The organism is Plantactinospora solaniradicis, assembly GCF_042658085.1.
GTDB classification, from domain to species: domain Bacteria; phylum Actinomycetota; class Actinomycetes; order Mycobacteriales; family Micromonosporaceae; genus Plantactinospora; species Plantactinospora solaniradicis.
Genome location: NZ_JBHSPR010000001.1, coordinates 56,755 through 113,063 on the forward strand (window position 1 = coordinate 56,755; position 56,309 = coordinate 113,063).

General features: G+C 71.8%; 54 protein-coding genes (2 of these 54 only partly in view). 31 read left to right on the forward strand and 23 right to left on the reverse strand.

From position 1 onward, the window contains the following. The 5 genes from ACFP2T_RS00285 to ACFP2T_RS00305 all read right to left on the reverse strand — a co-directional run. Positions 1-298, reverse strand: partial view of a hypothetical protein gene (locus ACFP2T_RS00285; protein ID WP_377415994.1) — the beginning only. It extends 1,076 nt beyond the left edge of the window; only the first 298 of its 1,374 coding nucleotides appear in the window; the start codon lies at positions 296-298; the stop codon falls past the left edge of the window. A gap of 167 nt (positions 299-465) precedes the next feature. Beyond that, entirely contained in the window at positions 466-1,131 is a 666-nt protein-coding gene (locus tag ACFP2T_RS00290) for an endonuclease V (protein WP_377417792.1), read from the reverse strand. Between the two features lie 191 nt (positions 1,132-1,322). Further along, the gene (locus ACFP2T_RS00295; RefSeq protein ID WP_377415996.1) at positions 1,323-2,810 is read right to left on the reverse strand and encodes an aldehyde dehydrogenase family protein; all 1,488 of its coding nucleotides are present in this window, start codon (positions 2,808-2,810) and stop codon (positions 1,323-1,325) included. Between the two features lie 49 nt (positions 2,811-2,859). Continuing rightward, entirely contained in the window at positions 2,860-3,393 is a 534-nt protein-coding gene (locus ACFP2T_RS00300; RefSeq protein ID WP_377415998.1) for a DinB family protein, read from the reverse strand. A gap of 51 nt (positions 3,394-3,444) precedes the next feature. Next, a complete protein-coding gene (locus ACFP2T_RS00305; RefSeq protein ID WP_377416000.1) occupies positions 3,445-4,164 on the reverse strand; it encodes a TioE family transcriptional regulator in 720 nt (239 codons plus the stop codon). 126 nt (positions 4,165-4,290) lie between these two features. On the opposite strand from ACFP2T_RS00305, the gene ACFP2T_RS00310 reads away from it, so the two are divergent. Then, complete coding sequence (locus ACFP2T_RS00310) at positions 4,291-5,592, forward strand: erythromycin esterase family protein (RefSeq protein WP_377416002.1); 1,302 nt, start codon at positions 4,291-4,293, stop codon at positions 5,590-5,592. Between the two features lie 23 nt (positions 5,593-5,615). Continuing rightward, on the forward strand, positions 5,616-6,068 hold the full coding sequence (locus tag ACFP2T_RS00315) for a YdeI/OmpD-associated family protein (RefSeq protein WP_377416004.1): 453 nt from the start codon (positions 5,616-5,618) through the stop codon (positions 6,066-6,068). Between the two features lie 36 nt (positions 6,069-6,104). Here ACFP2T_RS00315 and ACFP2T_RS00320 read toward each other — a convergent pair whose 3' ends face one another. Beyond that, the gene (locus tag ACFP2T_RS00320) at positions 6,105-8,063 is read right to left on the reverse strand and encodes a sigma-70 family RNA polymerase sigma factor (RefSeq protein WP_377416006.1); all 1,959 of its coding nucleotides are present in this window, start codon (positions 8,061-8,063) and stop codon (positions 6,105-6,107) included. A gap of 179 nt (positions 8,064-8,242) precedes the next feature. After that, on the reverse strand, positions 8,243-9,082 hold the full coding sequence (locus ACFP2T_RS00325; protein WP_377416008.1) for a M55 family metallopeptidase: 840 nt from the start codon (positions 9,080-9,082) through the stop codon (positions 8,243-8,245). A gap of 128 nt (positions 9,083-9,210) precedes the next feature. Between ACFP2T_RS00325 and ACFP2T_RS00330 the strand changes: the two genes are divergently transcribed. Together ACFP2T_RS00330 and ACFP2T_RS00335 are read left to right on the forward strand one after the other, a co-directional pair. Beyond that, complete coding sequence (locus ACFP2T_RS00330; RefSeq protein ID WP_377416010.1) at positions 9,211-9,567, forward strand: GntR family transcriptional regulator; 357 nt, start codon at positions 9,211-9,213, stop codon at positions 9,565-9,567. Next, positions 9,567-10,433, forward strand: coding sequence for an ATP-binding cassette domain-containing protein (locus ACFP2T_RS00335; RefSeq protein ID WP_377416012.1), 867 nt, complete (start codon positions 9,567-9,569; stop codon positions 10,431-10,433). Before ACFP2T_RS00330 ends, ACFP2T_RS00335 begins: the two co-directional genes overlap by 1 nt. Here ACFP2T_RS00335 and ACFP2T_RS00340 read toward each other — a convergent pair. Beyond that, on the reverse strand, positions 10,430-11,623 hold the full coding sequence (locus tag ACFP2T_RS00340) for an RNA-guided endonuclease InsQ/TnpB family protein (RefSeq protein ID WP_377416014.1): 1,194 nt from the start codon (positions 11,621-11,623) through the stop codon (positions 10,430-10,432). The two genes, ACFP2T_RS00335 and ACFP2T_RS00340, sit on opposite strands and share 4 nt — an antisense overlap. A gap of 131 nt (positions 11,624-11,754) precedes the next feature. On the opposite strand from ACFP2T_RS00340, the gene ACFP2T_RS00345 reads away from it, so the two are divergent. Together ACFP2T_RS00345 and argS are read left to right on the forward strand one after the other, a co-directional pair. Continuing rightward, entirely contained in the window at positions 11,755-12,459 is a 705-nt protein-coding gene (locus ACFP2T_RS00345) for a hypothetical protein (RefSeq protein WP_377416016.1), read from the forward strand. Positions 12,460-12,728: 269 nt separating this feature from the next. Beyond that, positions 12,729-14,477 carry an arginine--tRNA ligase gene (gene argS, locus ACFP2T_RS00350; RefSeq protein WP_377416019.1) on the forward strand — a complete coding sequence of 583 codons (1,749 nt, stop codon included), beginning with the start codon at positions 12,729-12,731 and terminating at the stop codon, positions 14,475-14,477. A gap of 76 nt (positions 14,478-14,553) precedes the next feature. Here the strand turns inward: argS and ACFP2T_RS00355 are convergent, their stop codons facing one another. The 4 genes from ACFP2T_RS00355 to ACFP2T_RS00370 all read right to left on the reverse strand — a co-directional run bounded on the left by ACFP2T_RS00355 (position 14,554) and on the right by ACFP2T_RS00370 (position 16,427). Next, positions 14,554-14,964, reverse strand: coding sequence for a VOC family protein (locus ACFP2T_RS00355; RefSeq protein WP_377416021.1), 411 nt, complete (start codon positions 14,962-14,964; stop codon positions 14,554-14,556). A 72-nt stretch (positions 14,965-15,036) separates the two neighbouring features. After that, positions 15,037-15,429, reverse strand: a complete 393-nt coding sequence (locus ACFP2T_RS00360; RefSeq protein ID WP_377416023.1) for a helix-turn-helix domain-containing protein — start codon at positions 15,427-15,429, stop codon at positions 15,037-15,039. Between the two features lie 48 nt (positions 15,430-15,477). After that, entirely contained in the window at positions 15,478-15,672 is a 195-nt protein-coding gene (locus tag ACFP2T_RS00365; RefSeq protein ID WP_377416025.1) for a DUF397 domain-containing protein, read from the reverse strand. Next, complete coding sequence (locus ACFP2T_RS00370; protein ID WP_377416027.1) at positions 15,660-16,427, reverse strand: DUF5753 domain-containing protein; 768 nt, start codon at positions 16,425-16,427, stop codon at positions 15,660-15,662. Before ACFP2T_RS00370 ends, ACFP2T_RS00365 begins: the two co-directional genes overlap by 13 nt. A 527-nt stretch (positions 16,428-16,954) precedes the next feature. On the opposite strand from ACFP2T_RS00370, the gene ACFP2T_RS00375 reads away from it, so the two are divergent. From ACFP2T_RS00375 to ACFP2T_RS00385, 3 genes are all read left to right on the forward strand, one after another. Continuing rightward, positions 16,955-17,266 carry a hypothetical protein gene (locus tag ACFP2T_RS00375; protein ID WP_377416029.1) on the forward strand — a complete coding sequence of 104 codons (312 nt, stop codon included), beginning with the start codon at positions 16,955-16,957 and terminating at the stop codon, positions 17,264-17,266. Between the two features lie 126 nt (positions 17,267-17,392). Then, on the forward strand, positions 17,393-17,653 hold the full coding sequence (locus tag ACFP2T_RS00380; protein WP_377416031.1) for a hypothetical protein: 261 nt from the start codon (positions 17,393-17,395) through the stop codon (positions 17,651-17,653). After that, positions 17,650-19,332, forward strand: a complete 1,683-nt coding sequence (locus ACFP2T_RS00385) for an amidase (protein WP_377416033.1) — start codon at positions 17,650-17,652, stop codon at positions 19,330-19,332. The genes ACFP2T_RS00380 and ACFP2T_RS00385 overlap by 4 nt, the downstream gene beginning before the upstream one ends. 62 nt (positions 19,333-19,394) lie before the next feature. Here ACFP2T_RS00385 and ACFP2T_RS00390 read toward each other — a convergent pair whose 3' ends face one another. Then, complete coding sequence (locus ACFP2T_RS00390; protein ID WP_377416035.1) at positions 19,395-19,976, reverse strand: hypothetical protein; 582 nt, start codon at positions 19,974-19,976, stop codon at positions 19,395-19,397. Positions 19,977-20,075: 99 nt separating this feature from the next. Here ACFP2T_RS00390 and ACFP2T_RS00395 point away from each other — a divergent pair, with 99 nt between their 5' ends. The 3 genes from ACFP2T_RS00395 (at position 20,076) to ACFP2T_RS00405 (ending at position 22,913) form a co-directional block, all read left to right on the forward strand. Then, the gene (locus ACFP2T_RS00395) at positions 20,076-21,296 is read left to right on the forward strand and encodes an NHL domain-containing protein (RefSeq protein WP_377416037.1); all 1,221 of its coding nucleotides are present in this window, start codon (positions 20,076-20,078) and stop codon (positions 21,294-21,296) included. A gap of 82 nt (positions 21,297-21,378) precedes the next feature. Then, entirely contained in the window at positions 21,379-21,810 is a 432-nt protein-coding gene (locus ACFP2T_RS00400) for a hypothetical protein (protein WP_377416039.1), read from the forward strand. Between the two features lie 89 nt (positions 21,811-21,899). Then, complete coding sequence (locus ACFP2T_RS00405; RefSeq protein WP_377416041.1) at positions 21,900-22,913, forward strand: hypothetical protein; 1,014 nt, start codon at positions 21,900-21,902, stop codon at positions 22,911-22,913. 49 nt (positions 22,914-22,962) lie between these two features. Here ACFP2T_RS00405 and ACFP2T_RS00410 read toward each other — a convergent pair whose 3' ends face one another. The 3 genes from ACFP2T_RS00410 to ACFP2T_RS00420 form a co-directional block, all read right to left on the reverse strand. Next, positions 22,963-24,564, reverse strand: a complete 1,602-nt coding sequence (locus ACFP2T_RS00410; RefSeq protein ID WP_377416043.1) for a GTPase family protein — start codon at positions 24,562-24,564, stop codon at positions 22,963-22,965. Beyond that, entirely contained in the window at positions 24,561-26,636 is a 2,076-nt protein-coding gene (locus ACFP2T_RS00415) for a dynamin family protein (protein ID WP_377417794.1), read from the reverse strand. The genes ACFP2T_RS00410 and ACFP2T_RS00415 overlap by 4 nt, the downstream gene beginning before the upstream one ends. Before the next feature lie 104 nt (positions 26,637-26,740). After that, the gene (locus ACFP2T_RS00420; protein ID WP_377416045.1) at positions 26,741-27,604 is read right to left on the reverse strand and encodes an IniB N-terminal domain-containing protein; all 864 of its coding nucleotides are present in this window, start codon (positions 27,602-27,604) and stop codon (positions 26,741-26,743) included. 355 nt (positions 27,605-27,959) lie between these two features. On the opposite strand from ACFP2T_RS00420, the gene ACFP2T_RS00425 reads away from it, so the two are divergent. The 7 genes from ACFP2T_RS00425 (at position 27,960) to ACFP2T_RS00455 (ending at position 37,038) form a co-directional block, all read left to right on the forward strand. Then, the gene (locus ACFP2T_RS00425; protein WP_377416047.1) at positions 27,960-29,387 is read left to right on the forward strand and encodes an Hsp70 family protein; all 1,428 of its coding nucleotides are present in this window, start codon (positions 27,960-27,962) and stop codon (positions 29,385-29,387) included. Between the two features lie 11 nt (positions 29,388-29,398). Continuing rightward, the gene (locus ACFP2T_RS00430) at positions 29,399-32,029 is read left to right on the forward strand and encodes a helix-turn-helix transcriptional regulator (protein ID WP_377416049.1); all 2,631 of its coding nucleotides are present in this window, start codon (positions 29,399-29,401) and stop codon (positions 32,027-32,029) included. Next, positions 32,026-34,608, forward strand: a complete 2,583-nt coding sequence (locus ACFP2T_RS00435) for a sensor histidine kinase (RefSeq protein ID WP_377416051.1) — start codon at positions 32,026-32,028, stop codon at positions 34,606-34,608. Before ACFP2T_RS00430 ends, ACFP2T_RS00435 begins: the two co-directional genes overlap by 4 nt. Beyond that, positions 34,592-34,999 (forward strand): roadblock/LC7 domain-containing protein, encoded by a 408-nt coding sequence (locus ACFP2T_RS00440; RefSeq protein ID WP_377416053.1) that lies wholly within the window; start codon positions 34,592-34,594, stop codon positions 34,997-34,999. The genes ACFP2T_RS00435 and ACFP2T_RS00440 overlap by 17 nt, the downstream gene beginning before the upstream one ends. 6 nt (positions 35,000-35,005) lie before the next feature. Continuing rightward, positions 35,006-35,389: a DUF742 domain-containing protein gene (locus ACFP2T_RS00445; RefSeq protein ID WP_377416055.1), complete on the forward strand. Its 384-nt coding sequence runs from the start codon at positions 35,006-35,008 to the stop codon at positions 35,387-35,389. Positions 35,390-35,450: 61 nt separating this feature from the next. Beyond that, complete coding sequence (locus ACFP2T_RS00450) at positions 35,451-36,203, forward strand: cellulose binding domain-containing protein (protein ID WP_377416057.1); 753 nt, start codon at positions 35,451-35,453, stop codon at positions 36,201-36,203. 10 nt (positions 36,204-36,213) lie between these two features. Continuing rightward, complete coding sequence (locus ACFP2T_RS00455) at positions 36,214-37,038, forward strand: ABC transporter permease (RefSeq protein WP_377416059.1); 825 nt, start codon at positions 36,214-36,216, stop codon at positions 37,036-37,038. Between the two features lie 89 nt (positions 37,039-37,127). Here the strand turns inward: ACFP2T_RS00455 and ACFP2T_RS00460 are convergent, their stop codons facing one another. From ACFP2T_RS00460 to ACFP2T_RS00475, 4 genes are all read right to left on the reverse strand, one after another. Further along, on the reverse strand, positions 37,128-38,822 hold the full coding sequence (locus ACFP2T_RS00460; RefSeq protein ID WP_377416061.1) for an SMI1/KNR4 family protein: 1,695 nt from the start codon (positions 38,820-38,822) through the stop codon (positions 37,128-37,130). A gap of 170 nt (positions 38,823-38,992) precedes the next feature. Beyond that, entirely contained in the window at positions 38,993-39,733 is a 741-nt protein-coding gene (locus tag ACFP2T_RS00465; protein ID WP_377416063.1) for a DUF3618 domain-containing protein, read from the reverse strand. Further along, positions 39,733-40,173, reverse strand: coding sequence for a phage holin family protein (locus ACFP2T_RS00470; RefSeq protein ID WP_377416065.1), 441 nt, complete (start codon positions 40,171-40,173; stop codon positions 39,733-39,735). The genes ACFP2T_RS00465 and ACFP2T_RS00470 overlap by 1 nt, the downstream gene beginning before the upstream one ends. Continuing rightward, complete coding sequence (locus ACFP2T_RS00475; RefSeq protein ID WP_377416067.1) at positions 40,170-40,847, reverse strand: hypothetical protein; 678 nt, start codon at positions 40,845-40,847, stop codon at positions 40,170-40,172. Before ACFP2T_RS00475 ends, ACFP2T_RS00470 begins: the two co-directional genes overlap by 4 nt. A 193-nt stretch (positions 40,848-41,040) precedes the next feature. Between ACFP2T_RS00475 and ACFP2T_RS00480 the strand changes: the two genes are divergently transcribed. From ACFP2T_RS00480 to ACFP2T_RS00525, 10 genes are all read left to right on the forward strand, one after another. Further along, on the forward strand, positions 41,041-41,235 hold the full coding sequence (locus tag ACFP2T_RS00480) for a CsbD family protein (protein WP_377416069.1): 195 nt from the start codon (positions 41,041-41,043) through the stop codon (positions 41,233-41,235). 117 nt (positions 41,236-41,352) lie between these two features. Then, entirely contained in the window at positions 41,353-42,429 is a 1,077-nt protein-coding gene (locus ACFP2T_RS00485; RefSeq protein ID WP_377416071.1) for a FecCD family ABC transporter permease, read from the forward strand. Then, positions 42,426-43,616 carry a FecCD family ABC transporter permease gene (locus ACFP2T_RS00490; protein ID WP_377416073.1) on the forward strand — a complete coding sequence of 397 codons (1,191 nt, stop codon included), beginning with the start codon at positions 42,426-42,428 and terminating at the stop codon, positions 43,614-43,616. The genes ACFP2T_RS00485 and ACFP2T_RS00490 overlap by 4 nt, the downstream gene beginning before the upstream one ends. A 92-nt stretch (positions 43,617-43,708) precedes the next feature. Then, positions 43,709-44,497: an ABC transporter ATP-binding protein gene (locus ACFP2T_RS00495; protein WP_377416075.1), complete on the forward strand. Its 789-nt coding sequence runs from the start codon at positions 43,709-43,711 to the stop codon at positions 44,495-44,497. Between the two features lie 135 nt (positions 44,498-44,632). Beyond that, the gene (locus ACFP2T_RS00500; protein WP_377416077.1) at positions 44,633-45,631 is read left to right on the forward strand and encodes an ABC transporter substrate-binding protein; all 999 of its coding nucleotides are present in this window, start codon (positions 44,633-44,635) and stop codon (positions 45,629-45,631) included. Positions 45,632-45,713: 82 nt separating this feature from the next. Next, positions 45,714-46,913 carry an ATP-grasp domain-containing protein gene (locus tag ACFP2T_RS00505; RefSeq protein ID WP_377416079.1) on the forward strand — a complete coding sequence of 400 codons (1,200 nt, stop codon included), beginning with the start codon at positions 45,714-45,716 and terminating at the stop codon, positions 46,911-46,913. Positions 46,914-46,938: 25 nt separating this feature from the next. Beyond that, on the forward strand, positions 46,939-48,648 hold the full coding sequence (locus ACFP2T_RS00510) for an IucA/IucC family protein (protein ID WP_377416081.1): 1,710 nt from the start codon (positions 46,939-46,941) through the stop codon (positions 48,646-48,648). Between the two features lie 40 nt (positions 48,649-48,688). Then, positions 48,689-50,260 carry an IucA/IucC family protein gene (locus ACFP2T_RS00515; RefSeq protein WP_377416083.1) on the forward strand — a complete coding sequence of 524 codons (1,572 nt, stop codon included), beginning with the start codon at positions 48,689-48,691 and terminating at the stop codon, positions 50,258-50,260. Between the two features lie 11 nt (positions 50,261-50,271). After that, entirely contained in the window at positions 50,272-51,429 is a 1,158-nt protein-coding gene (locus ACFP2T_RS00520; protein ID WP_417629197.1) for a type III PLP-dependent enzyme domain-containing protein, read from the forward strand. A gap of 27 nt (positions 51,430-51,456) precedes the next feature. After that, positions 51,457-52,716 (forward strand): bifunctional helix-turn-helix transcriptional regulator/GNAT family N-acetyltransferase, encoded by a 1,260-nt coding sequence (locus ACFP2T_RS00525; protein ID WP_377416085.1) that lies wholly within the window; start codon positions 51,457-51,459, stop codon positions 52,714-52,716. A 30-nt stretch (positions 52,717-52,746) separates the two neighbouring features. Here the strand turns inward: ACFP2T_RS00525 and ACFP2T_RS00530 are convergent, their stop codons facing one another. Then, the gene (locus ACFP2T_RS00530) at positions 52,747-53,223 is read right to left on the reverse strand and encodes an RrF2 family transcriptional regulator (protein ID WP_377417798.1); all 477 of its coding nucleotides are present in this window, start codon (positions 53,221-53,223) and stop codon (positions 52,747-52,749) included. Positions 53,224-53,317: 94 nt separating this feature from the next. On the opposite strand from ACFP2T_RS00530, the gene ACFP2T_RS00535 reads away from it, so the two are divergent. Next, positions 53,318-54,076 (forward strand): SDR family oxidoreductase, encoded by a 759-nt coding sequence (locus tag ACFP2T_RS00535; RefSeq protein WP_377416087.1) that lies wholly within the window; start codon positions 53,318-53,320, stop codon positions 54,074-54,076. A 50-nt stretch (positions 54,077-54,126) separates the two neighbouring features. On the opposite strand, the gene ACFP2T_RS00540 is transcribed toward ACFP2T_RS00535, so the two are convergent. Next, complete coding sequence (locus ACFP2T_RS00540) at positions 54,127-55,386, reverse strand: erythromycin esterase family protein (RefSeq protein WP_377416089.1); 1,260 nt, start codon at positions 55,384-55,386, stop codon at positions 54,127-54,129. Positions 55,387-55,461: 75 nt separating this feature from the next. Between ACFP2T_RS00540 and ACFP2T_RS00545 the strand changes: the two genes are divergently transcribed. After that, positions 55,462-55,653: a DUF2795 domain-containing protein gene (locus tag ACFP2T_RS00545; protein WP_377416091.1), complete on the forward strand. Its 192-nt coding sequence runs from the start codon at positions 55,462-55,464 to the stop codon at positions 55,651-55,653. Between the two features lie 60 nt (positions 55,654-55,713). Here the strand turns inward: ACFP2T_RS00545 and ACFP2T_RS00550 are convergent, their stop codons facing one another. After that, positions 55,714-56,309 carry the 3' portion of a response regulator transcription factor gene (locus ACFP2T_RS00550; protein WP_377416093.1) on the reverse strand. The gene runs 52 nt beyond the window's last position, so 596 of the gene's 648 nt are visible here — the last part of the coding sequence; its start codon lies off the right edge, out of view; its stop codon occupies positions 55,714-55,716.

Below are 56,309 nucleotides of genomic sequence, written 5' to 3' on the forward strand. Positions count from 1 at the left end.
CGTCGGAGACCTGTACCGGCCGCCAGGCGCCATCCGCCGCGACCTGCACCTCGACCCGATCGGCGGTCAGCCCCGGCAGCCGTATGCCGAGTCCGGTACGCACGTTCACGCAATCGCCGCCGCGCATGGAGACGTTCACCGTCACCGAGCCGGGCGAGCCACCCGCGTTCATCGTGCTGGGTGCCCGGACCCGAACCGACTCCCCCTCGGCGGCGGCCGGAGCCGCACCCAGCGACACCGTCGCGCCGAACGCCACGCAGACAGTCGCCAGCCAGGTCGCGCCACGCCGTACCGACATCATTACCTCGCTCGTCGCAGTGCAGGTCCGGGGCACAGGCTACCGGTGACCCGGACGCCGACCTCTGTGATGCCCGGCCGACCGTCGAACGAATCCTCGGATCTGCCCGAAGAGGTCCGGTCCCCGGTGGACTGACGGTCGGCCGTCCCGCCCGACGGGCCCGGGATTCAGCCCCGTCCGGCGGATCTGCGCAGCTCGGTGCGACACAGCCGGTCTGCCGCCCGGGTGGTCTCCGGCAGCCGGTACCGGGGAGCCAGCCTGAGCACCTGGGCGCAGGCGTTGTCCAGGTCCATCCGGTGGCCGACCGAGACGAAGACCGGCTTCACGCCATCCTGGGTACGCAGCACCCGTCCGACCGGCTCGGTGCCGTCCAACAGGGGCGTCCAGGAGCCGCGCCGCTGGCCCGGTTCGGTCCAGTCGCCGATCAGCGGCGTCTTGCCCACCCCGACCGCCGGTCGACCGGTGAGCACGCCCAGGTGGCAGGCCAGCCCGAACCGGCGCGGATGGGCGAGCCCGTGTCCGTCGCAGACCAGCAGGTCCGGCTGCACGGTCAACCGGTCCAGTGCCGTCAGCAGCGCCGGCAGTTCCCGGAAGGCGAACAGCCCGGGAACGTAGTCGAAGGCGGCCCGGCCGGTGGTCACCGCCGTGTCCAGCACGGCCAGGGTGGCGGCGTCGAGCACCGTCACGGCGGCGGCGAGCCGTTCACCGTCCTCGGCGTACGCCACGTCGAGCCCGGCCACCGTCCGGGGCGCGGTCGGCCCCGGCCCGACCAGGTCGACCAGCGGCCGCAACCGATCCTGTACGGCCTCCGCCTCGGCCACGGTGCGCGGCATGGCATTTCTTCCGAGCGTCATGTCCACCGCCGCAGGATGAGTGCGTGGTCGCCGCCTGGCAAGCCGATTCGCGAACCAGTCGGCGCACCAGCCGCGAACCGGTCGCCAACCGGTCGCGAACCGCTCGCGCTCCACGGGCCGACCCGCCGTCCGGGTACGCGACGACGGCCCGTGGTGGCGGCGCGTCCCGGCTACAGGTCGATCCCGGTCAGCACCATGACCCGGGACTCGGTGTAGTCCTCCATCGCGCTCCGCAGGCCCTCCCGGCCGACACCGCTGCCCTTGACCCCGCCGTACGGCATCTGGTCGGCCCGGTACGACGGCACGTCCCCGACGATGACGCCGCCGACCTGAAGCGCCCGGTACGCGGCGAACGCGGTCTGGAGACTGTGTGTGAAGACGCCGGCCTGGAGGCCGTACGCCGAGTCGTTGACGGCGGCGAACGCGGCGGCGTCGTCGGGCACTGGGGCCACCACCAGCACCGGGCCGAACACCTCCTCGGTCCGGACGCGGCTGTCCGGCGGCACGCCGGTGAGCACCGTCGGCGCGAAGGTCGTGCCCTCCCGCCGTCCGCCCAGCTCGACGGTGGCTCCGGCCGCCACCGCCTCGTCGACCCAGCGCTCCACCCGCCGTGCGGCGGACTCGTCGATCAGCGGACCGACGTCGGTCGCGTCGTCGGTCGGATCCCCGGTACGCAGCGCGGCAACCGCCGCGACCAGCCGGGGCAGGAACCCGTCGAGCAGCCATTCGTGCACGAAGACCCGTTGCACCGCGATGCAGCTCTGCCCGGCCTGGTAGTTGCCGAAGGTGGCGATCCGTTCGGCGGCCCGCTGGAAGTCGTCGTCGGCCGCCCAGTCCGCGCAGACCACCGCTGCCGCGTTGCCGCCGAGTTCCAGCGTGACGTGCTTGTCCGGTGCCGACCGCCGGATGTCCGCGCCGACCGGGCCGGATCCGGTGAACGAGACGACCGGTAGCCGGGGGTCCCGGACCAGCTCGGCTGCCCGCTCGTTGGGCACCGGCAGCACCGAGAACATCCCGGCCGGCAGTCCGCCACCGGTCCCGGCCGGCGGCCCGCCACCGCTCCCGGCCGGTTCCGTCACCTCGGCCAGCAACTCGCCGAGGAGCAGGGCGGTCAACGGCGTCGCCGGGGCCGGCTTGACCACGATCGGGGCACCGACCGCGAGCGCCGGCGCGACCTTGTGCGCTACCAGGTTCAACGGGAAGTTGAACGGCGTGATGCCCAGGACGGGCCCTCGGGGCACGCGGCGTACCAGCGCGACCCTGCCCTCGCCGGACGGCTCGGTGTCCAGCCGCTGCACCTCGCCGGACCAGCGCCGAGCCTCCTCGGCGCCCCAGCGGAAGGTGGCGACCGCCCGGCTCACCTCGACCCGGGCCCACCTGATCGGCTTGCCGCTCTCGGCGGTGATCAGTCGGGCGACCTCCTCGGCCCGTTCGGCGAGTCGGCGGGACACGTGGTCGAGCGCGGCGGCCCGGACGTGGGCCGGCAGCGCCGCGGCCCGGTCGGCGACGGCCGCTGCCGCCGCCAGCGCCGTATCGACCTGCTCCGGGTCGGCGTGGCTGGTCCGGCCGACCTCCCGCCCGTCGTACGGGTGCCGGACCACCAGCGTCTCGGCGCCGTCCACGGGTCGGCCGGCGACGTAGAAGGGCACACGCTGCACGCCAGCAGCGTAGTACTCCACGCTCCTGCGGCGCCGGGTTCGGAGCCGGTCACTCGCCGGTGGTGCCGTCGATCAGTTCACGGGCGATGTCGAGGTGGCCGACGTGCCGCGCGTACTCCTGGAGCAGGTGGAACAGGATCCGGCCGAGCGACGGTGCCTGCTCCGGTGTCTTGAACCGCCCACCGACCCGGGCGGAGTCGCCCAGGTCGGCGCCGGTGGCCAGCGCTCGGGCCCGGCGTACCTCGTCGCGGTAGGCCGCGAGGACGTCGGCCGTGGACTCGTCGTCGCCCACCCGCCATTCGGCGTCGTCGCCGCCCGGTGGCCACGCCTCGACGTCCTCGGCGTCGAACCCCCAACGCAGCCAGCGCCGTTCCACCCAGCCGAGATGCTTGACCAGGCCCAACGGCGACCATCCGAGCGGCGGGACGGTGGCGCGCAGCCGCGCCTCCGGAAGCCCGTCGATCTTGCGCATGAGCGCTTCCCGGTACCAGTCGAGATAGCCCAACAGCAGTTCGTGTGGATCGCTGACGCCGACCGCCGGGCCTTCGAGGTCGGTTGGTATCTGCTCCGGTGCCGGACCCATGGGCTCGACCGTAACGCCGACCGCCCGATCCCGCCGGACGAGCGGCACCCGTCAATTCGGTGCCGGGGGCCGCTGTGCCAGGTAGGTGTGGAGTTCCCCCGCGGCCGCCAGCATGGCGACGCTGCGGGTCGTCAACCGGTCGCGCCAGGCGGTCAGGGCGGTCTCCAACGGGCCCACTCCGCCGGCTGCCCGTACCTGTTCCAGCAGTGGGGCGATCTGGCGGAGCAGGTAGCCGCCGCGACGTAGCTGGTGCGTCAACTGGACGTCGCGTACGTCACCGGGTGTGTAGACGCGGTAGCCGGTCTTCGGGTCCCGGTGCGGATTGACCAGGCCGGCCCGTTCCCACTTGCGCAGGGTGGCGGGGCGGATCCCCAGTCGCCGGGCGAGGGGTCCGACGAACGTCACCCCGCCCTGGGCGGGGGCGGGCAGCTCTTCCGTCGTCAGGTCGCGCAGGGCCGTCTCGACCGCGAGCAGGGTGTGCCGGTCCTGGAGCAGTTGCGCGTGGCTCTCGTCGACCAGCATGAGCGCGTCCTGTACGGCGTCCTGGTTCACCGCTCGCATGATCGCGGTCGCCGTGTGGTGGCCGTGTGCCGGTACCAGGGCCGCGAAGACCCGGAGGGCCTGGGCGTGCAGCGGGGTGTAGATCCGGTAGCCGTTCGGTGTGCGGTCCGCCGGCGGCAGGATGCCCGCGTCCTCGTAGTTGCGGACCGCCTGGGTGGAGAGTCCGTGTCCGCGCGCCAGGTCGACTGGACGAAGTCGCTCACGGGGCACGGTATCCACCAGTATTTGAGGGCTTTCAGCAACCTACCACGTTGCCAACCGTCAAAGTCTCAACAGTCGGTTCAGCGATACCGTAGAGACATCGATGCGGGCACGCCACGTAGGACGGGATTCGACATGACCGGTCACCCTTCGATCCATGACGCCGGTTGGGCCCTCGCCGCCGACAACCGCGATGGCGGCGATGGCGGCCTCGGCACCGCGCCCACGGAATTCCTCCGGTCGCTGGCGACGAGGCCACGCCTGCTCGGTCTCGGGGAGCCCACGCACGGCGAGGAAGCCTTTCCCGAGCTACGTAACCAACTGTTCCGGCATCTCGTCCAGCACGAGGGCTACCGGTCGATCGCGATCGAGAGCGACTGCCTCGCCGGTCTGCTCGTCGACGGGTTCGTCGCCGACGGGGTGGGCTCGCTCGACGGGGTGATACGGCACGGCTTCAGCCACGGATTCGGAAACTCCGAGGCGAGTCGCGAACTCGTCGAGTGGATGCGCTGCTACAATCGCGACCGGCCGGCCGTCGACCGGCTCCGGTTCTTCGGATTCGACGCCCCCATCGAACTGGCCAGCGCCGCCAGCCCCCAAGCCGCGCTCATCGCGCTGCACGGCTACCTCGCCAGCCACGTGGACACCGACCTGATCCCCTGCACCGCCGACGCCATCATCGAGCTGACCGGCGACGACGAGCGGTGGACCAACCCCGAGGCGGCCATGGACCCCACGCGTTCGGTCGGGTCCTCCACCGACGTCACGGAACTACGCCTGGTCACGGACGACCTGCTCGCGCTGCTCGTGTCGCAGTCTCCACACCTGATCGCCAGGACGTCGTACGAGGAGTGGTGGCGGGCGCGGCTCCACGGGCGTACCGGCGCGGGGCTGCTTCGGTACCACGCCGGAATGGCGGAGAACTCCCCGGCCCGCGTGGCGCGGCTCCTCGGAGTACGGGACGCGATGATGGCCGACAACCTGAACGCGATCATGGAGAACCAGGCACGGCGAGGGCCGACACTCGTGTTCGCGCACAACAGCCACCTGCGCAAGGACCCGAGCCGCTGGGAACTGCCACCGGGCTGGGGGGCACTGGCCGGCCGGACCCTCCAGTGGTGGAGCGCCGGAGCGATCGTCCACGCCCAGGTGGGCGATCAGTACGCCTTCCTGGCGTCGGCCCTGGGCGTCGCCCGGCACCAAGGGCTCGACGTTCCACCGGCGGACACTCTTGAGGGAGTCCTCGCCGCCCTTCCGGAGGACCGTTACGTCATGAACTCGGCACGGCTGGCCGACGCCCTGCGCGGCGCGGAAGTCAGTGTGACAACCCGGACCGACACCTCGACCAACCACGGCTACTTTCCGCTCGATCCCGACCACCTGGAAGACACCGACGGGGTTATCTTCATCAAGGAGATCACCGAAGCTCGGGCCTAGCCGAGGGCGTGCAGGGAGAGCAGATGAGGTTCCGCACGACGATCGAGCTGGGCGGCAGGACCGCCACCGGCTTTCCCGTACCGGACGAGGTCGTGACCGGTCTCGGTGCCGGCAAGCGGCCGGCGGTACGAGTGACGGTCGGTGGGCACACCTACCGGAGCACCGTGGCCTCGATGGGTGGACGTTTCATGGTGCCGCTCAGCGCGGACAACCGTACCCGGGCCGGAGTCGCCGCCGGGGACGAGGTAGAGGTGGAGATCGCACTCGACACCGAGCCCCGGGAGGTGACCGTGCCGGCGGACCTCGCCGACGCGCTCGACCGGCAGCCGGAGGCGAGGCGGCGGTTCGACGCGCTGTCGTACAGCCAGCGGAGCCGGTACGTCCTCGCGGTCGAAGGGGCGAAGACGGCCGAGACCCGCCAGCGCCGGATCGCCAAGTCGGTCACCGAACTGGCGGCGGAAACCTCAGGCGGGTAGGCGCGAGCCAGCGGCCTGGTCCAGCAGAGGCCCGGCTCAGCCGGCCGCCTGGAAGGCCCGCCCCACCGCCGTCGGCTGGGTGCCGGTCCGGAACAGTCCACTGAGGTCCTTGTCGGTGGCGGGCAGGCCGAACCAGGCGTACCGGTGCAGGTAGGACAGGCCGCCCAGCATCTTCGTGGAGGCGGTGACGAAGGCAGCCTGCTGCTGTTGGCTCGGGAACCGCACCTTCCCGTCGGAGAAGTCGATCAGGGCGTACTCGGTGAGCCAGATCGGTAGCCGGTAGCGCTGGTACACCGCCTGGAGGTACTGCTTGAGCTGGGACACGGCGTTGGCGGTGACGAAGTCCCCGCCGTACCAGTGCAGCGCGATGAAGTCGACCCGGTAGCCGCGCGACTTCGCGCCGGACATGAACCGGTCGAGCCAGCCGCCAGCAGTGGCGCCGCCGAAGGCGACGGCCGGACTGCCCAGGGTGCTTCCGGTGGCGGCGAGCTTCGGCCACAGGCCGAGCGCCTCGTCCACGCTCATGTTCGCCTGCCCCGCCATGTCCGGCTCGTTGAAGCCGAGCAGGTACGGCCCGGCGCTCTTGGCCTGGGCGATGCTGCGGCTGTCGACGTTGTCCCGACCCCAGATCATCGGCACGAAGTCCACCCCGCTCGGGGTGCTGATTCCCTGGTGGTGCGTGGACCAGGTGTAGTACCAGCTCGCCTTCGACTGGCCGAGCGCCTGGCTGACGCCGGAGAAGTTCCAGACCGCCACGCCCTTCTTGTCGGACGTCCGAGCCGGCCCTGCGGGTGCGGCGGCTCGGGTCGAGGTCCGGGCCGTGGGCGTCGGGGTGGGCCGGCGCGGCGTCGGGGTGACCCCGCTGACGGTGGGGGTCGGCGTCGGGGTGGCGGCGGCCGGGGCGGTCGCGGCGCCTCCCGGATCGGCGGCGGTGGCCTCCGGTGCCGACGGCTTGGTCAACTGCACCGCCAGCAGCACCGCCACGACGAGGCCGGCGACCGCCGCCGCGACCGTGACGGGCCCGGCCAGCCCACCCGCCCCGACCCCGAACACCTTGCCGAGCCCGGTCGCCGGTGCCGCGTGTGACGCGGCCGACGGGGCGGCACCGGAGTACGACGGGGCCGCCTGCCCTGCACTGGGGTACGCGGCGGTCGGTTCGGAGCCCGGGCCGGCGAAGCTGGCGGCGCTCGTGGTGGCGGCCGACAACTGCTCGCCGAGACCCGCCGGTAGGGGCAGCAGTGGCAGCCCGGCGAGCAGGCGGTCGATGGGGAGCAGGTCGGCATCCTGGCGCAGGCACCGGACGCAGCCCCGGATGTGCCGGGACAGTCGCTTGCGCCACAGCGGACTGGGCTCGCCGGTCCATTCCCCGGCGGCGGCGTACAGGTCGGGGCACCGGGGCCGGGCCCGCAGCGCCCGGACCACCGTACGGGCGGTGTGCAGTTGTTCCTTCATCCGGTGTACCCGGACGGCCGTGTGCTCGGCGGAGAGTCCGAGCGCGGCGGCGAGGTCGGCGCGGTTCAGCTCGCCGGTCTCCTCCAGCCACCACAGGGCGAGCAGTTCCCGGTCGTCGGGGTCGAGCCACCGCGTCGCCTCGGCGACCTCGCGGCGCTGGTCGGTGAGACCGAGCCGGAGAATGGTCAACTCGGCGAAGTCGGCGCCGGGATCGGGTACGTCGTCCGGGCTGCCCGGCACGGCCCCGGTGGGCTGGGTGCTCGCCCGGCGCTGCTGCCAGTCCCGGACCTGCCGGACGGCGATGGCCACGAGCCAGGAGCGGAACGCGGCCGGATCGCGCAGCTCGGACAGGTGCCGGACCAGCCTGAGCAGGGTCTCCTGGACCACGTCGTCGGTGTCGGCATGCCCGTTCAGCGCCCGCCCGACAATGTTGTAGACGAGCGGCAGCGAGCTGGCGACCAGCGCGTCGAGGGCACGCGGGTCACCCGCGCGGGCCGCGACGACCATCCCGGTGTCGGGTCCGACCCGGCCGGTTCCGGACATGGTTGCCTCACTCTCATCGCATGCTGACGCGCCCGGTCCGCGCCCGGTCCGCGCCGGGGACTCGTCCCGGCTCGGCGCACCCGCTGCCGAGCCCGCCGTGGCGCTTCCGATCAGGAGACGCGGTAACCGCCTGCGGATTACAGATTTTCCCCAGGAGTCCGGCGCCGGCACAGACCCGGTCAGCCGGGTTTGATCTGGCCGAGCTGGACCACGAGCTGGATCAGTCGGTACGCCTCCAGGATGTCCCGGCCGGTGAAGGTGACCGTCCGGCCTCCCGGGGCGCGCGAGACGCCGGGCACCAGCGTGGCGAGGTCGACGGTGTACGGGCCGTACAGGTCGATCTCGGTTTCGACCGGTCCGCTGGTCGACACCGGCGGCACCTGGTCCCGTCGACGGATCGCCTCGGCGGCGGACCGGCGGATCAGGTCCCGGGCCTCCTGCGGATGCAGCGTCTCGGCGGCGGCCTGGCCGAGCGCCCGCTTGACCTCGACCGTCACCGCGTCCGGCACCAGGGCCCCGAGTTCGGCGCAGGCGGCGTCGTCACCGCTGCCCAACACGACCGGTACGCCGAAGTGGCCGGCGAGGGCGGCGTTGAGCCCGATCTCCCCCACCGATTCCCCGTGGAGTCGTACGTCGAGCACGGCGTCGCTGATCGTGTGAGCCAGTACGCCCGGCCCGGCGCCGGCCCTGGCGTGGTACCCGATGAACAGCACCGCGTCGACGCCGGCTTCGAGACCGGCCATCATGCCCAGCGGGCGCGGCTTGCCGCGTACCAGTCGGACCCGGCGGTCCAACTCCTCGGGCAGCAGGTTCCGGAACGTCCCGTGCGCGTCCGCGACGCTGACGTCGGCGCCCGGCTCGGCCTCCAGCACCCCGGCGACGGCGGCGTTGACCTCGGCCGTCATCAGTGCTCGACCGCGTTCGTAGTCGTAGCCCCCGGGGTTGGTCTCGACGACGTGCACGATCCCGGAGACGCCTTCCAGGTCGGCGGAGATCAGGACTCGCAGCGGGTTCGTCATCGCCCCACCGTACGGCCGGATGATCCAGTTCGCGTTCCCGCTCGATGGGCCGGGACAGGGATTGACGTCGGGCGTGGTCTGCTTCTATGGTTCTTCGGTAGAGTAAAGAACCAGAGAAGCGGGTTGACATGTTCGACGACCGGAGCCCGATCTACCGGCAGATCGCCAGCCGGATCAAGGCTGACGTGCTGAGCGGGGCGCTGAAGGGCGACGACCAGGTCATGTCCACCACCCAGTACGCCACCTTCTACCGGATCAACCCGGCGACCGCGGCCAAGGCGTTCCAGCAACTGGTCGACGAGGGCGTCCTCTACAAGAAACGAGGTATCGGCATGTTCGTCAGCCCGGACGCCCGGGACACGCTCCGGGCCGAACGCCGGGAGAGCTTCTTCGCCGAGGTGGTCGATCCGATGATCACCGAGGCCAGGGCCATCGGCATTCCGCTTCGTGACGTGGTACGTCGGATCGAGGAGCGCGAGCAGTGATGAGGATCGACGTCGAGGGTCTGGTGCTGCGCTACGGCGACACCACCGCGTTGGACGGACTGACCTTCAACCTGGCGGGCGGCAAGATCTACGGGCTGCTCGGCCGCAGCGGATCCGGCAAGACGAGCCTGCTCTCCGTACTGGCCGCCTTCCGCCGGGAGTCCGCCGGCACCGTACGGGTCGACGGCCGACCGGTGTTCGAGAACGGCGAGGTCACCCGGAACATCATCATGATCCGGGACGGCGGCGAAACGGTGAAGATCGGCACGGCCGAGGACGCCGTCTACTTCGCCGAATGGCTGCGCCCGAACTGGGACGGCGACTACGCCCGCTCCCTGATGGACAGGTTCGAACTGAAGCCGAAGGCGAAGGTCGGCGAGATGTCCAAGGGCCAGCAGTCGGCGATGGGAGTGGTCATCGGGCTGGCCAGCCGGGCACCTCTGACGATCTTCGACGAGTCGTACCTGGGCATGGACGTGCCGTCCCGGTACGCCTTCTACGAGGCGATGCTCGCCGACTACATGCTGCACCCCCGCACGATCATCCTCTCGGCACACCTGATCGAGGAGATCAGCTCGCTGTTCGAGGAGGTCCTCATCATCGACCGGGGCCGGCTGGTGGTGCACGAGGAGACCGAGACGCTGCTGTCCCGGGGCCGGGCCGTGACCGGGCCCGCCGAGCAGGTCGACACCTTCACCACCGGGCTGACCGTGCTCGGCACCCGCCAACTCGGCCCGACCAAGTCGGCGATGGTCTACGGCGAACTCGACGAGGACCAGCGGCGGCGGGCCGTCGAGACCGGGCTCGAACTGGAGCCGATCGCGATGCAGGACCTGTTCGTCCACCTGACCGGAGGGCCCCGTTAACGCTTCCCCACGGCTGGAAGCCGGGGGATTTCTGGCTCGGACCGCACCCGAGCACCATCCTGCAAGGAGGTGATCGCATGTCTCACGTCGTCAGCACCAGCACGGTCACGCTCTGCCGTGGCGAGGATCGTCCTCGCGGCGTTCCGGTCCCGACACGCGGTGTGTCCGCAGGTGTCGCATCGGAAGACTCTGACACCCAGCCCGAGGCGGTTCTTGGTTCTCGTACCGCACTGCGAGCAGGTCATCGTGGTGTAGGCGGGCGGCACCAGCACCACCTTCCGGCCCGCCCGCGAGCCACGCTCGACCAGTTCCCGCTTCGCCGCGCCGATCGCCGCATCAGCGGCCTTACGCGCCATCCGGGACCTGGCCAGGAACTTCGGCTTGAAGTCCTCCACGGCGATCAGGGCGTGGTTGTCGACGACCTTCTTCGCCCAGACACGGGCGTCGTGGATGTTCTGTCGGGCTGCCTTCTTCGCCACCTTCGCCGCCTGGCGTTTGGCGCGCAGGTAGCCGTTCGACGGCTTGACACCCCTGGGGCGCCGACGGCGGCTCATCCTGCGCTGGAGTTTGGCGAGTTCGGCGGCGCAGCGTTTGCGGTGGCCGTGATGCGGCAGGTCGTAGACGGGGTCGGTGGTCGTCGCGGTCGTCGTGACACCCCAGTCGACACCGATCGCCCCCTCGACCTCGGGCGCGGGCGTGGTGTCGCGGCACATGACGAAGGACGCGTACCAGTACCCGAGCGTGTCCTGGTAGACCCGGACGCTGGTCGGATCGGCCGGCAGCTCACGGGACCAGACGACGGGAACGCTGACGCCGCCGGGCAGCCGCAGCCGACGGTCGCGGATCGAGAACCCACGCGTGGTGTATTCCAGGCTGGGCAGGGTGTCCTTCAACCGCTTGACCCTCGGCCGGCCGCGTCCCTTCACCCTGAAGGAGTGCTGAAGGGCCAGAGCGTAGGTACGCAGCGTCTGCTGCTGGGCGACCTGGGACCCGTCCCGCAACCACGACGAGCGGGCCCGCGCCTCGGTCAACAGCTTCGACAACCCGCCGAAGGTGGGTTTACGGCCAGTCTTGTACTGGTGGACGGCCTCGTTCCACAACCAGCGACACCGCCCCCACTCGCCAAGCAGCGCGGCCCGCGCGGTCGCACCGGGACGCAACCGGTAGGTGTACCGCACCGTCTCGCCCACACCCGCAACCATCCCAGCCACATCCGACAGTTCCGCCCCCACGGAGGAGCCGACACCATGCCGAAGATCAACACGCGTGACCGCCCTTTCCTCCCCATGGCTGAAGCCAGGGGTTTCTCGGGCGGCTCCTGATGAGATTTCCGAGCCGCCTCCTGGCCGCCAACCTGTACGTCGCGCTGTGGGCCTGGGCCGTCCTCGCCACGATCGTCACACTGATCGTGGTGGGCGTCGCGATCTTCGGCCAGGTCACCGAGAGCGCCTGGGAGAAGGCCAGCCTGGCGCCCCGCTGGTACGCGCTGTTCGTCGGGGTGGGACTGATCACCACGTTCCTGCCGATGTATGTCGCGCACGGGCAGACCCGCCGCCGGTTCGCCGTACACGCGGGGATCACGCTCGGCCTGATGGCGCCGGCCGTGGCCGCCATGATCGTGCTCGGCTACCTGGCCGAGCGGGGGATCTATCACCTGGTCGGCTGGGAGCAGGTGCTGGACCGCTCGCACCTGTTCACCGAGCCCACCCAACTGCACCTCGTCCTGCTGGAGTACCTGCTCGAACTACTGACCTGGATGGCCGCCGGCACCCTGATCGGCGCCGGCTTCTACCGCTGGGGCGCCGGCGGGCTGCTCACGATTCCGGTGGGCGTCGGCCTGGTCGTACTCACGCAGAGCGCGATCGGCACCGAACTGGACCTGCCGCTCGTCGACCGGGTGTTGAACCCGGACACGCCACAGCCACTCGGGTTGGCGATCGGTGCCGGCCTGCTGGCCTTCCTGATCGGCCTCGCGCTGGCCTGGACGGTCGTCCGCGACGTGCCGCTACCGAACAAGGTCTCCTGATCCCGGCCGAGCCGGCGATGCGCCGCCCGACCCGGAATCGGAATTCGCAGGCGCCGGGATCACCGGCCCCGGTAGCCTGCGCTCCATGGCCAGTTCCCGACGGCGATCCGTGGCTCCTCGCCGAGCCCTCCGTGACCGCCTGCGCTGACCATCCCGTTGCGACCGGCGGATCGATCCGCCGCCGCGACCGTCCGCCGATCGATTCGCTCCCCCCTTTCCGTACGTGACCCGGCCACCGGCCCGGGTCGGAGCGAGATCGGCGTACCGCCATGAATCTGAAGAACCTGCTGACCGAGCAGTTGGCGGAGGCGTTCGCGGCCGTGGCCGGCGAGCCGGTGGACCCGGTGGTCCGGCGGTCACGGCACGCGGACTTCCAGGCCGAGGGCGCGCTGGCCCTGGCCCGCCGGCTCGGCCGGCCACCCCGGGAGATCACCGCCGAGGTCCTCGACCGGGCCGTGCTGACCGACCTCTGTTCGGCGGCACAGGTCTCCGGCCCCGGGTTCGTCAACCTGACGGTGGCCGACGACCTGCTCGGCTCACTGCTCTCCGGGATGGCCGCCGACTCCCGGCTCGGCGCCGCCCCGGCCGATGCTCCGGAGACCGTGCTGGTGGACTACTCCGGACCGAACGTCGCCAAGGAGATGCACGTCGGCCACCTGCGGTCGAGCATCATCGGCGACGCGACCGTACGGCTGCTGGACTGGCTCGGGCACCGGGTGATCAAGGCGAACCACCTGGGCGACTGGGGTACGCCGTTCGGCTTGCTGATCGAGCACCTGCTCGACCTGGGCGAGTCCTCGGCGGCCCACGAACTGTCGATCGGCGACCTCGACTCGTTCTACAAGGCCGCCCGGGTCAAGTTCACCGCCGACGAGGCGTTCCGGCAGCGGGCCCGGCAACGCGTGGTCGCCCTACAGAGCGGCGACGAGGAGACGCTGCGGCTGTGGCGGCTGCTCGTCGCCGAGTCGGAGTCGTACTTCCTGGCCGTCTACGACCGGCTCGGCGTCCTGCTGACGAAACAGGACTTCGTCGGCGAGAGCCACTACAACAAGATGCTGGGCCCGGTCACCGACGAACTCGACCGGCTCGGCCTGGTCACCGACAGCGGCGACGCCGCCTGCGTCTTCCCGGCCGGGTTCGTCGGCAGGGACGGCGAGCCACTACCGCTGATCGTCCGCAAGCGCGACGGCGGGTACGGCTATCCCGCCACCGACCTGGCCGCGATCCGGTACCGGCTCCAAGACCTCGGCGTCACCCGGCTGCTCTACGTCGTCGGCCTGCCCCAGCGGCAGCACTTCGAGATGGTGTACGCGGTAGCCCGGCAGGCCGGCTGGCTACGGCCTCCGGCCCGCGCCGAGTTCGTCGGCTTCGGCTCGGTGCTCGGGCCGAACGGCAAGATGCTGGCCAGCCGGGCCGGCGACTCCGTCAAACTCGTCAACCTGCTCGACGAGGCGGTGGCTCGGGCCGGCGACCTCGCCCGGCAGAAGAACCCCGACCTGGATCCGGCGACGGTCGCCGAGGTGGCCCGGGCCGTCGGAATCGGCGCGGTCAAGTACGCCGACCTCTCCAACGACCGGACCCGGGACTACGTGTTCGACTGGGACCGGATGCTGGCCCTCAACGGCAACACCGCCCCGTACCTCCAGTACGCGCACGCCCGGATCCAGTCCATCTTCCGGCGCGCGGCCGGAACGCCAACCGGCGGCGGTTCGAGCGGCGGTGCAGCACCCGGCGGCGGCCCGATCTCGGTCACCGAGCCGGCCGAGCGGGCCCTCGCCCTCGAACTGCTCGACTTCGGCGCGGTCATCGGCACCGTGGAGCAGAACCTGGAGTTCCACCGGCTGGCCGGACACCTGCACGCGGTCGCGGTCGCCTTCAACGGCTTCTTCGAGCACTGCCCGGTGCTGCGCGCCGACCCGCAGGTCCGGGACAACCGGCTGGCCCTCTGCGACCTCACCGCCCGGGTGCTCCGGCAGGGCCTGTACCTGCTCGGCATCGCCGCCCCGAACCGGATGTAACCGGCACCGAGGTCGTATCTGCCCGCCCTGACCCGGGTGATAGTCGACCCGGATCAGGGCGAGGCAGGGCCTTTCATTAAGCCTTCGGCTGGGTGAAACGGATGCTGTTGCCGAATGGGTCACGAAGGCCGCAGTCGATGCCGTACGGGCGCTCGGTGGGCTCCTCGGTGAACTCGACACCCAGGCCCAGGAGCGTCTCGTACGTCTTGCGGCAGTCGTCGGTGCTGAAGATGAGGTGGCCGCCCGTCGCACCCTTGGTCACCAGCTCGCGGACCTGCTGCGCCGTCTCCTCGGACATCGCCGGCGGGCCCGGCTTCTCCAGCAGAATCTGACGGTCGGGGTGACCGGGGACGTTGACGGTCAGCCAGCGCATAAAGCCCATGTCGACGTCGGCGTTGACTTCCAGACCAAGCTTGCCCACGTAGAAGTCGAGGGCCTCGTCCTGGTCGAGGACGTATATCTGTGAGTGCGTGATGGCGTTGAACATGTTCACAACGCTAACGAGCAAGCCGGCCGAAAACTTATCCGAAACTGCTCAGTTGCCGGACGGACGAGCAGGTCAGGCGCTCGGCCGTAGCCAAGCCATCGTGAAGCACGTCGGCACGTCCGTGGCCACCGCCTCCTTGCGGTACGTCCTCGGCGACCGGCCGACGATGTCGCTGAACGTACGGCTGAAGGTTCCCAAGCTACCGAAACCGACTTCGAGGCAGATATCAGTCACACTCCGGTCCGTCTCCCGCAGCAGGAACATCGCCCGCTCGACCCGGCGGCGCTGGAGATAACGGTGCGGCGTCTCGCCGAACGTGGCCCGGAAGGTACGTGTGAAGTGCGCCTCCGACACATGGGCGATCCGGGCCAGGGCCGGGACGTCCAACGGCTGCGCGTACGCCCGGTCCATGGCATCCCTGGCCCGGAGCATGCGGCGGTTGGTCTCCTCGGCAGCGCGGCTCACCGCACCATCACATCACGCCGCCGCGCCATCGACGACCGAGGCCACCGGCTACGAGCGGTGCGCTACCTCGGCAACGAACGTGCGCCACGCCGACGGACCGAACGTCAACACCGGCCCCCGCCGATCCTTGCTGTCCCGCACGCCGACAACGCCAGGAACGTTCTTCGCCACCTCCACGCAGGTGGACCCACCGTTGCTGCTCCGGGTCGACTTCCGCCAGATGGCGCCGGTCAGGTCTGCCATGTCGCTGCCACTTCCTTGATCAGGCTGAGGGTCTGTTCCGTGGGCAGGGCTACGGCCCGGATGGCTTCCCAAGCCTCCCCCAGGTTATCAATGTCTTCCTGCTGAGTAACCACGTGCGCGCGGAGCCGATCGTCGAGGTGCGCGGCCTCCCCGTTCGGCCCCTTCGCCAGGATGAATGCTCCGGCGAGCCCAACATGGCCCCCGGCGCTGGCCGGCACCGACTGAATGTGCACGTGGGGCCGCTCGGCGAGCCGGACGAGGTGTGCGCACTGTTCGACCATGACCGCCGGCCCGCCGACACAACGTCGAAGAACGGCCTCGTCAACCATGGCGAAGAACTGGGGCGGCTTCGCTCCGGACAGGATCGCCTGCCGCTCCATTCGTGACCTCGTACGCTGCTCCACCTCGTCGGCGTTGAACAGTCCACCCCAGCCGAGGACGGCCCTCGCGTACGCCTCGGTCTGAAGCAGTCCGGGCACCAACGCCGGCTCGAACCACCGGAGCAACCGCGCCTCGCGTTCGAATTCGATCCACTCGCGCAGCCATATCGGCTCGCGGCGCCGCAGTACGTCCGGCCAGAGGTCTGCTACGTCCCGTCCGACGGCCGCCGCGACCTGGGCACGATGTCGCGTCTGTGGAATCCGTCCAGGGGTTACCCATCGGGCCGCCGTCTTCGGATCTACGCCTATCTGGCCCGCGAGTGATTCGGCGGTCTCGCCCGCCTCGACCATCGCGACTTGAAGGGCGTGGTTCATTCCAACTCCCCACAGGACGTACCGAACGTAAGGAAACCATAGCGGAGCGCGGTGTGATTGTTCCATCACGGAGTGCACGATCGCTCCAGCACATCCGCTCGGATCCAGCCACGGCAAGGCATCTGAAGGACGGGTGGGTGTTGCGGCGGGGGTGGTGCCAGGTCCTTGGTCGGATCTTGGCACCGCCCCCGTTCCATTTCGGTGACGGGAGGAAGAAATGAAACGGCAACACCGCATCCGACCACGCCACCGCCGGGACTGGCGCCGCCTCTGGCTGCGCTGCCGCTGCGGGTATCGCTGGCGCTGCCCCGACTCGGTCCAGTTGGTTCCGAGGCCGTACGAGCCCACGGTGCCCCCGCTCGACCGCGCGACCTACCGGGCGGTCGTCCGCGCACCGGCACCCGCAATCGTGACCCTTCACGCCCCGCCCCCGCCGGCCCAGAGGCGGGCGACGAACCAGCGCACCGCTGGCCATCTAGCGGGCAGGGCGGGGCGACTGACTCCCGCGCAGGCTGACCGGGCACGGCATGCCAAGCGCGTCCGGGGCTGAGCCGCATCGTGCCCGGCCGATCCAGACCGGCCGGCTCGTGGTGCGCCGGCCATTCGAGAGGTTCCGCGCGCACACGCACACGAGGCCGCTGTTCCTGTGCCGCGAGTGCGGGGCACCGTGGCCGTGTCAACCCGCGCGGCTGGCGTTGCTGGTCTGCTACCGGGGCGATCCACAGGGGCTGCGTGACTTCCTGTCCGGCCGGCTCATGGTCGCCAGGGCGGACCAGCCACGGATCGACCCGGCCGAGCTGGCGGTGCGGTTTCTCGGTTGGATACCGCCGGATCCCTGACTGCCGCATCCCACCCGCGTCCCCGGCCCGAAACAGTTGGTGACCGCCGCGCAACCGGTGACGCGCGGCGCCGAAACAATCGCCGCCTTGACTCCTCGCACTGTTCCTGAGCGAGAGAGGAATGGCATGGCGATTCCACCGCCCCCCACCGACGCGGAACTGGACGTCTACATCAGGACCCGGTTCGCCCTCATCGGCATCGACCTGTCCACTCTGCCGGAGAACGATCCGAGCGCACCGATGGACCAGGCCCGGGTGATGTCCAACGCCCGGAGCACCATCCGACAGGAAGTCAGCTACGCCGACTACGTCCCCGACCAGCAGGCGCACGCCGCAGTCCTCTACCCCGCACCGATGTCGATCTGGACGGGGGCGTACCAGCCGTGACGACGACTCCGATCACACCCACGACTCCGATCACGTCCAGCACGGCCGGCGACGACGCCGAGGCCGTACCCCAGGATCTGACCGTCGACCGACGCTGGTTCCTGTCCCGGATGGCCGGGGTGTGGGCGGCGGCGGGAGCCGGCGGCGTATTCGGTGCCGGGGCGCTCGCCGCGCCCGTGCTCGCGCACGGCGGCGGCGGGTCCACCGGCAGTGTCTGGGAGACGGCGTACGCACCGACGATCCGTCGGGCCGCGCTGCTCGACCCGACCGAGCTGACCATCAGCGAAGCCGCCGCCGCGTTCCGGCGCCGGCTGCTCGACCCGGTCGAGCTGATGGAGTCCTATCTGGACCGGCTCGACCGGTACGACAGCGTCTACCAGGCGTACCTGTGGCGGCCCGGCAACGCGGAACTGCTCGCGGCGGCCCGTCGGGTGAGGATCACGTCGAGGTCGACGCCGCTGGCCGGCATCGTCACGGCGGAGAAGGACAACTTCTACACCAAGGACATCCCGACCACCGGAATGTCCCCGGTCTACGCCGATTTCGTCCCCGAGTACGACTCGACCGTGCACGCCCGACTGAAGGCGGCCGGCGCGATCATGATGGGCAAGGCGGCCATGGGCCCACTCGCCTCCGGCCGGGCCCGGCTCCCCGACGGCACCGCGACCACGGTGAACGCCTGGACTCCGGACGACATCCGGTACAGCCCGAGCGGTTCCAGCGGCGGCACCGCCACCGCCGTCGCCGGTCGGCTCGCCACCTCCGGCACCGGCACCCAGACCGGTGGCTCGATCACCAGCCCGTCGACCGCACAGAACCTCACCGGCCTGAAGCCGACCTTCGGCCGGGCCTCGCTGTACGGCATCATCCCGCTGACCTTCACCCGGGACCATCCCGGTCCACTGGCCCGGGACGCGATGGACGCCGCCATCATGTTGCAGTCCTTCGCCGGACCGGACCGCAACGATCCGCGTACCCTCGGCATGCCGCCGGTGCCGAACCTGGTCAAGGCGGCCACCGTCCACCGGTACAGGGGGCGGCCGAGGGTCCGCTGGGCGACCACCGTCGGCTACCCGCCGGACTTCCTCGACGGGTCGAACCCGGAGACGCTGGCGCTGCGGCAACAGCTGTTGCAGATCCTCACCTCGGTCGGCTGCCGGGTCAGCGAGGTCCCCTACCCGGCCGACTGGGAGCTGCTCTCCGGACTCTCCAGCACCGCCGGCGAGGCGACCAACATGTTCCTGCCACAGTTGCGCCGGGACGTCAGCCTCTTCGCCGACCGGCTGCCCGGCTTCCTCAACGGGATGTTCCGCAGCTCCGACAACTACATGAAGATGCTCCAGGCCCGCTACCAGTTCCTCCACCTGGTGCTCACCGGCATCTTCGACAAGTGCGACGTGTTCCTCACCGGCACCGTCTTCGACGGGATCGGCCTGCCGCTGATCGCATTCCCGTACGGGACCGGGGTGGACGGTACGACCGGGCTGACCGTGCCCCGGGGCACCACGCTCGGCGCACCGCCGTTCGGCGAGGAGCGCCTGCTCGCGGTCGTCGCCGCGTACCAGGCCGTCACCGAGCACCACCTCCGGCGCCCGCCGGATCCGACGGTCACCGCCAGCGCCCGCCGGGCCGGCGCGTACAAGGTTCCCGCCGAGTACGACGCGACCGACGAAACCTGATTCACAGGTGGCCTGTCCCGCCGTCCTTCCCTGCGGCGGGACGGGCCGGGCCGACGCGATACTCAGCGGCGGTGCCGGTTGCGGGCCCGCAACTCGGTCATCAGGTCCCGCCACTGTCGCGGAATGCCGATGTCGAAGTACTCCGACTTGAGAGTGATGATCTTCATCTCCCGGTCGCTGAGCAGCGACTTCATCGCGGAATGCAGCTCACCGAGAAAGGCCGCCTCGCCGAGCCGCTGGATGCTTCCGGGCTGGACGTCGACGTTCCACTGCATCAGGCCCCAGGTACGAATCCGTACCGCACCGCCGGGCGAGACGCCTTCGCCCTCGATGTTGTTGAGCTCCTCCTCGTACCGTCGCCGGTGCGGATCATCGGTCGGCCGCTCGGCGGCGGCGAGTTCGTCGGAGCTGAGCCCCTGCGACAGCCGGTACGCCTCAGACCGCGCCCGGTGGTAGGCGACCCAGGTCGTCACCCCCAGCCGGCCGAGCTGGTGACTGAGGTGTTCCTCGTCGTACCGGTCGAAGGCGCCCGGCGCGAACGTGATCTCTATGTCGTGGTAGTTGGAGACCCGGGCCTGAATGCGCTGGTCGGGGGAGGCCACCGTGACAACCATGTTGTCGAGGTGCTCGCCGATCGATGCCATGTCGTTCCCATTCTGGAATCGAGGGTTGTCGCAGGCCAACCTTAATGCGGCACGCAAAGACGATCTAGCTCGTGGCGTGCCTGTGGTAGACAAAGACCCGTGCTTCCGACACATCGCCTGTCCGCGTTACTCACCGCGCTCACCATCAGCGCCACGCTGATCCCGCCCACCCCGGCATACGCCGACCAGAACGGTCTCGACGTGTTCGCCGGCACCGGCACGGCGGGTGCGACCGGAGACGGCGGACCGGCCTCGGCCGCCCTGCTCAACCATCCGACTGGGGTGGCGGTGGCCGGCGACGGCACCGTCTACATCAGTGACGGTGGCAATCGCCGGGTCCGGAGGGTTGCCCCGGACGGCACCATCTCCACGGTCGCGGGCACCGGCCGGGCCGGCACGGCCGGCGACGCGGTGCCGGACGGCACCCCGGGTGACCAGGTGGATCTGCTGTTGCCGCAGAGCCTGGCGGTCGGTTCCGACAACACCCTCTACATCTCCGATCCCGGCCTGTACCGGATTTTCCGGCTCTCCCCGGACGGCCGGCTGTCGGTCTTCGCCGGCACCGGCGTTCCAGGGCTGATCGGTGACGGCGGTCCCGCCATCCGGGCCTCCTTCGGCCAGCTCGGCGGCCTCGCCGTCGCCCCGGACGGCACCGTCTACATCGGAGATCTGCGCACCCATCGCGTCCGGGCGGTGTCGCCGGCAGGCGAGATCAGCACGGTGGCGGGCAACGGCAACGGTCAGATCACCGCGGCGGGTGGACCCGCCACGACGGTGGCGTTGCCGAACCCGAGCAGCCTCTCCGTCGACGCGGGGGGTGCCGTCTGGATCGGCACCGGGCTCACCGTGCACCGGCTCAGCGGTGGGAAGCTGGCCACCGTCACCCTGCCCGATCAACCCGACGGCGGTCGCTGGGGGCTCTCCGAGGCGGCGACCTGGCCGCTGCCCGAGTCCCCGCTGACCAACGTCGCCGCGGTCAGCGCGGTGGGCGACCAGGTCTACCTGCTCGACCAGCAGTCCCGAACGGTTCTTCGGCTCGGCACCGGAGACGCCCTGGAAACCGTGGCGGCGCTCGACTCGGCCGAGGGCCCGGTGGCCGGGCCGGTCGCGGTGGCTGCGGCGGGTGCCGCCTACCTCGTCGACAACGCCAGCCATCGGGTGTATTCGTTCCGCCCCACCGCGCCCCGCCCGGACGGGCCGGACGGTCCGGACGGTCCGGACGACGGATCATCGGTGCCGTGGTGGCCGTTCGCCGTCGCCGGAGCCCTCGTCATCGCGATCGGCGCCTGGCTGTTCGCGCGACGGCGACGAGCCCACTGAGGGAAGCGTCGCACGTTCCACCGCGGCCCCGCCGGGCCGCCGTCCCCGTCCGACAGCAACAGCAACAGCCCAGGGAGCCTCGATGGCAGAAATCGTCGGTGGAGATCTGTACCACCTCTGGCGGGTGTCCGACGTGCACCTGCCGCGCATCGCGGACGTGTACTACGACGCCAGCCGCGCCCTCGGCGGCGCGACCGGAGACGACGACGGCGCGTTCCGGGCCAACACCCCCACCGGGCCCGGCGGCACCATCATGTCGAGCGGCGGCGCCGCGGCCTGGGGTGATCTCCGGGACGAGATGCAACGGATGTACGGGCAGATCGGTGGGACGATCCTCAATGCGGGCGAGGCGATCCGCAGGGCACAGCGGGCGTACGTCGATGCGGACATGGCCAGTGCTGACGCGCTCTCCCAGTACCTGCACGACCCGACCAACCACGATCCCAACAACCCCGCCTCGAACCCGCCCCGGCAAGGCGCCGACGACCATCCCGGCGAGCCCTACCAGGGCTGACCCCGCCAGCGGGCGACCCGACCACGCAAGCTGACCAACCACGCAGAGCTGACCGCCTTTGCGGGGGCAGTTGAAGGAGCAAGTTAGCCGTGAGCACGCAAGTTGAAACCCCAGCCGATCTGGCCGGCGGCACGTACAAGGCGACCATCCGGGAGAAGGCCGCTGAGCTGAAGCGCGAGTTGATCAGGCAGACGCTCGACGACATCGAGTCCTGGCGCAAGGCCGTGGACCTCGAATGGGCCCAGGCGCACCCTGAGCAGCCCGCCCACTCGCCGATCCCGCCGGCGGAGATCGAGGGCTACAAGAACACGGTCCGCAACGAGTACTACGAGTGGGTGGAACCGGCCTTCGAGAAGTACCTGGAACCCGACCCTGACGGCACGAACGGGATGATCGCCGCGCTGCGTACGATCGAAAGCTCGTTCCAGGGCAGCCAGGACGACGCCGGCAGCTTCAGCGGGGCCAGCCCCGCGCTGTCCCGGATCAACGACGTCCGGACCGACATGGCCCAGTGGCAGGGTGACCTGCAGACCAACTTCATCGACAACTTCCTCACCCCGCTGCAGAGCGCCTCGATCAATCAGGCCGCGGTCGCCAAGATCGCCCGCGAGCAGCTCGAATGCAACAAGGTCATCTACATCCGGTACCGCAAGGGCATCCTGGAGCTCGTCAAGCAGGCCATCGAGGCGGTCAAGACGCTCAACAACAACAAGGACCCGAAGAGTTTCGAGTGGGGCACCATCGTCGTGGCCGTGGCCGGCGCGGCCCTGGCGGCGGTTCCCGGTGCCGGCTGGGTCGCCGCCGGTGCGGTGCTGACCATCACCGCGACGATCGCCGAAGGTCTCGTGCCGGAGCCGCCCAAGAAGCACGACCTGGGTGCCCCGACGGCCCAGGAGGTCGCGGTCAAGGTCGCCGAGGGAATGTCCAAGATGGACGCGGACATTTTCGAGGAGGAGCGGAAGGTCAAAGCGGCGTTCGAGAGCATCCTCGAAGGCGTCAGCAACGCGCGCCGGGAAGGCGGTCCGCTCTCCGTGCCGGAGCCGGCCCTCAGCTCCGCCCGGCCCGGCGAGATCACCGACGGCTCGCTGCGCCCCCACGACTAGTCTAGGCGTTCCGGGACGGGCTGCGGGTGAACGGAACGCGACCCGTGGGTCAGGAGAGTTCGGCGAGCATGCCCTCGCAGCTCCGAACCACGACCCGGGCCGCCCTGCGCTGGTCGAGACCGCGCACCGGATCCTCGGCCAACTCCTGCCAGTCGCGTACCGCAGCCGAGCCACGCGCCCACAGCTCGTCCACCCCAGCGTCGTGCTCGACCCCCAGCCGGGCCGCCAGGCTGGTGCCGTCCGCACCGATCAGTCGATTGGCCTCGGCGGTCAGTTCCGGCTCGAACCGGACCTGACCGCCGAGCAGCGCGGCCGACAGTCGTAGTTCCCGGAACTCGTGCGCGCCGGTCAGCACCTGCTCCAGCCGGGCCAGCAGCTCCTTCGCGCCCGGCCGGGGCTCGGCCAGCAGCAGCGTCTCCAGCGCCAACAGCGCGGCCCGGGACTTGAGCACCGGGGCCCGGTCCACGAAGTACCGGGTGATCGACTCCCGCAGTTCGGTCAGCCCGCTCCGCCGGACCAGCTCGGCGGCGAGCCGGCCCCGGCTGTCGCAACCGGTTCGGACCAGGGTGGTCGACAGCCGTACGCCGAAGATGCCGAGCCGGTCCAGCAGTCCGCGCCGGGTCTCGACGTCGAGCGGGACCGGAAAGTCGGCGGCGGTGAACCGGTCGGTGGAGAGCAGGACCCGATCCGTCTCCGCCCGTTCGAGCCCGGCCAGTACGGCCAGCGCGGCGAACTCCGGCTCGCTCAGCATCCGCCCCGCCAGCGCGACGAGACCACCGAGCGCGACCACACTCAGGCACTGGGAGTTGATCCGTGGATCGCGCCGGTGCCGCCGGGCGAGCTGCCGGGCGGTCAGCAGCGCGTCCACCCGACCACCGGCGAGTTCGTCGACCCGGGACAGCACCAGGAGCACGTTGACCGGGGCGGCCCGGGCGACCGTGCCCGGCAACGCCGTCTGGAGCAGCCGCAGGTCATCCCCCCGGCCGTCCCGGCTCAGGTACAGCACTGCGTCCGCCTCCCGGACGATCCGCTCGATCGTCGCCGAGCCGCCGTCGGACAGCCCGGCACCACCGCCACCGGGCAGGCCGGCAACCGCGCCGGCACCCGGTCCGGCACCGAGCGCCAACCGCCGGTCGCCGGAGCGGGCATCGCCGGGGCGTCCGTCGTCCGTACCCACCAGGGCGTCGTCGATCCCGGGGGTCACCGCCGGGGTGTCGATCAGGATGGCGTGCCGCAGGGCCCGGGCAGGCCACTGCACCACGATGTCGTCGACCTGGTCCCACCGGCCACCGCCCAGGTCGACCCGGATGCCGCCGCCGCCACGGCTGACCGCGAGGTCCCGGGGCGAGCCGGTGGCCGGGTACGCGGTGACCCGGGGTTCCGGCCCGTCCTCGTACCAGGTGAAGACCTGGCGGCCGTCCGCCACCTCGACCGGAGCGACCTCCTCGCCCATGATCGCGTTCAGCAGGGTGGACTTGCCCGACCGCCACGGGCCGGCGACGGCGATCCGCAGCGGCTCGGAGAACCGGCCGAGCTGACGGCCCAGCTGCTCCACCGCCCGAGGATGGTCCCGGTACAGCTCCAGCGCCTCGTGCAGCAGCTCCCAGGCCGACTCGTCCAGTCCGGACACCCGGCTCCGGCTCCGGCTCACGGCCCCGGCTCCAGGCCCGTCCCACCGGCGGCGACGCTCTGGACGCCGACCAGCGCCTGGGACCGCTCGTACAGGTCCGCCAGCCGTTTCATCTCCAGAGCGATCCGCCGGTGCCGCTGGTCGCGTTCTGCCGCGTCGGCCTCCGCCGCCTGCTTGGCGCTGCGGAACGACCGCACGATCCCCTCCTGCAACTCCTCGGTCAGCCCGGTGAAGTGGTCCCGGAGCATCCGCTGCACCTGCCGGGCGGTGTCCTTGCAGTCCTTGCTCAGCCGGAGGAAGAAGTCGTCGACGTGCCGCTGGGTCGCCGTCTTGACCGCCGCCTGGCGCCGCTTGAGCAGTGACTTGCCCTCGTCCCGCACGCTCTTGCCACCGAACAGCGCACCGGCGCCCAACGAGATCGGGTTGATCAGCGGCATTCCGGCCAGCGTGGTGGCCAGGCCGAACATCAGCACCCCGCCGTACGAGCCGCGCAATCCGGTGACCAGCTTCTGGGTCCGGGTGAACCGCTCGACGGAGGGCTGGTCCATCACCTGGATCCGGTCGGCCAGGTTCTCCGGCACCCGGACGGACCAGCTCGGCAGCGCGTCGAAGTCGTACCGGTCGAACCGGCTCGCGACCCGTTGGGCGATCCAGCCGCAGCGCTCGGCCAGCCAGGCGTAGTTCGCCTCCGCCGCGTCGGTCAGGTTCTCCGTCAGCCAGTCCTGGAAGGTGTCCCAGCCGGTCAGCGGATCGGCCTTGTCGAACGCCTCGTCCACCTTGCGCAGAATCTGCCGGGTACGGTCGCGCAGGTCGTACTCGACGTCGGACATCAGGTCCGCCATCTCGTCGTTGAGGGTGTTCTGCCAGCGCACGGAGCACCGGCGTAGCTCGTCCACCTCCCGCTGCGCCGCGTGCAGTTTGGAGATCGGGCCGGAGGACTCCACGGCGGTCGAGATGGCGAGTTCGGCCCGCAGCGGCGCGGCGAGTTGCTCGATGACGGTCCGGGCGCTCAGTGCCACGGCGGCTCGGGCCAGGTTCTCCGACTTGCCGGCCTGGTCCCGCTTCAGCCGGTTGATCAGCTCGGGGAAGTGCGACTCGGCGTTGAGCTGCTTGTCGTTGCTCCGGGCTGCCTGCAACCGCAGCGTCGCGGAGACCGGGAGCAGCGTCGCCGGCACACCCGCGTCGGCCAGGTGCTGCCGGTTGCGCTCGACCACCGCACGCCAGTGCGGCACCATATCGATCTTGCTCTGCACGACGACCAGGTTGGCCTGCGACTGGGCGATGTGCAGCAGCAGGTTCAGCTCGGTGACCGAGAGTTCCCGGGTCACGTCGGAGACCAGCAGCACCAGGTCGGCGTGGCTCGGGATGGCGGCCGGGCTGACCTCGCGGCCCGGATCGGTGCGGCCCGCACCGGGCGTGTCGATCAGCACCACTCCGGAGGCGAGCAGCGCCCGGGGGATGCCGATCTCCGCGTGTTCGGCGCCGCCCGGACGCCGCCCGGAGGTGTCGCCGATCCCGACCGTACGCCCGCCACCGCTTGTCGTACCGGCGGCCTCCGCGCCGGCCACGACGTCGGCGATCCCCCCGCCGCGACCGCTGATCCGCGCGGTGACCTGCTCGATCGGCACGGTGACCCGCCGGGCCGGGCCGGACGCCTGCGCAGCGACCGGGGCGGCGGGGCGGGACGTCCCGAGTCGTTCCTCAGGAGTACGTCGCTGCTCCTCCGGATGCCGACGGCGCTCCTGGGAAGTGCGCCGCTGCGCCGACCGGCCATCGGGCGACCGCCGCTCGGCCGGCTCCTCACCGGCCGGAAGCGGGCTCCAGACCAGGGCGGCGGTCGGCGCCGCGGCGTGCGCCACGACGGTCGGGATGGTGGTGCTGACGCCCTCTCCCACCGGGCATACCGAGGCGTTGAGCAGAGCGTTGACGAGCTGGCTCTTGCCCTGCTTGGGCTCGCCCAGCACCAGCACCCGCAGCCTCGGGTCCAGCAACTGGGCCCGCCTGCGCCGGAGCCAGTGGATCAGGTCACCACGGCCGTGCGCACCGGAGACCCGAACGATCTCGTCGAGGACATCAAGCCAGATGGGCGCCATCACCGCACCAAGTGTGCCGGTTGCGCCGGAATTATCAAGAGGACCGAAGGCCGGACCGTGGGACCACGGTCCGGCCTTCGGTGGGCCTCACGGACTTCCCGCGCTCAGAGAAGGCCGTCCGTGATTCCCAGAAGGCCGCCGGAGGTGGAGGCGTCTTCGTCTCCGGTCAGGCCGCTGTCACCGAGGACACCGGAGGTGGTCCCGTGCAGGGTGTCACCGACCTGGTCGGTGAGGCCGGTCACCGTCGAGGTGGCGTCGAGGTCGCCGAGCACGGGTGCGTCGGCGGAGCCGAGTTGGTCGAGGTCCAGGGTGTCGCCGACCCCGCTGACGGTGTTCGTCACGCCGAGCGAGTCGACCAGCCCGGTGACCCCGTCCAGGGTGCCCCGCACCGTTTCGCCGGCGAAGTCGACCACGCCCAACGGGCTGTCGTCCACCGTTTCGCCGACCAGGCCGTCGGTCGTGCCGACCACGTCGGTCGGCACGGTGAGGACCGGCTCCGCGACGTCCGAGTCGAGGGTCTCGGCGACGTCCACACCGGTCGGGCCGAGCGGGTCCGCGAGCGGGTCGTTTTCGATTCCGAGACCCGGCAGGACGGAACCGACCATGCCGAGACTGCTCGGCGCGACGCTGATGGCACCCAGCGTCGCCGCGTTGATGTCGGAACCCGTGGTGTGCGTACCCACCGGGATCTGCTGCGCGACGCTCTGCAACTGACCGATGACGCCGCTCGGGTCGAGCTGGAACTGGCCCAGTCCGAGTTCGTCACCGACCGGGACCAGTGAGGTGAGGCCCTGGACCGGCGCGTAGTCCACCACCAGCGGCACCACGTCCTGCACGTCCGCGACGCTGATGTCGGACAGGCCCGCCTCGCGCAGGGTCCCCTCGGGATCGATCTCGAACGCCGACCGGGCATCCGGATTGGTCAGCAGGTTGAGCACGAAATCGTGCAAGGTCTGGGGCGAGCCCATGTGCCGGTCTCCTCGTTGCGATCCTCGCCCGGTCCGGGGACTGGGTGCGGTGAACCGGCGCGTCGCGGTTCGAATGTCGTAGCCGACGGTAGGCGGAGAACGCCGCACCGGACATCGGGGACGACGCCGGGTTTCAGACCGTTCACGCTAGGGCCGCGCCTTAGATCTGCGTTAGGGGCATAGGGGATGCGTTCCGTCAGAGTTAGGGTCCCGATGGCGGATAGATCTCTGGTACGAAAAGATGACTCCCTAACGGCCCACCGGGCGATGCCAAATGCCCGGGCCGGTCCCCGGTGGGGCGGCATCGTCCTACGCGCCGTCCCGGGACAATGACTCGCGGTGAAGGAATGGTCGGATGCCCTACGTCCTCGGAATCGACATCGGCAGCACCGCAACGGCTGCCGCCGTCGTCCGGCTCCGGGGCAACGCCTGGGATCCGCCCGAACCCGTCCGGTTGGGCGCGGTCGACCACACCGTGCCGTCCGTACTGCTGATGTCCAGCAACCGGTCGATCACCGTCGACGACCCCGACGAGTACCACGGGCAGATCGACAGCGGCTGGATCGCCCGCGGGTTCACGGGCCGGGTCGGCGACGACGTACCGCTGCTGGTGGGCGGCGAGGCGTGCTCGGCGCAGGCGCTCACCGCCATGCTGGCGATGTGGGTGGTCGAACGCGTGGTGGACCAGGAGGGCGAGCGTCCCGAGTGGATCGTCCTGCGCCATCCGGCGAGCTGGGGCGGCCACCGTCGGCACCTGCTCTCCGAGGCGCTCTGGGACGCCGGCCTGACCGACGTCACGCTGCTGCCCACCCCGGTGGTCGCGGCCGCCAGTCACGCCGCGCACGGCTTCACCGGCCGGACTCTCGCGGTCTACACCCTCGGCGGCCACAGCTTCGAAGCCGCGGTGGTCGACCGGGCCCAGCCGCTCGGCTTCGAACTGCGGGCCGCCCGGTCCGACACCGAGCCGCTCGGCGGGGCCGACTTCGACGAGGCGCTGGTCGAGCACGTCCGTACCAGCCTGGGCAAGGAACTGTCCGACCTGACCGACCCGCTGGTCCGGCAGGCGCTGCTCGACCTGCGCCGCGAGTGCCGGCGGGCCAAGACGACGCTGACCGTCGCCGGCAGCGTGGACGTGGCGGTCCGGTTGCCGCGCCGGCACACCCGGGTGCCGGTGACCCGGGCCGAGTTCGAGGACCTGATCCGACCCGCCGTGGCGATGACCGTGGACGAACTGCTCCGTACGGTGCGCACCTGCGGCCTGGCCCCGGACCAGCTCGACGGCGTCCTGCTGGCCGGCGGGTCGGCCCGGATCCCGCTGGTCCGGGAACTGGTGGCCGAACGGTTCCCGGTGCCGGTCGAGGTCGAGGCCGATCCGCAGCTCACCGTCGCCTCCGGTGCGGCACTGGCCGGCTGCCAGATCCTGGACCACCAACGCGGCAACCGGCCGCCGCCCCGGCCACCCGTGATGCGACCGCCCCGGCCGGGATTCCGGCGCGGCGATCCGCCGGCCCGGCGACAGCGGGGCCGGTCCGGTCAACAGCCCGACGGATCCGGCCGCGAGCCGGGCCGGTACGACGAGGAGCGGACCCAACTGCCACCCCGGCCACCGATCCGGATCACCCCGTTGGAGATGCCGATGCGGGCGCTGTCCCGCCTCGCGTCCGGGCGCGGCACCATGACGGTCGCGCTGGCGGTCCTGGCGATCGGCCTCGCCGCCCTGCTCAGCGTCACCGTCGGGCCCGACGCGCTGACCGTCGCGGGTTCGATCGGGCCGGTACGGTGAGGTCCCCGTTGATGCTGCGCACCGACACCGAAGCCCCGCTCGTGCTCGACGAGCAGACCATGGCGTTCCTGGCCCGGGTGGAGGCCGATCCGCAGGCGCCGTTGAGCACCGCCGTGCAGGCCAGCGGCGGGCACGGCAAGACCGCCCTGCTGGCCCGGTTGCGACACGGCTACCAGCAGGCCGGAATCGCGGTGCTCGACAACTGGCGGGACCTGACGAACCCCGACGATCCGAGCCAGGCCCTGCTCGTCGACGACGCACACCTGCTCGACGCCGCCGCGCTGACCGAACTGCGCCGGCTGGCCGAGACCGGCCGGGTCCGGCTGGCGGTCGCGTTCCGGCCCTGGCCCCGGCCGGCCGGGCTGGTGGACCTGGCGGAACTGCTGCACCGGGGCGGGCCGCCGGTACCGCTCGGCCCGTTCACCGAGCAGCGCACGGCCGCGTACCTGAGCACGGCGTACGGGACGGCGGTCTCGGCGGCCAACGTCCGGCTGGTACACGAGCAGACCGCGGGCGTACCCCGGTTCGTCGAGTGGCTCGCCCGGGCGCTGCGGCCGGGTGACCGCCGGCAGGTCCGGGGCGACCGGCCCAGCACCGACCGCCCGGCCGGCGGCGGCCCGGCACCCGCCGGACCGCCCTTCGAGATCCCCCGGTCGGTACTGCTCCAGTTCGCACCCGAGCTGGAGAGCCTGGACATCGAGGTACGCCGGCTGCTGCTCGCGATGTCCGCCGGGGTGACCCTGCCGACCGACCTGCTCGGCGCGCTGCTGTCCCGGCACCCGGACGAGTTGGACGAGCCGTTGGCCGCGGCGCGCGCCGCCGGGCTGCTCGGCCCGGACGACCGGCTCGCGCCGATCGTTCGGCGCGCCATCGTCGCGCTGAGCCCGGCGAGCCAGCGGGCCGCGGTCTGGCGGCGCCTCGCGGAACTCCAGCTCCAACGCGGCGGCCGGGTGCTTCCGCTGGTCCGTTCGATGCTCGACGGCGGGTTCGGCGGCAGTTGTCCGGCCGGCATCGCGGAGGCGGCCGGGGACGAGGCGCTGGCGGACGAGCCGGCACTCGCGGCCCGGCTCTTCGCCGTGGCCGAGGCCGCCGGTCGACCGGCGGCGGCCCGCCGCGCCATGGCGGCCGCGCTCTCCGCCGACCTCGACTCCGCGCTGCGGCTGGCCGACCGGCTGATCTCCACGCCCGACTCGCCGCACCGCGCGGACGGGGCGGCGGTCGCCGCGACCGCGCTCGTGCACCGTGGCCACACCGACCGCGCCGTCGAGCTCTACCGCTGGTCGGGTACGCCCGCGTCGGTCGCGTTCGCGGCGATCGGTGCGGTCGGTACCGGCCGGTCGGAGCAACTCGACCAGGTCCTGGCCGACCCGCCGAGGGACGGCCCGCCGACCCTGCTCGCCAGTGCCGCGCTGTTGATGGCCAGAGGGCTGCGGGAGACGCTGTCCGGTCCACCCACCGCCGCCCTGTCCACCCTGGTGCAGGCGTCCGCGCTGCTCGAACCGGCCGGGCGGTCGGTGCTGCTGCCGGAGAGCCCGGCGGTGCTCGCCGCGCTGGTCGCGCTGCACTGCGGCGAGTTGGACATCGGCGAGCGGGCGCTCGACCGGGCCGCCTCGGCCGGACTCGGTGCGGCCCTGATGGCCCGCCGGCACCGACTGTTGCAGACCTGGCTGCTGATGGTGCGTGGCCGGGCCGCCGAGGCCGGGCGGCAACTGGCGACGGTGACCGCCGGCGGACTGCCGTTGGAGTCCCGCGACCTGCTCTTCGCCACCGCGCTGGAGCTGGGCATCGCCCGCCGCAACAGCGACCTTCCGGCCCTGCAACGCGGCTGGGAGCGGGCCCGGGAGGCGGTGGTACGGCATCCAGTGGACCTGTTCACGCTGCTGCCACTGGGCGAGTTCGCCATCGCCGCGGCCCGGCTCGGCGAGCTGGACCGGCTCGCGCCGTACCTCGGCGAGGCCCGGAACCTGCTGGCCCTGCTCGGCGACCCTCCACTGTGGTCCACGCCGCTGCACTGGAGCTGCCTGCACGCGGCGATCCTGGCCGACCGGCCGAACGCCGCCGACGAGCATGTTGCGGCACTGGCCGCGACCACCGGCCACACCCCGTACGCGTCGGTGGTGGCCGCCGCCGGACAGAGCTGGGTCGAGGTGCTGCGTGGTGTGGTCGACCCGGTCCGGGTGGAGGCCGCGGCCCGGGGCCTGCACGGGATCGGACTGTGCTGGGACGGGGCCCGACTCGCCGGGCAGGCCGCCATCCGGACGTCGGACCGGCGGGCGATGACCACCCTGCTGGACTGCGCGCGGATGCTCCAGGGACGCCCGGCCGGCGCCAAGGGTACGACCCGACCGACCGGCCCCGGCGCACCCCAGGTCGCGGACGCGATCGCCGTACCGGCCGAGGACCGGCTCAGCGAGCGCGAGCGGGAGGTCGCCGAACTGGTGCTCTCCGGCCTGACCTACAAGCAGATCGGCGATCGGCTGTTCATCTCGGCCAAGACCGTCGAGCACCACGTGGCGCGGATGCGGCAACGGCTCAACTGCGCGAACCGCAGCGAGTTGCTGGCCCGGCTGCGGACCATCGTCGAGGAGCGGTCCGGCGGTCGGCCGGGCGGAACGCCCTGGCCAGAACGGACGACGCGGTGAGCCCGGCGGTGCGGCGTACGGCCGCGCTGCGGGCCGGGCTGCGCCGGGCGACCACGATCGGGCGGGTGTTCGGCAGCGCCGGCAACGACCGGGCGAAGGGAACGGACGGCGCGGACGGCGCGGGCCGGAGGAGCCGGCCCGGCACGGCGAACGGGCCCGGGACGACCGACGGCACCGGAACGACCGACGGCACCGGAACGACCGACGGCACCGGGACGACCGACGGCACCGGAGCGGCGGACGGAGCCGCCGGGGCTTACGGTTCCGGCCGGGCGAACGGTTCCGGCGGGCCCGGTCCGGTGAACCGGCCGGACGGCGACGGCGGACCGGCGAACCGGCCGACGACCGGGGCCAACCCCACCCGGATGGTGGAGAAGGCGAGCGCCCTGCTGCTGGTGCTGGCCCTGCTCTGGGGATACGCCGCCTTCCTGACCGCCCGCGAGGCGATGGACCTGCTCGCCGTCCGCACCCTCGGCACGCAGCTCGGCCAGCCGGCCGAGGCACTGATCCTCGGACTCCAGACGGAACGCCGACTGACCATGGTGGAGCTGGGTGCCCCGGGCCGGCACCAGGCCGCCCTGGCCGAGGCGCGGAACCGGACCGACGCCGCGATCGGGGCACTGCGCCGGTTCGCCGGCGACAGCGACCTCCGGCTGCTCACCGTCGGCACGGTCCGGGAGCGGGCGGCCGAACTGGTCCGCCGGCTCGACGCGGTCCGGCCGCTCCGGGACACCGTCGACGGCGGCACGGCCGACCGGGCCACCGCCGCCACGTCGTACGGGCAGATCATCGACGCCGGCTTCGCCGTGTACGGCTCACAGTGGGCCAGCCGGCGGACCGACCTGATCGAGGAGACCCGGTCCCTCGTCGCCCTGGCCCGGGCCGCGGAACTGCTCGCCCGGGAGGACGCCCTGGTGGCCGGGGCGCTCGCCGCGACCCGGTTGACCGAGGCGGAACACCGGCAACTGGTCGACCTCGTCGCCGTGGCGCGGTTCGCCCGCACCGAGGCGGCGGCCGGGCTGCCGTCCGCCGAGCGGGCCGACTACGACCGACTGGTCACCGGACCGGTCTTCGGAACGCTGCACGCCCTCGAAGCGGAACTGCTCGCCGCCGGCCGGAGCGCGGGGAGCCTCCGGGTCCAGCCGGCAGGGTGGCAGGCGGCGACCGATCCGGCCCTGTCCGAGCTGCGCAACCTCGTCGCCAGCGGGGTACGGCACAGCGTCGACCGGGCCACACCGGGCGCGGTCGGCGTCGTCGCCCGGGCCGGTCTGGTCGGCGGTCTCGGGCTCGTCACGGTGTTGGCCGCGGCCATGCTGACGATCCGGACCACCCGACGCGTGGTCGGGCGGCTCGATCAGTTGGGCGCGGAGCATGCGGCCCTGGGCACCGCCCGGGACCGGCTGACGGCCGAGCTGGCCGCGCAGCGGGAACGGACCGCGCGCCTGACCGCCCAGGCCGCCCAGTTGTCGGCCCAGCGAAAGCGGCTGGCGACGCAACGGGAGCAGTTGGTGGCCCAGACCGGTCGGCGGCAGGCGGAGGCCGAGCGCGTGACGGAACGGGCCACCCAGATCGCGTCGCGGCTGGCCGCGCTCCAGCGCATCCGGGAGGTCTTCGTGCGGCTGACCCGGGACAACCAGAGCCTGCTGCACCGGCAGATCGGCCTGCTCGACGCGATGGAGCGCCGGGAGACGGACACCGACGAGCTGGCCGAACTGTTCCAACTCGACCACCTCGCCACCCGCATCCGGCGCAACGTCGAGCAGATGATCAGCCTCTCCGGCGGCACTCCCGGGCGACGCTGGCGGCGGCCGGTACCGCTCGTCGACGTCGTACGCGGCGCGGTGGCCGAGGCGTCGGACTACCCGCGCGTGCTGGTGGCCCCGCACTGGTCGGGGTCGGTGGCGGGCCGGGCCCTGCCGGACCTGATCCACCTGCTCGCCGAGGTCGTCGAGGCCGCCCTCGCCGGATCGCCACCGACCACCACGGTCCGGATCAGCGGCGAGTTCCGGGACGGCGCCGCGGTGATCACGGTCAGCGACGACGGCGCGGGCCGCGGCCCGGCCGAGTTGGACGCCGTCAACGAGCTGATCCGGGACACGCCCACCACCGCACCCCTCGGCGGCTCGGTGGGGCTCTACGTCGTCGGCCGGCTCGCCCGGCGGCACGGCGTCACGGTCGAGATGACCGCCGGGGCCCGGGGCGGCACGACCGCGATCGTGCTCGTCCCCGATAGCCTGCTGGTCGACACACCCGTGTCCGGCCCGGAGAGCACCCCGGGCGGCGCCACCCCGACAGCACGGCCGGCCGACAGCGCAGTGGGCCGACCGGGTGGCGCGGCGCGTCCGGGCGCCGCGCCTCCGGCCCTTCCGGTGCGGGTCCGCCGGCCCCACGAGGGCAACGCGGCCGCCGCCACCACCCGGGCGGCCAACCCGCACCCGAACGGCGCGCCGGTACGGCCCGCCGAAACCGACTGGTCGGTGACGATGGAGCTGCCGGTGTCCATGCCGACGCCCATCGACGACCAACCCGAAAGCAGCGAGAGGACGACAGGTGACTCACGCAGTGGTCACGACGGATAACCTGGTCCGGATACTCGACGAGTTCGTGGACCGGGTCTCGGCGGCCGAACATGCCGTGGCGCTCTCCCCCGACGGGCTGTTGCTCGGCGTCTCCCGGGGGGTCGGCCGCGAACTCGCCGATCAGCTCTCCAGTGTGGTCGCCGGCCTACAGGCGCTCTCCCAGGCCGCCGCCCGGCACTCCGGCCCCGGCGGGGTACGTCAGGTCATCGTGCAGATGCACAAGGCGTTCCTGTTCGTCGCCGCGACCCGGGGCGGTGCGATCCTCGCCGTCCGGTTCGCCGGGGACGCCGACGTGGACGAGATGGCCTACGAAGTGGCGCTGGCCGCGGGCCGGGCGGACTCGCACCTGCCGACCTTTCCGGTACCGGCCGATGACCTGACCGGGGGGTGATGCGCGGTGCGCACCGGTGGAGGCGGTCGCAGCGACGACGCCTGGTACGACCAGGACGCCGGGCCGGTGGTCCGCCCGTACGCGATGACGCGGGGCAGGACGCAGCCGATCCGGGGACAGTTCGACCTGATCTCCCTGGTCGTGTCCAGATGGCCGGCACCGGAACGGTCCGACCTGACGCCGGAACAGTCCGAGATCCTCGTCTCCTGCCGTCGGCCGCTCTCGGTGGCCGAGATAGCCGCCGCGCTGGACCTGCCCGTGGGTACTGTCCGGGTGTTGCTCGGCGACCTGCTGGAGGCGGGGCTGATCGAGACCCACGAGCCGCCGGTGCTGGACGCCCCCTCGGAAGACCTGCTGGAAGCGGTGCTCGCGGGGCTGCGGGCGCTCTGAACCCGGTGCCGGCCGTCCCGGGGGCGGGACGTGGCGCCGGAGTGCAGCGAAGGGATGACACGTGACCAAGGTTCGACAACGGCCAGCGCGTACGTTGCCGGTCGCCGTACTCGACGTGCTGCTCGCCGCGGTGGCGGCGGTCCGCGGTCTGATCCGCCGGGTCGCCCGTGCACTGCCGGTCCGGCGCGGGGACCGGGTCCTGGTGACCGTGATCGTCGCCGCGGCGCTGGTTGCGGTCATCGGTACCGGATTCCTCGTCACCTCGCTGCTGCGGACACCGGATCAGCTCGCCCCGCTGGGCGTGGCGCCGCCGCCGACCCCCGCCGCCGAGGGGAGCCCCGGGGGCGGACCGGAAGACGCCGAGGGCAGCGCGACCCCACCGGCGTCGTCGCCGCTCGCCCTGCCGTCGCCGGAGTCGTCCACCGGGCCCCGCGACCGGTCGCGACCGCCGGCGCCAAAGCCGCCCGCACCGCCGCCGCCCACCCTCGCCGCCCGGTACGCGTCCGAGGGGGCGACGCTGCTCAACTACACCGCCTCGGTGGCGATCAGCAATCCCGGCCCCGGGTCGGTCACCGGTTGGACCCTGGTCATCACGCTGCCCAGGTCGACGCAGGCCATCGGCGAGGTGTCCGGAGCCACGACCAGCCGGGACGGTAACGCCTGGACCTTCGTGCCGGACGAGACCACCCGTCGGGTAGCGGCGGGCGGCTCGGTCCAGGTGCGGTTCCGGGTCGACGGGTCGCTTTTCGACTCGGCGCCGACGTCGTGCATGATCAACAAGAGGCCCTGTGAGATGACCTCGACCGAGGACTGACGGTCCGTCGGTGGACCACACCTCGATCAGCGGACACACCTCGATCAGTATCGGGCCGACGCTCTTCGCCGTACTGGCCGCGCTGGCGCTGCTCGGCGCGGGCGTCGTCGGGTGGGCACGGCTCGGCCCCGGTCGGGCGGTGCTCGGCGCGTCCGCCCGCGCCGCCGTCCAGCTCGCCGCCGTCTCCGCGATCATCCTGCTGGTCCTCGGCTCCTGGTGGTCCACCGTCGCCTTCGTCGGCGTGATGTACGTCGTGGCGGCCGGCACCTCCGCCGGACGGGTGACCGGTCGACGGATCGACTGGTCCGCCCCGCTCTCCACCGGGCGAGTCGGCTGGGCCACCCTGCTACCCATCGGGCTCGGGATCACCCCGGCGCTCACCCTGCTGCTCGCCACCCGCGCCGTCCCGCCGACCCCGTTGGCCGTACTTCCCACGGCCGGGATCCTGATCGGCGGGGCGATGACGGCCACCAGCCTGGCGGGTCGGCGGGCATTCGACGAGTTACGGAACCGGCGCGGCGAGTACGAGGCGGGCCTGGCCCTCGGCCTGAGTGACCGGGACGCCGCGATGGAGGTCTGCCGGTCGTCCGCCGGGCACGCGCTCATCCCCGCCCTCGACCAGACCCGTACGGTCGGCCTCGTCACCCTGCCCGGCGCGTTCGTCGGAGTTCTGCTCGGTGGCGCCGGCCCGGTACAGGCCGGCGCCACCCAACTGCTCATCCTCGTCGCGCTGCTCGCCGTGGAGGCGGTCGCCATCGCCGCCACCGTCGAACTCGTCGCCCGGCAGCGGCTGACGGACTTCCGGACGCCGGGCGGTTCCGGAACGGCCGGCTGAGCCGCCCGTGCTCCGGAGCCGGGCGATCTGCGTGGTCCCCATCCGCGCGGGTCACCTGGCTCGGGTGGTTCCCAGCCCCGCTGCGGAAATCAGCGCGACATCTCGATGGCCCAGTCGAGCCGGCGTTCGGCGTCGACGGTGGGGCGGTACCGCCCCGCGTAGGGTTCGCCGGTCTCCAGCGACCTCGCCACGCCCTCCAGAAGCTCCGTGATCGACGCCGGCCAGTCGTCGAAGCCCGTGCCGTCCTCCGGATAGAACTCGCCCACCCGGCCGTGCCCGCTGGGCCGCTGGTCCACCAGCAGACAGCCACCGTCGCCAGCCGACGCGAACGGCACGAAGGACCGGTGCCACCATTCGTCGTCCGGTGCGTCGCTCGCCAACACCGAACAGGTGATCTCCCAGTCGAGCACCATCTCCTCGAGGGTCAGCAGTCGGTAGAAGGGCGGCAGGTCGAAGCCGTCGACCGCGGTCGCACCGTCGTGACGGCGCAGCGACGCGACCAGGTCGGCCGGAAAGGCGACCGACATCCGGGTCTGCGACGCGGCGATCCGGGCCCGGGACGCCGGCGGTCGCAGCGTGCCTCGGGTCCGCGGTGCCTTCGCGGCCAACCAGCGTTCGATCCGGTTCCACACGGCGTCGACCCGCGCCGTGGTTGCCCGGTCAGGCTCGGCGGCGACCACCTTTCCGGCGTACTGCGGGCAGGCGATCGTTGCCGGCGGCCGGGACGGGCGCACCGTCGGGACCGGCTCGGGAACGACGTGGCCGGTCGGCACCGGGTGTCCGGTGTTCACCCGCGCCGAATTGGAGAAGATCCGTACCTCGGCTGTCTGGGTGGGCTGACCGGTGGCCAGGGTCAGGCCGCAGAGCAGCAGCAGCGACACCAGGAAGACCGCGAGCAGGACGACCAGCACCCGCTTGCCGCTGACGGTCGATCTCGCGGTCGCCCGGTCCAGCGGGACCGGGGACCTCGTCGCGTGGCCAGCCATGGACGTGGTCGCGGCGGCATCCTCGCCCGCCGGGACGGCGGTGGCGGCGGCCGGGGCGCCGCCGCGGGTCGCCGGCCGGCCCCGGGTGGCGTGCAGCAGCGGGTCGAGCCAACCCGCCGCCTCCGCGCGGAAACGCTCCGGCCGGTCGGCCGCGTCTGCCGGGATCCGGCCCGCCAGCGTGACCGGCAGCGCGCCGAACTCCTCCGGGCCGAGCGCGACGACCGAGGCGGTGATACCGCGACCGGTCAGGACCTCGAGGGCCAGTGTGGTGTGGTTGACCGCGTCCGGACCGGGACCGGTCAGCAGCACGACCGGCGCCGGCAGCGCCCAGGCGAGGTCCGCGAGGGTCCAGCCGCCGCAACCCAGCGGTACGGCGAGGCCGTGCCCACCACCGACCAGCACCAGCTCATGGGTCCGGGTCAGGGCCTGGACGAGTCCGACGACGTCGGCCACCAGCAGCCCGTCGACGCCACCGGCCGCCACCTCGACGTACGTGTCGAGGTTGTCGTGCAGCAGCAGCGCTCCCGAGTGGCCCCGGCTCCGTCCGTCGTCGGCTGCCCCGTCGTCGGCTGCCCCGTCGTCGGCTGCCCCGTCGTCGGCTGCCCCGTCGTCGGCTGTCCCGTCAGCGGTGTCGTCGGAACCGTCGCCCGCGATCCCGTGGCCGGGCCCCGCCACGACGATCCGGAGCACCGCCGTACGTCCCGCCGAGGCGACGCAGAGCGCGGCCGCGGCCACCTCCCAGTCCACGCTCGTCGAGGTCACGGCCACCAGCCACGGCCCACCGTCCGGCCAGGACATCGACGCCTCCCCCGGCTGCCACCCGCAGCGGCGCCGCCGGCCGCAACTGATCGTCGGCAGCCTATCGGAGGAGGTCCCGCCGAGCCGCCCCTCGACCGGCCGGCAGCGCGTACGACGCCCGCCGCCAGGGCATCAGCCGGAGCGGCGGGCGTCGTACGACGGTCAGCTGGTCAACGGCGGCGTAGCTCACCCGCCGTCTCCTGCGCCTGCCCGCGCACCTCCTGTGCCGAAGAGCGTGCCTGGTCACGCATACCGCCCGCGTGCTGGCTGGCCTTGGACTTGACCGATTCCGCGGCCCGCTGGGCCGGCTCGCGGAGATTCTCCTGCGTCTGCCGGGCCATTCCGGTGGCCTGCTGCTTGACCTGGTCGATCTGATCGGAGTGTTCCGCCATCTTGTTCCGGAGCTGTCCGGCCATCCGGCGTTCGGGCTGGGAGGCGGGCAGCAGTGCGGAGGCGAGGACACCGAGTCCGAAGGCGACCAGACCCGCGGCGAGCGGGTGGCCCTCCGTCTGCCGCCGGGCCTGGTCACCCACCGCGTGCATCCGCTCGCCAGCAGCGGAAGAAGCGGACGACAGTCGGGCCTGGGAGGCGTCGCGGGCGTGCTGGGCCCCTTCCCGAGCGTGCTGGGCCGTACCCATGATGTTGTCCCGGGCGTGCGAGGCGGTGCCCGTGACGCTGTCTTTAGCGTGTGAGGTCGTACCCATGACGTTGTCCCTGGCGTGCGAGGCCGTACCCATCACGGTGTCCCGGAGCCGTTGCCAGGTGCCACGGGCCTTGCCGCGGGCCTGCGAGGCCTGCCGGCGCGCCATGTTCCGTGGGTTCATCCTGTCGGTCAGCGCGTTGACATTGTTGCCCAGGTCGTCCTGGGTGCTCTCGATGTTGGCCCGGATCTGACTCGGATCGCTACTCATCACTGTCCCCCCGTTTGACGATGTGCCTGCCCCCGGACGGCGTTTGGTACGCGCCGGACCGAATCGGCTGTCTGCGGCAGGGCTTTCAGACCGCGTGCCTGTCGCCGTGCCACCGAGACCAACACCGCGGCGATCAGCGCCCAGACCACCGCGACGATCAACGCGGCCCAGCCCTGATCCATCACATTCGACAGGCCCCACCACAGGGCGTACGACAGGAACAGCAGCACCATGAGCGCGCCCAGGGCGGCACCGCCGAACATCCCGGCGACCTTTCCCGCGGTACGCACCTCCTGCCGCAGTTCCACCTTGGCCAGCTCGATCTCCTGGCGGACCAGCGTCGACGTGTCGCGGGTGATCGAGGTGAGCAGCTCACCGATCGATGCCTGGGAGGGGTCCCGCTCCCGGCTCGCTCCCATCCCGCCCGTCGCAGCGCTCACCGCGGCACCCCAGGTGCCCGCCCGTCAACGCCCGCCCCGGGTCGTTGCCCAGCTTCCGCGTCGGGCAGCGTGCCCGGATTCGGCGGACCGGTCTGCGGCTGCCCGTGCATACTCTGCGGCTGGCCGCGCATTCCATCCGGCTGGCCGGACGGGTGCTGACCGTCGCCGCTCTCCTGCATCCCACCTCGACTCTTGGTGAGTCTGCCGGCCAGTATCCCGGCGACGGCCGCCCCGGCGAGGAAGATTCCCGGCCGACGGCGGGCGTAGTCGCGTACCTCGCCCATCACCGCCCCGGGTTCCCGCTCGTCGAGCCAGTGTGCCGCCCGTTGGACCCGGTCGGATGCCTGGCGTACCAGGTCGGTGGCGACGCTCGGTTGATCGGCGCGATCGGACATCGCGCGCAACTGGTCGCCGAGCGTTCGAAGACCGTCGGCCGCGCGCTGTTGCTGCGCCCCGGCCTGTTCCTTGAGTTGGGCCGTGGCCTGGTTCATCAGGTCCTGGGCCTGCCGGCCAGCCTCCGCGGCGACGTCCTTGCCCCGGTCCGCCGCGTTGTGCGCCAACCCGCTGCCCGCCTGGGAAACCCGCTGACCAGCCTCGGTGGCCCCCTGCCGAGCGACCTGGGTCTTCGACCCGTGGCCGTCGCCGGTCGAGGCGGCACTTGCTTTTTGCGTCATCACAGGCCCCTCAGCTCAATACCGTGCCGGCGGACTGCCGACGGCGCTGGCTACCCCCCAGTTCGGCGGTTATGCCAATCTCTGCTGGCAGGGGCGCCGATAGGTGCCCCAATCTGTTTCGCCGAGCCAGTCATCGGGCAAGTAACAGGTCAGCGAGGTGCGGACGGTATCTCGGCAACACCTGGAGGACACGATGGGCTTAGGAGACAAGATCCGGCACAAGGTCGAGGAAGTCGCCGGGATGGCCAAGGAGAAGGTCGGGGACGCGACCGACAACGAGCGGCTTCAGGCCGAGGGCGCGACCGAGCAGACCGAGGCCAACGTCAAGCAGGCCGGTGACCACGTCGGTGACGCCGCCCGTGACACCAAGGACGCGTTCCGGCCCTGATTCCCGACACGATCACGACCGGCGGGCACCCCGACAACGGGGGTGCCCGCCGGTCGTGATCGTTTCGCCGTCGACACCCCGCTGAGCTGCAGCTTAGGCGTGGCTTATCTTACTTAGGTGCCCCTAACCCTCAGCGAACCTGCGCCGCCGGGCCAGGCGCCACCAGGACCGGCCCGGAGTACGGCCGCCCGGCGTACCGGGATCGTGCTGGTGCTGTTTGCCGCCGTCGCGCTCGCCTGCCTGGCGAGCGTACTCATCGGCGCCAAGAACGTGCCCCCTGGCGAGGCCCTGCGGGCGTTGACCGGTGACCGAAGCGGTGACGCGCTGCTGGTCGCCGAACTCCGCTTCCCGCGTACGCTGCTGGGGCTGCTGGTCGGGATCGCCCTGGGGGTGGCCGGCACCCTGGCCCAGGAGTTGACCCGTAACCCGCTCGGCGACCCGGGGCTGCTCGGTGTCTCGGCCGGCGCCGCCCTCTCCGTCGCGACCAGCATCGGAGTCTTCGGCCTGACCTCGCCCTACCAGTACGTCTGGTTCGCGTTCATCGGAGCGGCCCTGGCGGGCGCGCTCGTCTACGCCATCGGGGGTGCGGCCCGGGCTTCGGCGCGCAGCGGTGGTGCCTCCCCGGTCAAGCTCGCCCTGGCCGGAGCAGCGGTCACCGCGCTGCTGATGAGCCTCACCCACGCCCTGGTGCTGCTCGACGTACGGACCCTGGACCAGTACCGGTTCTGGGCGGTCGGCTCGCTCGCCGGCCGTGACGGCGCGCTCGCCCTCCAACTCAGTCCGTTCGTCCTCGCCGCGCTGCTGCTCACCGCGATCATCGTTCCCTGGATGAACGCGCTCGCGCTCGGTGACGAGCTGGCCGGCTCCCTCGGCGTACGGGTCGGGGTGACCCGCCTGCTGGGTGCCGTCGCCGTCGTACTGCTGACCGGTGCGGCGGTTGCCGCCGCCGGGCCGGTGACCTTCGTCGGGCTGGTCGTGCCACACCTGGTCCGGACCTTCACCGGTCCCGACCTGCGCTGGCTGCTACCCGGTGCCGGGCTCGCCGGTGCGGCGCTGCTGCTCGGCGCCGACACCCTCGGGCGACTGCTCGACCATCCCGGCGAGGTACAGGCCGGGGTGGTGACCGCGTTGATCGGCGCGCCGTTCCTGATCATGCTGGTCAAGCGCGGCAGGTTCCGGGAGCAGACCCGATGAGCCTCCGGCTCCCCGATCAGCCGACCAGTACACAACCGACCAGTACACAACCGAGCAGCACACAACCGACCAGCACACGACCGACCGGTGCACCCGGTACGGTTCCGACCGGCCGGCGGGTACCACGGCAACGCGGCCGGATCGGCTGGGAGGTGGCCCGGTTCGGCGGGATCGCCCGTCTCCGGGTGCTCGGGGTGCTCGCCGTCGTGCTGGCGATCGCCGCCGCCGGACTGGTCGCCTCGGTCTCGATCGGCGAGTTCCCGATCCCGGCCGGTGACGTGGTCCGCGCCCTGACCGGTACCGGTGGCGCCGACGCGACCCTGATCGTGCGCGAACTGCGGCTGCCCCGGGCCCTCACCGGCCTGCTGGTCGGCTTCGCGTTCGGGTTGGCCGGGGCACTGATGCAGGCGGTCACCCGCAACCCGCTGGCCAGCCCGGACCTGATCGGCATCTCCGCCGGGGCGAGCACCGGCGGGGTGGCCGCGATCCTGATCGGCGGCGTGACGGCGGCAGGGGCCGGGTCGTACGCGAGTGTGCCGCTCGGGGCGCTGGTCGGAGCGCTGGCCGCCGCCGGAGTGATCTACGCGATGGCGTTCCGGGACGGCGCGATCACCGGCTTCCGGCTCGTACTGGTGGGGATCGGCGTGCAGGGTGCGCTCGGCGCGCTGACCAGTTGGCTGCTGGCCCGCGCCGACATCAACGAGGCGTCCCGGGCGATGGTGTGGCTGACCGGCAGTCTGAACGGACGCGGTTTCGAGCACGCCCGGTGGGCCGGGCTGGCCCTGCTGGTAACGCTGCCCGTGGTACTCGCGCTGATCCGGCCGTACCAGTTGCTCCAGTACGGCGACGACACCGCGCGGGCACTGGGACTGCCGGTGGACCGGGCCCGGGTGGCGCTGCTGCTCGCCTCGGTCGTCCTGACGGCGGTGGCCACCGCCGCGGCCGGCCCGATCGGGTTCGTGGCGCTCGCCGCGCCGCAGATCGCCCGCCGGCTCACCGGCACCGCGAACCTGCCGTTGCTGACCAGCGGCTGCGTCGGCGCGACGCTGATGCTCGGCGCCGATCTGGCCGCCCGGCTGCTGCTCGCGCCGATCGAGCTACCGGTCGGCGTCGTCACCGGCGCGGTAGGCGCCCCCTACCTGATGTGGCTGCTCACCCGCGCGAACCGCATCGGCCGAGCCGGCTGATGAACCGGATACCTGAGGTGTTAAGAGGGGGCCCTTCTTCTACAGAAAACGATAAGAAGGGGCCCTTCCTTACACCCCACCTGGAGGATGCAATGACGACGTTGCTGGGCAGCGATCTCCGGCTGGCCTATGGCGACCGGGTGGTGGCCGAGGGGCTGGACATCGAGGTGCCGGCCGGGAAGGTCAGCGCGCTGGTGGGGCCGAACGCGTGCGGGAAGTCGACGGCGTTGCGGGCGCTCGCCCGGCTGCTCGCGCCGGCCGCCGGAACGGTGCTGCTCGAGGGCGAGCCGATCGCCGGGTTGTCGAGTCGGGAGCTGGCGCGTCGGTTGGCGCTGTTGCCGCAGTCGCCGATCGCGCCGGACGGGATCACGGTACGGGACCTGGTGTCCCGGGGCCGTACGCCGCATCAGCACTGGTGGCGGCAGTGGTCCCGGGCCGACGAGCAGATCGTCGAGGAGGCGCTCGCCGCCACCGGTACCACCGAGTTGGCGGACCGGAGTCTCGACGAGCTCTCCGGCGGCCAGCGGCAGCGGGTCTGGATCGCCCTCGCGCTGGCCCAGGACACCCGGGTACTGCTGCTGGACGAGCCGACGACCTATCTGGACCTGGCGTACCAGGTGGACGTGCTGGAGCTGGTCGCCGAGTTGAACCACCGGGACGGCACCACGGTGGTGATGGTGCTGCACGACCTGAACCAGGCGTGCCGGTACGCCGACCATCTGGTCGCGATGCGGGCCGGCAGCGTGGTGGCGGCCGGGCCGCCCTCCGAGGTGGTGACCCCGGAGCTGGTACGTGAGGTGTTCGGTCTCGACTGCAGGATCATCACCTGCCCGGTGGCCGGTACGCCGATCGTCGTACCGGAGGGTCGTCCTCGGCGCTGACCAGCGATGACAAGTGATCGACTTCGCATTCTCCGTCGGCGACTCTCCGTCGGAACGAGTTTTGTTTCCCCGGCAAGCAAGGCTAACCTAACTGCGAAGTAGGAGAGCCTTACCTTAGTAAGAGATGAGGATTTCATGCGTCGATTCGCGCGCGGTCGCGGCACGGCCTTCCGGCTCGCCGCCGGCCTGACCGGGCTGGCCCTGGCCGTCGGGCTGTCGGCCTGCGGCTCGTCGAACTCGCCGGAAGGGTCCGACACCGGCACGGCCAACGCCGCCGCGGACGCCGGTTTCCCGCGTACGGTGACCCACCACAAGGGCAGCACCGAGATCAAGGCCAAGCCACAGCGGATCGTGGCGCTGGACAACAGCCTGGTGGAGGCGGTCGTCCTGCTCGGTCGGCCGCTGGTCGGCGGCATCGCCAGCTACCGGAACCAGAAGACGTTCCCGGACTACCTGGGCGACGCCGTCAAGGACACCAAGGACATCGGCCCGCTGGACAACCCGAACCTCGAACTGATCGCCTCGCTCCGGCCCGACCTGATCGTCTCGGCGACCGTCCGGCACGACGCGCTGTACGACAAGCTCTCCAAGATTGCCCCCACCGTCTTCGTCGAGACCACCGGACCGACCTGGAAGGCCAACATCACCCTGCTGGCCCAGGCCCTCGGCGAGGAGACCCTGGCCGCGCAGCAGCTCTCCGCCTACGAGGCGCGGGCCAAGAAGATCGGCGACGAGGTCAACGCCAAGGCCGGCAACCCCGCCATCTCGGTGGTCCGGTTCGTGGACGGCCCGACCCGGCTGATGGCGAAGGCCTCGTTCATCGGCATCATCCTGGCCGACGCCGGGCTGAAGCGTCCCGCCTCGCAGGAGAAGGACACCTTCGCCACCGAGATCAGCGAGGAACAGATCGAGCTGGCCGACGGCGACCACGTCTTCGTCACCACCTACTCGGGCGGGGAGAGCTACAAGGAGAAGTTCGAGGCCAACCCGCTGTGGACCCGGCTCTCGGCGGTACAGGCCAAGCACCTGTACGAGGTCAAGGACGAGCTGTGGATGACCTCTGTCTCGGTCCAGGGCGCACACTTCGTCCTCGACGACATCGCGCAGACCTTCCAGGTCGACCCCGCGAAGTAGACACCCAGCGGACCGCCGCTGCCGCCCGGGCCCGGGTCGACGCGCCGGGCATCCGGGCGGCAGCGCCGGAGGAGGCTCATCCGTGCGGCTCTACCTGACCGCGCTCAATCCCACCGACTCGGTACTCGACGGCTTCCTGCCGGCGGCAGACCGCCTCGGGCTGCCGGTGACGGTGCTGACCGATCAACCCGGAGCCTGGCCGGCGCTACCGGGCGGGCCGGCCGGCGCGGAGGTGGCCGGAGCCGACGTACGCGACGTGCGCGCCGTACTCGACGCGGTGTACCGGGGAGACCCGCCCACGGCCCTGCTCTCCAACAGCGACCACCTACAGACTCCCACCGCCCTCGCCGCCCAGTACCTCGGACTGCCCGGCAAGGACTGGCGGGCGACCCTGCGGGCCAAGGACAAGCGACTGACCCGGCGCACCATCGCCGCCGCCGGGCTGGACACGGTGGCCTCGGTGGCCCTCGGCCCGGACGACGACCCCGACCTCGCCGCGAGCGTGCCGTTCCCGGCGGTGGTCAAACCCCGGGAGGGCGTGGCGAGCGAGGACGTCTACCTGGTCGGCGACCCGGCCGAGCTGCGCGCTCGGGTCGCCGAGATCCGTGCCCGACGCCCCGACCTGCCGCTGCTGGTCGAGGAGTACCTCACCGGCGAGCTGCACACCCTGGAAACCCTTGGCGACGGCACCGGCGTCGCGGTACTCGGCGCCTGGCGGACCGGCCTCGGTCCACCACCGACGTTCATCGAGGCCAGCCTCGAATGGGCACCGGAGCTACCGCCGCCAGTGCTCGACCAGGTACGGGCCCAGCTCGACGCGCTCGGCGTCGGCCTCGGTGCCTGTCACACCGAGTTCGTCGTCGCCGACGGTCGGGCCCGGCTCGTCGAGGTGAACTACCGGCTGATCGGCGACCGGATGGACCTGGTCCTCGCCGAACTGTTGGACGTGCCGCTCTTCGAGTACGTCATCGGGGTGCACGCCGGCACGACGCCGCCGCCCCTGCCCGACCCCGCGACCCTGGCCCGGCACGCCCGGGTCGAGTACGTCTGCGCCGACCGCCCGGGCACTCTGCTGGCCGCTCCCGGCAGGGTCGACACGCGCGACCCGTCCGGCGTCCGGCTCGGCTGCCGGCCGCTGCGCCCGATCGGGGTCACCGCACCGCTGACCCGGACGAACCGCGACTACCTGGCCGCCCTGCACGCCATCGGCCCCGATCAGGGAACGGTCGCCCATGCCCTGCGGGACTTCCGGGCCGCGCTGCGCTGGGAGATCCGCGAATGAGCGGGCGGCACCGAAGGAGCCCGGAATGAGCGGGAGCACCGACGCCGAGCGGGAGGTCTTCCAGCGGGTGCTCGACGCGCTGCTCCGCGAGGACCATCTCGGCCTGGCCAGCAACGGTCGGCCCGATGGCGACGGCTGGTGGCTGACCCGTACCGGCGCCGCCCGGCTGCGCCTGCCGGTCCGGCCCGACGGATTCCAGCACGATCTGCGCACGGCCCGGCCGGAGTTCGTGGTCGAGGACGGCACCGGACCGGGACGGCTGGTCGGCACCCTCGACGGGCTGCTGGACGTCCTCGCCCCGACCGACGACCCGGAGGCCGAGGCGGGCTGGCTCGCGTTCCGCGCCGAGTGCCGGCACGACCTCGCCGCGCGGCGGCTCGCCGCACAGACCCGCCCCCGGGTGTACGCCGAACTCCTCGCCGCGCGGCAGGGCGCCGTACCGGGCGGCCCGGCCGGTCAGCACAGCCCGACCAGTCACCACAGCCTGACCGGGATGGCGGGCGCGTTGCTCGACGACGTCCTCGCCGCCCGTACCGACCATCCGGTCTATCCGACCAGCCGGTGCCGGCACGGTCTCGGCAGCACGGACCTGCTCGGGTACGCCCCGGAGCACGCCCCCCGCTTCGCCCTGTGCTGGCTGCCGGTGCCGCGTGCCGAGGTGACCCTCTCCGGTGCCCTGCCCTCCTGGTGGCCTGCGGCCGGTACGCCGGAGACCGTGCTGCTGCCGGTGCATCCGATCACCGCCGACCGGCTGAGCCTGCCGGTACGCGCGAACGGACCCGAGATCCTCGTCCAGCCGACCCTGTCGACCCGGACGGTGTCGCTGGTGGACGACCCGTACACGCATCTGAAGCTGCCCCTGGCGACGGCGACGCTCGGCGCCCGCAACATCCGGACGATCGCTCCCGGCACCCTGGTCGACGGCGCCGAGCTGCACCGGTTGCTGGCCGGGATCGCCGCCGCCGAACCGGCGTTCGCGGGTCGGATCCTGCACGCCGACGAGAGCTGCTACGGGCATGCCGGGAACGACGTCCGGTCGTTCCTGCTCCGCCGCTATCCGAGCGAGTTGGCCGGTCACCAGGTGGTACCCGTCGCCGCCCTGGCCGCCGAGGACCCCGACGCGGGAACGGTCGCGCAACGGGTCGGCGGGCCGGACCCGGGAGCGCTGCTGGAGTCCTATCTGGACCTGCTGATCGACTGGCACGGCTATCTCTGGCTGCGGCACGGGATCGCACTGGAGGCGCACCAGCAGAACATCCACCTGGTCCTCGACCCGGTCACCACCGGGGGCGGTCTGCGGCTGCTCTACAAGGACAACGACGGTGCCAGGCTGGCCCGGCGGACCGGTCCGGAACTGTCCGACGCGCGGATGTGGATCACGGATCCGACCGAGTTGGCCGACGTCTTCACCACGATCACCCTGCACCTGGCCGCGGCGGCGCCGCTGCGCGCGCTCGCCGAGCGGGGCGTGCCGGTGCCGGCGCCGGGCACCGCGCTACGGACCCGCCTGGTCGCCACCCGGGACCGCTGGGCCGCCGGCCCGGCCGGACTGGTCGGCTGGGACGTGACCGCCGCCGCCGACCTGCTCACCGAACGCGTCCTGACGGCCGGCCGCCTGCCCATCAAGGCGATGGTCACCGCCGGCACGCTGCTACCCAAACAGCGCACCGGTTGTGCCGACATCAACAAGTACTACCTGCGCACCGGCCCCAACTACCTGCGGTCCGACCGGTGATCGCCGTCCCGGCCGGCCTCGTCGTCCCAAGGAGCAGTCGATGACCGCCGCACTGTCCCGATCCGCGGCCGACGTCGCCAGCACACACACGTTGCTCGGCTGCGTCGCCCGGGAGGTCGCCGGCCCGGAACGGCAGACCAACCTCGCCGACGGGCACGCCCTGGTACGGCTGCCCCGCAGCGCCGTACTGCTGCGCTGTGCGGTGGGCCGGGTGTCGGAGGTGGGGGCGCACCGCTACGAGGGACCGGTGCAGCGGCTCTTCGGCGGGACGTGGTCGCCGGTCGACGCGGCCGGGCTCGCGGCGCTCGTCGCCGACGAACTGACCCTGCGTACCGGAGTGCCGAACGAGGAGTTCACCGGGCAGGTGGTGGCCAGCCGGGATGCGCTGGACCGGGTGCTCCGGCTGCGTCCGACCGCCGACCCGGACCCGACCGGGGACGTGGTGATCGACTCCTATGTGGACTCGGAGCAGTCCCTCGTCCGCGGGCACCCCCGGCATCCGGCACCGAAGTGGCGGACCGGGGACGTCGAGGCGTGGAACACGTACGCGCCCGAACTGCGCACCAGCGTACGGCTGCGCTGGATCGCCGTACCCCGGTCGCTGCTCGCCTCCGACGGGCCGTTCGACGAGCTGATCGGCGTACTCGATCCACCGGCGGCACCGGCCGGGTACGCCGTACTGCCGGTGCACCCGTGGCAGTACGAGCTGTCCGGACCGCTCGACCCGCGCCTGCGCGACCTCGGCGTCACCGGCGCCACCCTGCGCCCGACGGCGAGCGTACGCACCCTCTACGCGCCCCGTGCCGACCTGTTCGTGAAGACGAGCCTGCACGTACGGATCACCAACTGCCTGCGCAAGAACGCCCGGTACGAACTCACCGGAGCGGTGGCGCTCACCCGACTGCTCGCCGAACTTCCCCTGCCGGCCGGCGTGGTGCTGCTGCCCGAACCCGCGTACCGGACGGTCGACCTGCCGGTGCTGGACGAGACGTTCGGGGTGATCCTCCGGGGTGGCCTGCGCCCGCACCTGGCCGACGGCGAGACGCCGCTGATCGCCGCCGCCCTGGCCGCCGGGCCGCTGACCGTGGCCGATCCGGTCGGTTGGTGGAACGCCTACACCCGGCTGCTGGTCCCGGCCGTGCTCGAACTCTGGTGGACGCACGGCGTGGTGCACGAGGCGCACCTGCAGAACGTCGTCGCGGTGCTGAACGCCGACCGTTGGCCGGTCAGGATGCTGCTGCGCGACCTGGAGGGCGTCAAGCTCGACCTCGATCGCCGGGCCGACTGGCTCGCCGGGCTGCCGGCGGCGATCGGCTACGACCCCGAGCAGGCGTTCAACCGGGTCAGCTACTGCCTCTTCGTCAACCATCTCGTCGAGTTGGCCGGTGCCCTGGCCGACGCCCATCCCGGGGTCGAGGCGAAGCTGTGGGCGACGCTGCGCGAGGTGGTCGTGGAGACGTCCGCCCGGCTCGGTGACCCGCCCCGGCTCCGCGCCCTGCTCGCCGGCGTGCCGCTGCCGGTCAAGGCCAACCTGCTGGTGCGCTGGCGCCGGGCCGCCGACCGGGACGCCGGTTACCTGCCGTTCCCCAACCCGATCGGAGACCGCTGGTGAACCCTGGTCTGGTGAGTCCGGTCTATCTGTACGACCTGGCCGGGTTGGCCGGGGCGGCGGCGGCGATCCGGGCCGCGCTGCCGGCCGGTGTCGAGTTGCTGTACGCGATGAAGGCGAACCCCGACCCCGGCATTCTGCGTACCCTGGCGCCGTACGTGCACGGGTTCGAGGCGGCCAGCGGCGGGGAGTTACGCCATCTGGCCGAGGTCCTGCCGGGCACCGCACCGGCTGCGCTCGGTGGACCGGGCAAGACCGACCCGGAGTTGGCCGCCGGGCTCGCCGCCGGGGTACGCCGGTTCCACGTCGAGTCGCCGACCGAGCTGTGTCGGCTCGGCCTGCTCGCGCAGGCCCGGGGCGTCGTCGCCGACGTGCTGCTCCGGGTCAACCTGCCGGTGCCGGTCGACGGTGCCGTCCTGGTGATGGGCGGTCGGGCGACACCGTTCGGGATGTCGCCCGAGCAGGCCCGGGAGTGTGCCCGGCTCGACCTGCCCGGGGTACGGGTCCGTGGCGTGCACGCGCATCTGGGCAGCGGACTGTCGGCACCGGCCGCGGCCGGGGTGGCCCGCGCGGTCGTCGACTGGGCGGTGGCCGAACTCGACGCCCACGAGGTGAACGTCGGCGGTGGAATGGCGGTGGACTACACCGATCCGGAGACCCGTTTCGACTGGGTCGGCTACGGCGCGGCCCTCGACGAGTTGCTGTCCGCGTACCCCGACCGGACGCTGCGGATCGAGCCGGGTCGGGCGATGACCGTCTACTGCGGTCACTACCTGACCGAGGTGCTGGACGTGAAGGAGGCCGGCGGCGAGTGGTTCGTGGTGGTGGCCGGCGGTACCCACCATCTCCGTACCCCGGCGGCGAAGCAGCACTCGCAGCCGTTCACCGTGCTGCCCCGCCCGGACTGGGCGTACCCGTTCGCCCGGCCGGTCACCGGCTCCGGACCGGTGACGATCGTCGGGCAGCTCTGCACCCCGAAGGACGTGCTGGCCCGGGTCTCGTCCGCCGACCTGATCGGTGGACCGGGCCGGATCGCGGTCGGGGACACGATCGCGTTCGGGATGGCCGGGGCGTACGCCTGGAACATCAGCCACCGCGACTTCCTGATGCACGACCCGCCGGAGTTCCGGACCGGCCGGTTGACCGATCCGTCGACCGACCTCTACCGCTGACGCAATATCTCTGACTATAGTCAGCGAATGGCAGCCCTGATCGAACAGGCCGAACTGGTCCGCGACTTCAACCGCTACTACTCCCGCCGGATCGGGCTGCTCACCGACCGCTACCTCGGGCAGGCGCGGCCACTCAGCGAGGCCCGGCTGCTCTTTGAGATCGGCACCGGCGCGTCAGTACGCGACCTGCGGACCCGACTCGACTGGGACTCCGGCTACCTGAGCAGGTCGCTGCGCTCACTCGAAGCCCAGGGCCTGGTGCGGCTGCGTCCCTCCGAGACCGACGGTCGGGTCCGGATCGCCGGACTGACCGAGGCCGGCAACGCCGAACTAGCCGAACTCGACCGGCGGTCCAGCGCCGCCGCCAGCGACCTGCTGGCGCCGCTCAGTTCCGCCCAACGGGACCGGTTGATCGCGGCACAGCAGCAGACCCGCCGACTGCTCCGGCTGGCCACCGTCACCGTCGAGGTGGTCGATCCCGATTCGGCCGCCGCCCGGCACTGTCTTTCCGAGTACGCCGCCGAACTGTCGACCCGGTTCCCCGAGGGGTACGACAGCTCGGCGCTGGTGAGCGGCGCCGAGGTCAGCGGCGACGTCGGCGCCTTCGTGGTGGCGTACGAACAGGGCCGTCCGGTCGGCTGCGGCGGGGTGCGGACGTACGCGCCCGGCGTCGCGGAACTCTGCCACCTGTGGGTGCACGCCGACGCGCGCGGACTGGGGCTCGGCCGCCGACTGCTCGGCGACCTGGAACAGCAGGCGGTGGCCCGTGGGCTGCACAGCGTACGGCTGGGTACGCACCGCGTCCTCGCCGAGGCGGCGACGCTCTACCGCTCGGCCGGTTACCGGGAGATCCCCCGGTACGGCGACAGCCCGTACAACCAGCTCTGCTTCGCGCGCCTGCTGTCCGGGGCGGACCGGTCGGGCGTACCCGATGACCGGCCGCCCGCGCTCGACGGGCGCCGGTTCCGCGCGGTCGGCGAGGTCGACGGGGGCGAGGTGGACGCCGCGACCCGGTTCGACTACCGGGAACGCGACGGGGAGATCTCGGCGACGTACGCCGGGGGCACCATCCGGACCGGGTACCTGGTCGGCACCCGGGACGGGAACCGGCTGGACTTCCGCTACGTCCAGCTCAACCGTGCGGGCGAGACCTCCAGCGGACACTGCGTCAGCACGATCTCCGTACTTCCCGACGGCCGGCTACGACTCGACGAAACCTGGTCATGGGAGTCCCGTCACGGCTCCGGCACCAGCGTGGTCGAGGAGATCGCGCCCAGCGGGCGATAGTCGTTCTGACCGCCGACAGTGGCGTCGGGCTCAGCCCGCGGGGGTGTTCAGCCAGTTCCGGATCACGTCGAACGCCTCGGGGCCGCTGTCGGCGGTGACGTTGCGGGCCAGGTCGGCGATGGTCACGGCCCGCAGCGCGGCCCGCCAGGCGCTGTCGGCCGCACCCATGGCGCGGGCGATCGGGCAGGGTGTGGCGCAGGCCTCAGCCGGCGTGGCCAGCGGCCCGCGCTGACGGATCTCGGTACAGACGAATGCCGGCGCAGCGCCGTCGACCGCCTCGACGATGTCGAGGATGGTGAGCTCTTCGGCGGGGCGAGTGAGGACATATCCGCCTGATTTGCCCTGGACGGATCGGACGAACCCGGCGCGTGACAGCTCCTGTAGCTGCTTGGCTAGATAGGTCCCCGACACGTCGTGCAGCTCGGCCAGGCGTGCGGCGGACACCGGCCGCCTCGCGGCGGTCAGCACCACGCAGCAGTGCAGCGCCCACTCGACCCCGGCAGACATCTTCACCAGCACACCCTACTTGACTCGGACAGGAAACATCCGAGTAGTATCTCGGATAAGAAACGTCCGAGTTTCACAACCGACAGGGATCAACATGAAGATCGTGGTTATCGGCGGTACCGGGCTGATCGGCTCGGTCCTCGTGGCCAAGCTCCGCGAGAGCGGCCACGACGTGACCGCCGCCTCGCCCTCCAGCGGAGTCAACACCCTCACGGGTGCCGGGCTGACCGAAGCGCTACCGGGCGCCGACGTCGTCGTCGACGTGGCAAACTCACCATCGTTCGAGGACACGGCGGTCATGGAGTTCTTCCAGACATCCGGGCGAAACCTGCTGGCCGCCGAGGCAGCCGCCGGGGTGGGCCACCACGTCGCCCTGTCGGTCGTCGGCGCCGACCAGATCCCCGACAGCGGATACATGCGGGCCAAGGCCGCCCAGGAGGCACTGATCAAGAGCGCGACGACGCCGTACACGATCGTGCGCGCACCGCAGTTCTTCGAGTTCGTGGGCAGCATCGCCGAGGGCGCCGCCGACGGCGACACGGTCCGGCTGCCACCGGCGCCCATGCAGCCCATCGCCGCCGCCGACGTTTCCGCCGCGCTGGCCGAGATCGCCGTCGACAAGCCGGCGAACGGGACCGTCGAGCTGGCCGGGCCGGAGAAGATCCGCCAGGATGACTTCGTACGGCAGTTCCTGGCCGCCAAGCAGGACACCCGCCAGGTGGTCACCGACCCCGCCGCGCGGTACTTCGGCGCCGACGTCAACGACGGGTCCCTCGTCCCCACCGGCCCGGCGCGGGTCGGTGCCACCCACTTCGCCGACTGGCTCGCCACCAACCGGGCCAAGAACGCCTGAACAGCACACCGGCACGCGGCCGGGCAAGCGCGGGCCGACAGGGGCCACAATCACACCCCGGCGGGGTACGTCTCCATCTCACCGGGGGTGCTGGGGGTGGCCGGCAGCGGGTGCAGTGCGGTGGTGTGGTCGCACCAGATGAACGCGTCGTACCGGTCGCCGAGCAGGGTCGGGACGTAGTTGCCCCACGCCTCGAACGACGGGTCGTAGACCACCCCGATCGCCCGGTGGTCGGCCTCCTCGGTCAGCCAGTCCGGTCGATCACCCTCGGACAGGATCACCAGTGCCCGCTCGGGCAGCAGGGTGTGCAGCCGCTCCTCCAGCGATCCCACCCGGCCCGGTGGCACCGTCATCACCTCGGACGGCGCTCCCCAGCGGGACGCGGCGACGACCGTGCCCTGGTAGCTGCCGAAGCCGACCAGGACGACGTTCTCGGCGCCGTGCCGCTGCCGGGCCAGTTGGCCAATGTTGATCATGCCGTCCCGGTTCATCTCGGTGGCCCGGGCGTCGCCGATGTGCGTGTTGTGCGCCCAGACCACCGCCTTCGCGTCCGGGCCGTACCGCTCCAGCAGCCGGTCCAGGGTGTCGGCCATGTGCGTGTCCCGGACGTTCCAGGACTGCGGGCCACCGCCCACCATCGCCCGGTAGTACTTCTCCGCCCCGACGACGACTTCCGCGTTCTGCCAGGTGGAGAAGCTGTCCGGCCCGTCGTGCACGGCCCGTTCCCGGGTACGCGTCAACAGCCGAACCACCTCGTCCTCGCACCGGGCCGAGACGAACCGACTCGCCAGGCCGTACTCCTCGACCCGGGTGCCGTACGGCTCGAAGCACTGGTACGCCTCCTGAGCCAGCTCTAGCGACACCGGATCCTCCTCGCCCAGGTAGTCGAGGATGGCCTGCATCGACTCCCAGAGGCTGTAGACGTCTAGCCCGTGGAATCCGGCCCGACCCGACTCCGGTTGGTCCAGATTCCAGGCCCGGAGCCACCGGCAGAACCGGGCCACCTCGGTGTTCGCCCACATCCAGGTCGGCCACCGCTCGAAGCGTTCGAGCGCGGTCTGCGGATCGGCATCGCCGCCCGGCGCGCCGATCACCGACCGGTGCACCACCTCGCAGTCGGGCCAGTCCCCCTCGACCGCGACGAAGGAGTACCCGCATTCCGTGATCAACCGGCGGGTCAGTTGCTCCCGCAGCCGGTAGTAGTCATAGGTCCCGTGGCTCGCCTCGCCCAGCATCACCACCCGGGCCGATCGGGCCTGCTCCAGCAGCGGGTCGAAGTCGCCCGGGCCCCCGAGCCGGTGAACCTGCATGCCGGCGCCTACCCGGCCCGGCGGCCGGACAAACCCCACGGTGTGGCCGGGGCCGGATCGGGTACCTCCACGGGTATGAGATCGAACGCGATGCAGTTACAGGAGTCGCTCGCCGGGCTGGACTACCCGGTGTCGAAGGAGGATCTGGTCCGCTGGGCCCAGGAGAACGGGGTCGGTACCGAGACCCTGCAACTGCTGCGCTCGCTGCCGGTCGAGCAGTTCCAGACCCCCGCCGAGATCGGCGACGCGATCATCGAGCTCTCCTGAGCTCCGAGGTGTTAGGAAGGGACCCTTCTTCTACAGAAAACGATAAGAAGGGGCCCTTCCTTACATGCCGTTGAGGTAGGCGAGGACGGCGAGGACGCGGCGGTTGTCGTCGTCGGACTGCGCCAGGTCGAGCTTGCCGAAGATGCTCGCGGTGTGTTTGCCGACCGCGCTCTCGGAGAGGAAGAGGCGTTGGCCGATGGCGCTGTTGGAGCGGCCTTCGGCCATGAGTTCCAGCACCTCGCGTTCGCGGGGGGTCAGGCGGGTCATGGGGGCGTCGCGGCTGCTCCGGGCGAGCAGCTTGGCGATCACGTCCGGGTCCATCGCCATTCCGCCGCCGGCCACCCGGCGAACCGCGTCGATGAACTGCTCCGCGTTGAAGACCCGATCCTTGAGCAGGTAGCCGACCCCGCCGGCCCCGTCGGCCAGCAGTTCCCGGGCGTAGAGCTGTTCGACGTGCTGGGAAAGCACCAGCACCGGCAGTCCGGGCACCTCCCGACGGGCCGCGAGCGCCGCCTGCAGGCCCTCGTCGGTCTGGGTCGGCGGCAGCCGTACGTCGACCACGGCCACCTCGGGGCGCAGTCCGAGCAACGCCTCCAGCAGCTCCGGACCGGTCTCCACCGCCGCCACCACCTCGAACCCGTGTGCGGTCAGCATCC

What these genes read in the sequence shown, in the direction of transcription:
- ACFP2T_RS00290 (WP_377417792.1), bottom strand. Translation starts at nt 1,131, where the DNA reads ATGCCGCGCACCGTGGCCGAGGCGGAGGCCGTACAGGATCGGTTGCGG.
- ACFP2T_RS00300 (WP_377415998.1), bottom strand. Translation starts at nt 3,393, where the DNA reads ATGGGTCCGGCACCGGAGCAGATACCAACCGACCTCGAAGGCCCGGCG.
- ACFP2T_RS00310 (WP_377416002.1), top strand. Translation starts at nt 4,291, where the DNA reads ATGACCGGTCACCCTTCGATCCATGACGCCGGTTGGGCCCTCGCCGCC.
- ACFP2T_RS00315 (WP_377416004.1), top strand. Translation starts at nt 5,616, where the DNA reads ATGAGGTTCCGCACGACGATCGAGCTGGGCGGCAGGACCGCCACCGGC.
- ACFP2T_RS00320 (WP_377416006.1), bottom strand. Translation starts at nt 8,063, where the DNA reads ATGTCCGGAACCGGCCGGGTCGGACCCGACACCGGGATGGTCGTCGCG.
- ACFP2T_RS00325 (WP_377416008.1), bottom strand. Translation starts at nt 9,082, where the DNA reads ATGACGAACCCGCTGCGAGTCCTGATCTCCGCCGACCTGGAAGGCGTC.
- ACFP2T_RS00330 (WP_377416010.1), top strand. Translation starts at nt 9,211, where the DNA reads ATGTTCGACGACCGGAGCCCGATCTACCGGCAGATCGCCAGCCGGATC.
- ACFP2T_RS00335 (WP_377416012.1), top strand. Translation starts at nt 9,567, where the DNA reads ATGAGGATCGACGTCGAGGGTCTGGTGCTGCGCTACGGCGACACCACC.
- ACFP2T_RS00345 (WP_377416016.1), top strand. Translation starts at nt 11,755, where the DNA reads ATGAGATTTCCGAGCCGCCTCCTGGCCGCCAACCTGTACGTCGCGCTG.
- argS (WP_377416019.1), top strand. Translation starts at nt 12,729, where the DNA reads ATGAATCTGAAGAACCTGCTGACCGAGCAGTTGGCGGAGGCGTTCGCG.
- ACFP2T_RS00355 (WP_377416021.1), bottom strand. Translation starts at nt 14,964, where the DNA reads ATGTTCAACGCCATCACGCACTCACAGATATACGTCCTCGACCAGGAC.
- ACFP2T_RS00365 (WP_377416025.1), bottom strand. Translation starts at nt 15,672, where the DNA reads ATGGCAGACCTGACCGGCGCCATCTGGCGGAAGTCGACCCGGAGCAGC.
- ACFP2T_RS00370 (WP_377416027.1), bottom strand. Translation starts at nt 16,427, where the DNA reads ATGAACCACGCCCTTCAAGTCGCGATGGTCGAGGCGGGCGAGACCGCC.
- ACFP2T_RS00375 (WP_377416029.1), top strand. Translation starts at nt 16,955, where the DNA reads ATGCCAAGCGCGTCCGGGGCTGAGCCGCATCGTGCCCGGCCGATCCAG.
- ACFP2T_RS00380 (WP_377416031.1), top strand. Translation starts at nt 17,393, where the DNA reads ATGGCGATTCCACCGCCCCCCACCGACGCGGAACTGGACGTCTACATC.
- ACFP2T_RS00390 (WP_377416035.1), bottom strand. Translation starts at nt 19,976, where the DNA reads ATGGCATCGATCGGCGAGCACCTCGACAACATGGTTGTCACGGTGGCC.
- ACFP2T_RS00400 (WP_377416039.1), top strand. Translation starts at nt 21,379, where the DNA reads ATGGCAGAAATCGTCGGTGGAGATCTGTACCACCTCTGGCGGGTGTCC.
- ACFP2T_RS00415 (WP_377417794.1), bottom strand. Translation starts at nt 26,636, where the DNA reads ATGGCGCCCATCTGGCTTGATGTCCTCGACGAGATCGTTCGGGTCTCC.
- ACFP2T_RS00420 (WP_377416045.1), bottom strand. Translation starts at nt 27,604, where the DNA reads ATGGGCTCGCCCCAGACCTTGCACGATTTCGTGCTCAACCTGCTGACC.
- ACFP2T_RS00425 (WP_377416047.1), top strand. Translation starts at nt 27,960, where the DNA reads ATGCCCTACGTCCTCGGAATCGACATCGGCAGCACCGCAACGGCTGCC.
- ACFP2T_RS00430 (WP_377416049.1), top strand. Translation starts at nt 29,399, where the DNA reads ATGCTGCGCACCGACACCGAAGCCCCGCTCGTGCTCGACGAGCAGACC.
- ACFP2T_RS00460 (WP_377416061.1), bottom strand. Translation starts at nt 38,822, where the DNA reads ATGTCCTGGCCGGACGGTGGGCCGTGGCTGGTGGCCGTGACCTCGACG.
- ACFP2T_RS00465 (WP_377416063.1), bottom strand. Translation starts at nt 39,733, where the DNA reads ATGAGTAGCGATCCGAGTCAGATCCGGGCCAACATCGAGAGCACCCAG.
- ACFP2T_RS00475 (WP_377416067.1), bottom strand. Translation starts at nt 40,847, where the DNA reads ATGACGCAAAAAGCAAGTGCCGCCTCGACCGGCGACGGCCACGGGTCG.
- ACFP2T_RS00480 (WP_377416069.1), top strand. Translation starts at nt 41,041, where the DNA reads ATGGGCTTAGGAGACAAGATCCGGCACAAGGTCGAGGAAGTCGCCGGG.
- ACFP2T_RS00490 (WP_377416073.1), top strand. Translation starts at nt 42,426, where the DNA reads ATGAGCCTCCGGCTCCCCGATCAGCCGACCAGTACACAACCGACCAGT.
- ACFP2T_RS00495 (WP_377416075.1), top strand. Translation starts at nt 43,709, where the DNA reads ATGACGACGTTGCTGGGCAGCGATCTCCGGCTGGCCTATGGCGACCGG.
- ACFP2T_RS00500 (WP_377416077.1), top strand. Translation starts at nt 44,633, where the DNA reads ATGCGTCGATTCGCGCGCGGTCGCGGCACGGCCTTCCGGCTCGCCGCC.
- ACFP2T_RS00510 (WP_377416081.1), top strand. Translation starts at nt 46,939, where the DNA reads ATGAGCGGGAGCACCGACGCCGAGCGGGAGGTCTTCCAGCGGGTGCTC.
- ACFP2T_RS00515 (WP_377416083.1), top strand. Translation starts at nt 48,689, where the DNA reads ATGACCGCCGCACTGTCCCGATCCGCGGCCGACGTCGCCAGCACACAC.
- ACFP2T_RS00525 (WP_377416085.1), top strand. Translation starts at nt 51,457, where the DNA reads ATGGCAGCCCTGATCGAACAGGCCGAACTGGTCCGCGACTTCAACCGC.
- ACFP2T_RS00530 (WP_377417798.1), bottom strand. Translation starts at nt 53,223, where the DNA reads ATGTCTGCCGGGGTCGAGTGGGCGCTGCACTGCTGCGTGGTGCTGACC.
- ACFP2T_RS00535 (WP_377416087.1), top strand. Translation starts at nt 53,318, where the DNA reads ATGAAGATCGTGGTTATCGGCGGTACCGGGCTGATCGGCTCGGTCCTC.
- ACFP2T_RS00540 (WP_377416089.1), bottom strand. Translation starts at nt 55,386, where the DNA reads ATGCAGGTTCACCGGCTCGGGGGCCCGGGCGACTTCGACCCGCTGCTG.
- ACFP2T_RS00545 (WP_377416091.1), top strand. Translation starts at nt 55,462, where the DNA reads ATGAGATCGAACGCGATGCAGTTACAGGAGTCGCTCGCCGGGCTGGAC.